This is a genomic window from Cupriavidus sp. IDO, from assembly GCF_000812465.1.
GTDB lineage: Bacteria > Pseudomonadota > Gammaproteobacteria > Burkholderiales > Burkholderiaceae > Cupriavidus.
In genome coordinates this window covers 1-57671 of the sequence record NZ_JWMA01000054.1, presented here as the reverse complement: position 1 = coordinate 57671, position 57671 = coordinate 1, and the positions used below count along the sequence as shown (strand labels likewise).

Here is a 57671-nt window from a genome sequence, read left to right as displayed (position 1 = left end):
CGAGCGGCGAAGCCACGGCGGGAGACCTTGTGGCCCGGTGCGAGGCCGCGTACCAGGCCGCGCACGGCAGGATCAATGCCCTGGTCGTCAGCGACTTCGACGCCGCTTATCTTGCCGCTGCTCGAAGCGACGACCGTCGCCGCGCCGGCCAGTCGCTGGGGCCGCTCGACGGCATTCCGTTTTCCATTAAGGAGTCGTTCGACGTTGCCGGCTGGCCCACCACCTGTGGCAATCCGGCATTGCGCCACCACCGAGCGACGCGCGACGCGGTCGTGGTGCAGCGGCTGAAGGCGGCGGGCGCCATCCTGCTCGGCAAGACCAATGTGCCACTGGGCCTGCGCGACTGGCAGAGCTACAACGCGATCTACGGCACCACGCGCAACCCGCACGATCCGGCACGCACCCCGGGCGGTTCCTCTGGCGGCAGCGCAGCGGCGGTCTGCGCCGGCATGAGCTTCTTCGATGTGGGCTCCGATATCGGCTCGTCGCTGCGCAATCCCGCGCATTTCTGCGGCGTGGTCTCCCACAAGAGCAGCCATGGCCTGGTGCCGCTGCGTGGGCATGGCACGGGGGCCGACAGCTTTCACCAGCAAGACATCAACGTGGCGGGGCCGGTGGCACGCAGCGCGCGTGATCTTGAGATGGTCCTCGACGCGATTGCCGGCCCCGACGGCGCCGAGGGCATCGCCTTTCGCCTCGACCTGCCGCCTTGCAGTCTCGGTGCACTGTCAGACTTCCGAATTGCCGTATTGCCCACGCATCCACAGGCCGAAGTCGATGCGGAAGTCAGCAATGCCATCACGCAACTGGGCCGTTGGCTCGAAGGGCGGGGCGCCCACGTCAGTTGGGACGCGCGCCCGCAGCTCGACACCGCCGCGCTGTGGCGAAGCTACGTATTGCTGCTGCGCGCGACGACCTCGGTTCATATGGACGATGCCGCGTTCGATGCCGCGCGCCGGCGATCTTCCGCCGATCCGGCAGACCTCAGCTACGCCACGCTGCAGCATGCCGGCGCCACGCTCAGCCATCGCGACTGGCTGCAGCTGCAGCACGGACGCGAGCACTTTGCGCGGGCATGGCAGCAATTCTTCGGCGATTTCGATGTGCTGTTGTGCCCGGCCGCCGCGACTACGGCGTTCCCGCTCGACGAAGCAGGCGAGCCATGGCAGCGCCACCTGATAGTCAACGGCAAGGCGCAGCGGATGACAACACAGCTCTTCTGGGCTGGCCACTCTGGCTTGTGCGGCCTGCCGTCGACAGTGGCGCCCATTGGTCCCGCCGAAAGCGGTCTGCCGGTGGGCGTGCAGATCGTGTCCCGCCGCTTCGGAGACCGGACATCCCTGCGCTTTGCCGCGCTGCTGGAAGCAGCCGGGTTTGCCTTCCGGCCGCCGCATCCGCGCGACTGACAAGCGTCACGCAATCCAAAAACAGAACATACCGAAGCCGTGAGCACCATCGCGGCCACTGCAGCACACGCCATCGCCACGGATCGACAAGGAGCAATCATGCTGAACTGGTTCAGGGAGCTGTCAGGCACGGAGCGCAAAGGATTCTACGGAGCGTTCCTGGGGCATGCCGTCGACGTATTCGACTTCATGATCTATTCATTCCTCATCTCCACGCTGCTCACGCAGTGGGGGATGAGCAAATCCATGGCCGGCGCCATCGTCACGTGGACGCTCGTGTCGTCGCTCGTTGGCGCTATCGGCGCCGGCATCCTGGCCGACCGCTACGGCCGCGTGCGCGTGCTGCGCTGGACCATCGTGGTCTTCGCGGTGTCGTGTTTCCTGTGCGGGCTGGCGTCGTCGCCGGAGCAGCTGATGGCGTTCCGGATGCTGCAAGGTCTTGGCTTTGGCGGCGAATCGTCGCTGTGCATGGTGCTGGTGACGGAGATGATCCGCAACCCGGAGCATCGCGGCAAATACTCCGGCTTCACGGCGAGCAGCTATTCGTTCGGCTGGGGCGCGGCGGCGCTGGCCTATGCCATCACGTTCCAGCTGTTCCCGGCCGAAACGGCCTGGCGCGTCTGCTTCTTCCTCGGGATCCTGCCGGCGCTGGTCGTCATCTACCTGCGCCGCAACCTGCAGGAGCCTGAAGTCTTCCTGAAAGCGCGCGCCGAGGCCGGCCGCCGTAGCGCCCTGCACGACCTGGGCCGGCTGTTCCGGCGCCCGCTGCTGGGCAAGACAGTGCTCTGCAGCCTGCTGTCCGGCGGCATGCTGGGTGCTTACTACGCGATTGCAACGTGGCTGCCGACATTCCTCAAGACCGAGCGCGGCCTGTCGGTCTTCGGCACCAGTTCGTATCTGGCAATGACGATTGCAGGCTCCCTGGTCGGCTATGTGGCTGGCGCCTACGCAACGGACCGGTGGGGACGGCGGCTGACCTACATCGCCTTCGCAGCCGGCGCATTCGTGATGGCGCTGATCTATATGGTGATTCCGGTCTCGAATACGTCGATGCTGTTCCTCGGCTTCCCGCTCGGCGTACTGATGCAGGGCGTGTTTGCAGGCATCGGCGCGACGATCTCGGAGTCTTACCCGAACGATATCCGCGCGACCGGCTATGGCGTGTCATACAACGTCGGCCGCGTGATCGGCTCTTTTTTCCCGCTGTCGGTAGGCGCGCTCAGCTCCGGCCGCACGACGCTGGCCCTGGCGATTGCCATTGTCGCTGGCGTGGGCTACGCGCTCGTGTTCATCGCGGCGCTCCTGCTGCCAGAGACGCGCGGCATGGACCTGGCCGACGCCGGTGACGAGTCCGGTCGCGACGATGTTCGAGCCACGGGATTGCAGGCCGGTACGCCGACGGTCGGCCGGGCCGCCTGACGGTACAAAAAAAGGCGGCACGCCGGAGGAAACATCCATGAGCCGGTGCCACGCCACAATGAGAAAGCGGGCTACGCACATGTGTAGCCCGTGTTGTTCTGTCTTCGGTCATTCAGCGGGTACTCGCTAGCTCGGCCGGGCGACCGCTTCGCGCAACTTCGTCGAGGACGGGTGTCGGTCCACGCCTGCTTTCCTGCGATCCACGCCACCAATCTGTCGGTTCCCGCCAGCCCGCTGTCAGGGCAGGAAACGCAGTGGTAACCTCCCAGCATCTCCGCCCCAACCCTCCGCCCGTGCAGCCTTCCGATTCTCGCATCTGGCGATCCGCCCCCGAGCAGCGCGCCTACCAGGGCGCCCGCCGGCGCGTTCGGGCGCTGCGCTTTTTCTACATGCACGCCATGGTCTACGTGGCGGTCAATGCATTGCTGATTGGCTACCACCTGCTCGGATCGCCGAATCGTCCGTGGTCCGGCGGGCCGCTCCTGGGCTGGGGCATCGGGCTGGCGTTGCACGGCATCATGACCTGGGGGCGCGTCGGTCTGCTTGGGCGGCAATGGGAGGAACGCAAGATCGCGGAGTACATGGCGCGCGAGCAGGTGCGCACGCTGTCGACCGAGAAGCAGCTTGTCGAAGCCCGCATGAAGCTGCTGCAGGCCCAGATCGAGCCGCACTTCCTGTTCAATACGCTTGCCAATGTGGTCAGCCTGATCGAGCCCGCGCCGCAGAAGGCCACGCTGATGCTGGAGCATTTTATTGCCTACCTGCGCGCCTCTCTGGCAGCGAGCCGCGCTACGCAGGGGACGGTGGCGCAGGAGGCGAAGCTGCTGCGCGACTATCTGGCATTGATCCGGATCCGCATGGGCGACCGGCTGCATTACTCGGTCGACGTCGACCCCGCGCTGGAAACGGTGCCACTGGCGCCGATGCTGCTGCAGCCGGTGGTGGAGAACGCGATCAAGCATGGCCTGGAGCCGAAAGTCGAAGGCGGGCGTTTGCTGGTCCGGCTGGAGCGGCGCGGCCCTCGCATGCTGGCAACCATTGAAGACGACGGCATGGGCTTTCGGCCGACGGCGGGCTCGGGTGTCGGGCTTTCCAACCTGCGCGAGCGGCTGGCAGTGCTGTATGACGGCGACGCCCATGTGCGGATCGAAGAGCGTTCGCCCGGCACCGCCGTGCTCATCGACATTCCGTTGCCGACGCCCACCAGAACCGGAGACGCCCCATGACACCCACTGCACTGATCGCCGACGACGAAGAGCACTTGCGCTCCCATTTGCGGGCGAAGCTGGAGCGTCTGTGGCCGGAGTTGCAGATCGTCGCCGAGGCCACCAATGGCATCGAGGCGGCCGAGGCCATTGCGCGGCTGTCGCCAGGCGTGGCTTTCCTGGATATCAAGATGCCCGGACTGTCCGGGCTGGAGGTGGCGCAAGGCGTCGAAACGGATACGCGGCTGGTATTCGTCACCGCCTATGACGAATTCGCCCTCGATGCTTTCGAACGTGCAGCGGTCGACTACCTGGTCAAGCCCGTCAGCGACGAACGGCTTGGCCGCACCATCGAACGCTTGCGCAAGGCCTTGCAGGAAGCTGCGCCGCTGCCCGAACTGGCCCAGCTGCTGAACCAGCTGACGCGTGCGCAGCCGCGCGCGGAAAACCCCGGACTGCTGCGCTGGGTGCGCGCCAGCCGCGGCAACACCACCAGCCACGTGCCGATCCAGGACGTGATGTATTTCCAGAGCGACGACAAATACGTGGTCGTGCATACCCGCGATGGAGAGCACCTGATCCGCACGCCGTTGGCGGAATTGATTGCCGGCCTCGATCCCGAGGTGTTCTGGCAGATCCATCGCTCGTCCATCGTCAATATGGAATACGTGGCGGGCACGCGCCGCGATGAATCAGGCCGGCTGTTCGTCAGGATGCGCGACAGCAATACGGAACTCCCGGTATCGCGCGCCTATATGCATCGCTTCCGGCAGATGTAATCCGGCAGCGGCACATTGCGCCGCTGCCCGGGAGCGTCACTGGCGATCCATGAATTCCCGGATCTTGCGCTCTTCCCAGTCACGACCGCGGCGCGACAGCCGCGTCCACACCAGCAAGCCATGCACGCCCAGCCCGAGGCCCCAGGCCAGCGTGGTGCTCAGCGGCCACGGCCAGCCGCTGGTGGCGTAATGCGACCACGACGGTGACGGGAAGTACATGAAGCGCAACCACAGCCAGGCATTGACCACCAGATAGACCAGCAGGTGGATATACCAGCCGCGCAGTGCGCGGACCATGCGGCGCGCGCGCCAGTAGGCCATGGCGTTCGGGTCATTGGGCGGAAATGGCTGGTTCGTCGATTCGGGGCGCATGGGATACCTCGTCATGGGAATTGTCATGCGTAAGGTAGGCCACGGCAAAGAGCCGTACCAGTCCCATGGGCCGAATCGACGGATTTCGTTCGCCGGTGCGCGGGCAGATAGCGCGAATGTCGGCGGCACAGACACCTCCGTGCCCCAGGCTAGTCGCGACCCGGTTGGCCTTTCGCCCGTCCTGCCGGGAATACCCGCATAGGAAAAGGTCCATCGTTGATCATAATCATAGTAATTATGATCATAAATTGGAAGGCGATGAGCACCAAGCCAACCCCTCAGATAGAGGGCAGCAAACGCGTGAAGCGTTCGGACCAGGTGGTCAACGATATCAAGCGCTGGATCGTGCAGACGCACCAGAGGGTCGGGGACAAGCTGCCGCAGGAAGCAGCACTGATTGAACAGATGGGCGTTGCGCGCGGGACAGTGCGCGAGGCGCTTGCCTCGCTGCAGGCACAGGGGCTGGTCAAGGTCAGCACGGGCCCGAACGGCGGTGCCACGCTGACGCAGCCGCCCTATGAGCGATGCCTGGAGGCAGTCTCCAACTTCCTGTACTTCCAGTCGGTCGACATTGTCACGCTGTACGCGCTGCGCCGCGCGGTTGAGCCGGAGCTGGCCGCCAACGCCGCCTTGCGCCTGACCGATGCCGATATTGCCGATCTCGATGCGCTGGTCGGACTGAGCCATCCCGAACATGGCGGCAGCACGGACTGGAACGAGCGGCGCGAGGCCGACCTGCTGTTTCACGACCGTCTGGCCGATGCTTGCAGCAGCCCGATGCTGGCGTTGTTCTGCCGGCTGCTCAACGACATCATCCGCCGCGTCATCGTGGTACGTAACGCGCAAGACGATTTCGACCGCTTTGATGAAGAGATCTTCCATAGCCACAGCGCACTGATCGATGCGTTCCGGGCGCGCGACCCGGAGCGTGCGCGTGCCCTGATGCAGGAGCACATGGAGCATGCGGAGTCCCTGGCCCTGGAGGCCGAATCCCGGGTGGATCGAGGGAGCTTGCTGATGAGCCCGGGCGACTGATCCTCTGACGCGCAAGCGTCCCCCTTTACCTGCACACCCGACCGCCAGCTTCGCATCCGGAATGGCGGGAGGGATTCCTGTTGCCCGAATCCTGGGAGTCTTGACGTGAAACCTGCTGAAACGCTTTGGCGCTGGAGCGCTGCCGATATTGCCGATGCCGTGCGGCGGCGCGAGATTTCCTGCCGCGAGGTCACGGCCAGCGTGCTGGCGCGCATTGAAGCCCTTAACCCACGTCTCAATGCGTTGCCGGAGGTGCTTGCAGAAGAGGCGCTGGCCAGCGCGGATGCCGCGGACCGCCAGGTCGCCGAGGGCGCAGAGCTGGGGCTGCTCCACGGCGTGCCAGTCACGATCAAGATTAATGTCGACCAGGCGGGCCATGCGACCACCAACGGCGTGATTCCGCTGAAGCACAATATCGCGCGTGAGGATGCGCCCGTCGTCGCGAACTTGCGCAGTGCCGGGGCCATCATCGTCGGGCGCAGCAATACGGCCACCTATTCATCGCGCTGGTTTACCGAAAACGGCCTGCACGGGCGCACGCTGAATCCCTGGAATCCGGATATCACCCCCGGCGGCTCCAGCGGTGGCGCCGCGTCCGCGGTCGCTTCCGGCATGGGCGCGCTGGCGCATGGCAATGACATCGGCGGCTCCATCCGCTATCCGGCCTATGCCTGCGGTGTCCCCGGCTTGCGGCCAACGACAGGGCGGGTGCCCGCGTACAACCCATCGGCCACTGTCGAGCGGAGCATCACACCCCAACTCATGTCCGTGCAGGGGCCGCTCGCTCGCAACATTGCCGACCTGTGTCTGGGCTACCACGCCATGGCGCGCCACGACGGGCGCGACCCCGCCTGGGTGCCGGTGCCGCTGGAACTGCCGCTGCCGCCGGGGCCAATCCGCGTGGCGCTGTTCAGGCGTTGTCCGGGCATTCCTGTCGACCCGGCGGTCAGCGCGGCGCTGGACAGTGCCGCGCAATGGCTGCAGCAGGCGGGCTACGCCGTCGAGGAAGCCAGCTTGCCTGACTTCATGGAAGCGGCGGCGCTCTGGCGCACGCTGACGGTCGACGACAGCCGCCGCAACATCATCGCAGGCGTGGACCAGCATGGCGACGAGGCTATGCGCCAAAGCCAGCGCAACATGCTTGACGGGATGCGGGAAACCGATCGCGATGGCTTCCTGGACGCCCTGGCGCGGCGCCAGGCGATCGCACGAAACTGGTCGCTGTTCATGCAGACGTATCCGCTGGTGCTGATGCCTGTGTCGTGGCAGCGCCCATGCCCGCAAGACGCGGATACCGGCACGCCTGAAGAGACCCGCGCCTTGCTCGATGCACAGAGTCCCTTGCTGGCAACGGCCATGCTGGGCATGCCCGGGCTGTCCGTGCCGACAGGCATGGCCGGCGGCGTGCCCGTCGGTGTGCAGCTGCTGGCGTGGCGCTTCAGGGAAGACCTGTTGCTGCGCGCCGGCCAGGCCATTGAAGACGCGGCGGGCTTTACCCCTTTCGCCGACGTGCAACCCGGCATCTAGACCCAGGAGCTTCCCATGAATGAACGCAATCCTGCTTACGCACCACGGCTTTCGCGCCGCGCCATGCTGGCCGGCGCCGCTGCCGCCCTGTGTACCGGTGGCCTGCTCTCCAGGGCCGCATGGGGGCAAACCGTATCACGCATCATCGTGCCGTTTCCGGCCGGAGGGGCGGCCGATTACATGGGCCGCTTGCTGTCCGAAAAGCTGAAGGAGACCCTGGGCCGTACCGTCATCGTCGACAATCGCCCGGGCGCCGGTACGCGCGTGGCGGCTGAAGTCCTGAGGAATGCGCCGGCCGACGGCAACACCGTGCTGCTGGCACCCGTCGATCCGATGTTCATCGGTCCGCTGATCTACAGCAATATGCGTTTCAATCCCGCCACCGACTTCACGGCGGTCACCGACGTGGCCGGCGTCCAGTTCGGACTGGCGGTCAGCGCAAGCTCGCCCATCAAGACACTGGCCGACTTTGTCAAGGCAGCCAGGGCCCAACCGGCTGAGCACTCGATTGGCATCAGCACGGTCGGCACGCTGCTGCATTTTCTCGCCGTGGAGTTCGTTAGCCAGTCCCGCACCGGCTGCACGCTGGTGCCGTATCGGGGCGGCGGGGCGATGGTGACGGAGCTGATGGGCAACCAGATCGCAGCCGGCATGGACGCCATCACGACCTTCACCGAGCTGCATCGCGGCGGCAAGCTCCGCGTGCTGGCCGTGGCAGGCGAGAAACGCGCCGATGCCTTGCCTGGTGTGCCCACCTTTGCGGAGTCTGGCTTTCCCAATCTCGTGACCTCGTCGCGCTACCTGCTCTATGTCCGCGCCAACACGCCGCCCGATATGGCAGCGCAGTGGTATCAGTCCGTGCGCAAGGCCCTCGCCATGCCGGACGTGCGCGAAAAACTGGCGCGCGCCGGCTATGACATCCTGCCCGGCGGCACCGCCGATGAGGTTGCCAGGTATGCGAACGCGCTTTCGGCACGTTGGACGCCGGTGATCAAGGCTTCGGGCTTCAAGGGGGATTGAGCGATTCCGTGCAGGCTCGAGTTGGTTGCGGATATATCGATCGTCGACATTCGACCACCTATCGTTGGATGAAGGCCTGCCGCGCGACGTGAGGGGAGGGCGGCGGGCCTGACGACGAGGGTGGAAACCCGATGCGAACAGCTATTGCCGGTCAGCCTTGCGGCTGCCTCGTCCGGCCCGCCATAGAGAGGGTCTTGCCCGAATGGGCAAGACCGGTCGTCAGGGATGACGATCCATCTGTTCGCTTTCAGGTTTCCACACCCGGTCACCGTTGTGCGATGACTTCGCCAGTGTTGCTTCTTGCTCGTGGCGATTCGATAGGACACCTTGCATTTCCGTGCGGACCGGCGAATCCTGCCTCAGCGTGAGCGCCAGGGAAATCGTGGCGTCCCTAAAGTCGAACGGTATGTACCGCTACGCCTGCGATCCGTGATCGCCGGTCTGTGGAGAGGTGGGCGCGGAGTCGGGGGACGTGCGCTCCAGTTCGCGCCATGCCAGCCACAGGCGCGTGTCGAACTCAAGCTGGTGGTAGCGCGGCTCCATATGCTCGCAGAGCCGGTAGAAGGCCTTGTCGTGGTCGCTCTCCTTGAGGTGCGAGAGTTCGTGCACGACGATCATGCGCAGGAATTCCGGCGGCGCTTCCCTGAACAGCGACGCCACGCGGATTTCCTTCTTGGCTTTGAGCTTGCCGCCCTGCACGCGCGAGATGGCGGTATTCAGGCCCAGCGCGCGCTGCGCGGAATCCAGCCGCGCATCGAAGCCGACCTTGTGCAGCGGTGGCGCGCTGCGCAGGTATTCCTGCTTGATCCCGGTGGCGTATTCGTACAGCGCGCGGTCGGTCTGCACGGTGTGGCGGCCGGGGTAGCGGCGCGCTAGGTGGTCGCCCAGGCGATCGGCGGCGATCAGCTCGCGCACCTGGTCCAGCACGCCGGGCGGATAGCCGCCCAGGAAGCGCATCGGATCCTTGCCGGCGGGGCGCCAGGTTTCAGTCACTGCAGCGGTCTGCTCAATGATGGTGGTGATGGTGATGCATCCAGCTGTTGTCGAGCGAATTGACGAACGACTCGACGGCGTCCTTGTCGCCGGTGGCGTGGCGCATCATCTCGCCGCACTTGCAGAAACCCTGGTACGGCGTGATGTGCGAGCAGGCCGACGTCTTCTGCAGGTACAGTGTGACGGGTTTCGTGCACTTCTTGCACTTGAATTTGAGGGTCAGGGCGGGTTTGCTCATGGCGTTGGCGTGAAAAGCTGCGGGAATCCGAACCCGCCATTGTACCGGCCACCGCGGGATCCGGCCGAAGCGGCCGGGCCTGCCCCGCGTGCCTGCTACACTCCCGCCATTCCCGAAAAAACACAAGCACGCACCCATGGCACAGTACGTTTTCACCATGAACCGCGTGGGCAAGATCGTTCCGCCCAAGCGTCACATTCTCAAGGACATCTCGCTGTCGTTCTTCCCCGGCGCCAAGATCGGCGTGCTGGGCCTGAATGGCTCGGGCAAGTCCACGCTGCTCAAGATCATGGCCGGCCTCGACAAGGAAATCGAGGGCGAAGCCACGCCGATGCCGAACCTGAACATCGGCTACCTGCCGCAGGAACCGCAGCTCAACCCCGAGCAGACCGTGCGCGAATCGGTGGAAGAGGCGCTTGGCGGCGTGTTCGAAGCACGCAAGAAGCTCGACGAGATCTACGCGGCCTACGCCGAGCCGGATGCCGACTTCGACGCGCTGGCCGCCGACCAGGCCAAGTACGAGGCGATCCTGGCCGCCAGCGACGGCAACAATGTCGAGCTGCAGCTGGAAATTGCCGCCGACGCGCTGCGCCTGCCGCCGTGGGACGCAACGATCGGCAACCTGTCCGGCGGTGAAAAGCGCCGCGTGGCGCTGTGCCGCCTGCTGCTGTCGCGTCCCGACATGCTGCTGCTCGACGAACCGACCAACCACCTGGACGCCGAATCGGTGGACTGGCTCGAGCAGTTCCTGACGCGCTTCCCGGGCACCGTGGTGGCCGTGACCCACGACCGCTACTTCCTCGACAACGCCGCCGAGTGGATCCTGGAACTGGACCGCGGCCAGGGCATTCCCTGGAAGGGCAACTACAGCTCGTGGCTGGACCAGAAGGAAGCGCGCCTGAAGCAGGAAGAGGCGACCGAGTCGGCCCGCCAGAAGGCGCTGCACAAGGAACTGGAGTGGGTGCGCCAGAACCCCAAGGGCCGCCAGGCCAAGTCCAAGGCGCGTCTGGCCCGCTTTGACGAGCTGAACAGCCAGGATTACCAGAAGCGCAACGAAACCCAGGAGATCTTCATCCCCGTGGGCGAGCGCCTGGGCAATGAGGTGATCGAGTTCGACGGCGTCAGCAAGGGCTACGGCGACCGCCTGCTGATCGACAACCTCAGCTTCAAGGTGCCGCCGGGCGCCATCGTCGGCATCATCGGCCCGAACGGCGCCGGCAAGTCGACCTTCTTCCGCATGCTGACCGGCAAGGAACAGCCGGACAGCGGCGAGATCAAGATCGGGCCGACCGTGAAGATGGCCTTTGTCGACCAGAGCCGTGATGCGCTGGACGGGACCAAGACCGTGTTCGAGGAAATCTCGGGCGGCTCCGACATCCTGACCGTGGGCAGGTACGAAACGCCGTCGCGCGCCTATATCGGCCGCTTCAACTTCAAGGGTGGCGACCAGCAGAAGCAGGTCGGCACGCTGTCGGGCGGTGAACGCGGCCGCCTGCACATGGCCAAGACGCTGATTGCCGGCGGCAACGTGCTGCTGCTGGACGAACCGTCGAACGACCTCGACGTGGAAACGCTGCGCGCGCTGGAAGATGCGCTGCTGGAATTCGCCGGCTGCGTGATGGTGATCTCGCACGACCGCTGGTTCCTCGACCGGATCGCCACGCACATCCTTGCCTTCGAAGGCGACTCGCACGTGGAGTTCTTCCCGGGCAACTACCAGGAATATGAAGCGGACAAGAAGAGCCGGCTGGGTGAGGAGGGTGCCAAGCCCAAGCGGATTCGCTACAAGCCGATCGCGCGCTGATCGTTGTCGATGGATAGCAAAAGCCAGGCCTTCGGGTCTGGCTTTTTTTTGCAGCGCGGCAGCGGGCCTATGCGGCCGCCCGCACCAGCCGCACCCGCGTAATCTCCGACGGCGCCCCAAACCGCTTCGGCGGCCCCCAGTACCCCGTGCCGCGGCTCACATACACCCACAGCAATTCATGCCGGTTGAGCCCCGCCGTGTACGGCTGCTGCATCGGCACAAACAGGTTCCACGGCCAGAACTGCCCGCCATGCGTGTGGCCGGAGAGCTGCAGGTCGAAGCCGGCCTCGGCCGCGGCTGCAGCCGTGCGCGGCTGGTGGGCCAGCAATACCTTAGCCGCGGCGGAGGCGGGCGCACCGGCCAGTGCCTCATGCGGATCGCTGCGATGGCTTTCATGAAAGCGCCCGCCCGAGTAGTCGGTCACACCGGCCAGCACCAGCGCATGGCCGCCGCGTTCCACCACCACGTGTTCGTTCATCAGCACGCGCACGCCCAGCCGGCGCAGTTCCGCGATCCAGGCCTCGGCGCCCGAGTAGTACTCGTGATTGCCGGTGACGAAGTAGGTGCCATGGCGCGCCCGCAGCCGGCCAAGCGGGGCCGTGTGCGCGGCCAGCTCGCGCACCGTCCCGTCGACGAGATCGCCGGTGATGGCAATGGCGTCGGCTTCGAGGCTGTTTACGCGATCGACGATGCGGTCCAGGTACGGGCGCTTGATGGTCGGGCCGACGTGGATGTCGCTGATCTGCGCGATGGTGAAGCCGTGCAGCGCGTCGGGCAGGCCGCTGACCGGCACCTCTACGTCAACCACGCGCGCCAGCCGCCGGGCGTTGATGAAGCCCGCCAGCGTGACCAGCAAGGCCAGCGCCACGACGGTCGCCGCGCTCACTGAAGCCAGCCCTGGCGGATGCCAGCCGGCGATCCAGGCCACCAGCAAGGCCACGTCGCGGAATACGGTAAAGACCAGCAGCGAGGAGAAGAAGCCCATCGCCAGCATGCCGACCCAGCTCACCCGGTCGGCCCATGGCTGGCTGAAGCGCCGCGCCAGCAGGCCGGCCGGCAACAGCAGGCAGGACAGCGCCAGCCATGCCAGCCCGAGCGCCTTGACCAGTATCGGAACGGGCAGGCCGGGCAGCAGGCGCAGCGCAATGTAGCCGTGCAGCAGCGCCGTGACAGTGCCGGCAAACAGGATAGTGGTGCGAGGGGGCATGTTGGGCGGAGTTGGGAGGGCGTTGCTGAAAAATGAGGACGAAGCCCGGGGCTTCAAGGGCTGTATGTGCCAAGCAAGGCGCACACCAGCCAGCTGCATGGCGCGCGCAATGTGTCATTGCGGCTTGAATTCGGGCGCGGCTGGCCTGATCCAGACAATATGCGCGCTGCCCGGCCGTTTCGGCTGAAAAGCGTCTGCCACGGACGCTTGGGGGCCGTGATCTGTCCTTTTTGGGATTACCTCCTGAATCTTTTCAAATCGGATTGTTTGCCCATCCGGGCTAATTTAGATTCGCACACGTAGGCGCCTGCTGTGCTGCATCATGCCCGTGCATAGCGCCGGCGCCGTGCCGATCTTCCCGCCGGAGAAAACCATCCCGTTCTGCCTTAAGCACACCAGCGCGCTGCTTGCGGCCGCCTGGCTGGCGCTGGTGCCGCTCAGTCTGGAGGCCGCCAATCCGCCCAGGCCCGTCACGCTGACCTGGCCGCGGAATTTCGATGCGGCCAGCGAGCATGTGGAGCTGTACCAGCCGGAGATCGAGAAGTGGGAAGGCACCCGCATCGCCGGCCGCGCGGCGGTGGCCGTGGGCGCGAAGGACGGTACGCCAACCTATGGCGTCGTGCATTTTTCGGCGCAGGCCGACATCGACAAGCCGTCGTCGCTGGTCCAGCTGACGCAGATCACCATCGAAAGCGTTGATGTGCCGACCAGGCCCGACGCGGCGGACCAGGTGCGCAAGGCGCTGGTCGATCGGCTGCCGGCCAAGGGCCTGACCGTGCCGCTGGATGAACTGCAGGCCAGCTACGCGGTGTCGCAGCAACTGGCCAGGGCTGCCCGGGTGACGGTAAAGAACGACGCCCCGCAGATCATTTTTGCGACCACGCCAACGTTGCTGGTGATCGTCGACGGCGAGCCCGCCTGGCGCCCGGTGCCCGGCACGGATTTCGAGCGTGCGCTGAACAGCCGCGCGCTGCTGCTGCGCGAATCCGGTGGCGAGCTTTACCTTCAGGCGGCGGGCTACTGGTACCGGTCGGAATCGGCTGGCGGCGCGTGGGAGGTCATGCCGAGCGTGCCCAAGGCGCTCCAGGAGGGGCGGCCGGCAAGGCATCCGCCTCGGCCAGGCCTGACGCCATGCTGCCGCCCGACGGAAAGCGTGCAGCCAAGGCACCCGCCATCCAGCTCGCCACCCGGCCGACGGAGCTGGTCGTGACCAGCGGCGCGCCGCAGATGACGCCGGTGAGCGGCGTCAGCCTGCTGACGGTGGCCAATGCCGACCATGCAGTGTTCGTCGACCCGGCCACCAACAGCTACTACGTGCTGGTCTCGGGCCGCTGGTTCCGCGCGCCGATGTTGCCGGGGCCGTGGCAATACGTGCCCGGCAGCGAGCTGCCGGCCGATTTCGCCAGGATCCCGCCGAACGACCCGAAGGCCAATGTGCTGGTGTCGGTGCCGGGCACGCCGCAGGCGAAGGAGGCCGAGATTGCGGCCACCATCCCGCAGACTGCTTCGGTGTCGCGCGCCAGGGCGGCCCTGACCGTGGTTTATGACGGCGCGCCGCGCTTTACGCCCATCACGGGCACTTCGCTCAGCTATGCGGCCAATACCGGCACGCCGGTGATCGAGGTCGACAGCGGTCACTACTACGCGGTGGCCAATGGCGTGTGGTTCACCGCCCCGGCCCCCACCGGCACCTGGCGCGTGGCGACTGAAGTGCCGTCGGCCATCTACACGATTCCGCCGGCATCTCCCGTCTACTACGTGACTTACGTGCGCATCTACTCGGTCACGCCCGAGACTGTGGTGGTCGGCTATACGCCCGGCTACATGGGGGTGGTGGTCAGCGCCGATGGCACGGTGGTGTATGGCACCGGCTATGTCTATCCGGCCTATGTGGGTTCGGTCTACTACGGCTACCCGGTGACCTATGGGTACGGCGCCGGCTTCGGCATCGGCCTGGCCGAAGGCTTTGCCTTCGGGTTTGCCGCCGGCGCGATCTGGGGCGCGGCTTCGCCGTACTGGGGCCCGTACTGGTGGGGCGGCCCGTACAACTGGAACTACGTCAATGTGAACCAGGCCAATTTCTACGGCCGCTGGGGCCAGGGCACGGTGACGCACGCACAGGGCTGGAATGCGTGGACAGGTACCCAGTGGCGCGGTACTGCCGCATCGGGCTTCAACCCGGCCACCGGCGCGCGCTACCAGGGCAGCCGCGGCGCGGCCTTCAACCCGTACTCCGGCAACTACGCGGCGGGCCGCCAGGGCTCGTTCGCCAATCCCTCTACTGGCCGCGAGGGCGCCGCGCGCGGCGGAGCAGTCGGCAACGCATACACCGGCAACTACGCCGCCGGCCGCCAGGCCGCCGGGTATAACGCGCAGACCGGGCGCGTCGGCGCGGCCGAAGTCGGGGTCGCCGGCAACACGCAGACCGGGCAGCACGCCGCCGGCAGCCGCGGCTTCGTGGCCAATCCGGACAAGGGCAATGCCGTGGCATGGAACAACGGCAACGTCTATGCTGGGCACGATGGGTCCGTTTACCAGCACACCGACAACGGCTGGCAGAAGCACACCCCCGGCGGCTGGGAACCCGTACAGCCCAACAACGAAGTTACCGGCCGGCTGGATCAGCAGCGCCAGGCGCGCGAAGTCGGCCAGCAACGCTTCAATGGCGCTGCGCAGCAATGGCAGGGCCGGGGCGGATCTGGCGGCGGCGGCTTCGGCGGCGGGCGTGGCGGTGGATTCCGCGGAGGCGGCTTCCATGGTGGCTTTCGCCGCTGACCGACGGCTTCTCAGCGGCCGCTGAAGACGCGCGTGCTTTTGCTCGAAAGGAGTTAACTCGCGCACAAAAAGGATTGAATTGGCGCGGCAGTGCGCGGGCCTTAACCTGCCAGAGACGGCGTGAGCGGAAGGACGCACCGCGGGCTCCTGGGAGGCGATGGCCTGAATCGCGCCAGGAAACGACTACGGATCGATGGCGGGAGGAGGTCTCCGTGAAAAGAGTGTCCAATTGGCGCGTGCTGTGCCTGCTCCCCATCCTGGCGGTGGTGGCGTGCAGCAAGGAAAAGCCGGCGGCCGTTGCCCCACCGGCCGCAGAGGTCGGCGTCATGACGGTCGCGCTGCGCGACGTCCCGGTCGTCTACGAGTTCGTTGGTCAGACACAGAGCTCGCAGCAGGTGGAAATCCGGGCGCGGGTGAATGGCTTCCTGGACAAGCGCGTCTATACCGAAGGCGCGGTGGTCAAGGCCGGCGAGACGCTCTTCCTGATGGATCGCAAGCCGTTCGAGGCAACCCTGCAGGCCGCGGAGGCCGAACTGGCGCAGCAGCAGGCGCGCCTGACCACGGCCCAGGCCGACCTCAAGCGCGTGCGCCCACTGGCCGAGCGCAATGCCCTGAGCCAGCGCGACCTGGATGATGCCACCGGCAAGGCCCAGGCCGCCGCCGCCGCCGTGGAGGGGGCACGCGCCAATGTGATCAGTGCCAGGCTCAACCTGGGCTATACGACGATCAAGTCACCGGTGGCAGGGCTGTCGAGCTTTGCCAAGCGGCAGGCGGGGTCGTACATCGACACCACCAACAGCCTGCTCACCTACGTGGCCAAGCTGGATCCCATGTGGGTCAACTTCAGCCTGTCCGAGAACGAAGTCCTGAAGCTGCGCACGGACCGCGAGTCGGGCGCCATCAGGTACCCGGCACAGGACGCATTTGATATCGTCGTCGTGCTGGCGGACGGCACCGAGTTTCCGAATCACGGGCGGATCGCCTTTGCCGACGCTTCGTTCAGCGCGGAAACCGGCACCTACCTGGTCCGCGCGGAAGTGTCCAACCCGGAAGGCACCCTGCGGCCCGGCCAGTTCGTGCGGGTCAAGGTACATGGCGCGATGCGCACGAAGGCCATTGCCGTGCCGCAAGACGCGATCGTGCAGAGCCAGCGCGGCCAGATGGTCTGGGTGGTGGGGCCAGACAACAAGGCACAGCAGCGGGTGGTGGACGTGGGAGAGTGGACCGGTACCAACTGGGTGGTGCGATCCGGGCTGAAGCCTGGTGAGCGCGTTGCCGTGAGCGGTACGCTGCGTCTGGCGCCGGGTGCGCCCGTCAAGGCAGTGGAGACCACGCCGGGCGTTGCGAACGCCGCGGCGAGCGGCGCGGCTGCACCACCGGCTGCCGCACCACCGGCTGCCGGAGCATCGGGTGCCGCAGCATCGGGTGCCGCCACCACGGCGGGAGGCAAGCCATGACGCTTGCCCATTTTTTCATTGACCGGCCCATCTTTGCGTCGGTCGTCTCCATCGTCATCACGGTGGGCGGGCTGGTGGCGCTGACCAAGCTGCCGATCGCCCAGTTTCCGGACATCACGCCGCCGTCGATCACCGTCACCACGAAGTACCCGGGCGCCAGCGCGGAAGTGGTCGCACAGAACGTGGCCGCGCCGATCGAGCAGCAGGTCAACGGCGCGGACCGGATGATGTACATGAACTCGACGAGTTCTTCGACGGGCGACCTGACGCTGACCACCTACTTTGAAATCGGCACCGATCCGGAGCTGGCGCAGGTGGACGTGCAGAACCGCGTCAACCTGGCGCTGCCCACGCTCCCGGATGCCGTGACTGCGCAGGGTGTGTCGGTGCAGAAGCGTTCGTCGGCGTTCATGATGGTGATCGCCATCTTTTCGCCGGACAACAGCTACGACCAGACCTTTGTCGGCAACTACGCCAACATCTACGTACTGGACGCGCTCAAGCGCATCCCGGGGGCCAACCAGTCTTCCATCTTCGGTAGCCCGGACTACGCCATGCGCATCTGGCTGAAGCCGGACCGCATGGCGTCGCTCGGGATCACCACGGAGGATGTGAAGACCGCTGTTGCCAACCAGAACCAGCAGTTCTCCGCCGGGCGGATCGGGCAGGCACCCACGACCGGCCCCGTACAGCTGACCTTCCCGATCGCCACCAAGGGCCGCATGACCGAGCCCGCCGAGTTCGACAACATGATCCTGCGCGCGCAGTCCGGCGAGGCAGCCCTGGTGCGGCTCAAGGATATTGGTCACGCGGAGCTGGGCTCGAAGGACTATTCGCTGCGCAGCCGGTACAAGGGCAAGACCGCCACGCTGATGGCGGTCTACCAGCAGCCGGGCGCCAATGCACTGGATGTGTCCAAGCAGGTGCGCGCCACGCTGGCAGAACTGAAAAAGACCTTCCCGCCCGGGCTGGAGTACGAAATTGCGCTGGACACCACCGAGTTCGTGCATGAATCGATCAACGAGGTGGTGCATACGCTGCGCGATGCCGTGATCCTGGTGATCCTGGTGGTGTACTTGTTCCTGCAGAGTTTTCGCGCCACGCTGGTGCCGATCCTGGCTGTGCCGGTGTCGATCATCGGGGCCTTTGTCGGCATGAGCGCGTTCGGCTTTTCGGTGAACATGCTGACCCTGTTCGGCATGGTGCTCGCGATTGGGATCGTGGTGGACGACGCCATCGTGGTGATTGAAAACGTCGAGCGCAACATGGCGGAGTTCAACCTGCCACCCAAGGAGGCCGCCAAGAAGGCGATGGACGAAGTCAGTGGACCGGTGGTGGCCATTGTGCTCGTGCTGCTCGCGGTGTTCATCCCGGTGGCCTTCCTGTCGGGCATTACCGGCCAGCTCTATAAGCAGTTTGCGATCACGATTGCGGTGTCGGTGGTGCTGTCGGGCGTGGTGGCGCTGACGCTGTCGCCGGCCATGGCGGCCATCCTGCTCAAGCCCGGCGAGCACAAGAAGAACCGCTTCTTCACCTGGTTCAACAATTCGTTCGACCGGATGATTGCCGGCTATGACAGGTCGCTGCAGATCGTCATCAAGCGCACTGTGATGTCGATTGCGATCATCGTCGCGATGGTGGCGGTCAGTGTGCTGATGTTCATGCGCATTCCGGGCTCGTTCCTGCCGGTGGAAGACCAGGGCTACCTGTTTGGTGCCGTGGTGATGCCGGATGCCGCCAGCCTCGACCGCACCGGGAACCTGTCGGCGCGCGCGGAAACATGGCTCGCCAAGCAGCCTGGCGTGGCCTCGGTGGCGACGGTGGACGGCTACAGTCTGATCGATTCCCAGAACAAGGCCAATGCGGGCACGCTGTTCATCACGCTCAAGGGCTTTCACGACCGCGGCCCGGGCGAGAGCGCCGAGGACATGATCCTCAAGGCCAAGAAGGAGTTTTCCACTTACCAGGACGGCGTGGCGATACCGATCAATCCGCCCTCGATCCCGGGCCTGGGCACCACCGGTGGCTTCGAGTTCTGGCTGCAGAGCACGGCGGACGGCACCTACCAGCAGCTCGAGGAGAAGGTGCACGAGTTCATTGCCAAGGCGCGCCAGCGGCCGGAGCTGACGGCCGTGAACTCCACCATCAATTCCCGTTCGCGCCAGTTCCTGGTGGAGGTGGACCGCGAGCGCTCCGAAACGCAGGGTGTGCCGGTGGAGCAGGTGTACTCGGCGCTGCAGACGATGTTCGGTTCGCTTTACGTTAGCCAGTTCCCGAAGAACAGCCGGCTCTTCCAGGTGATCCTGCAGGCCGAGCCGCAATTCCGCTCGCGTCCCGAGGACCTGGACAAGGTCTACGTGCGCAGCCACAAGGGCGATATGGTCCCGATCAAGGCGGTGACCACCACGAAATATATCCCTGGCGCCGACATCGTCACGCGCTTCAACAATTTCCCTGCTGCCAAGATCATGGGCGATGCCGCGCCCGGCTACAGTTCGGGGCAGGCGCTGGCAGCCATGGAGGAGATCGCGCACGAGGTGCTCGGGCCAGGCTATGCCTTCGCCTGGAGCGGGCAGGCCTATGAAGAAAAGACCGCCGGATCCACTGCGGTGTATGTCTTCGCCTTTGCCTTGCTGATGGTGTTCCTGATTCTGGCTGCGCAGTACGAGAAATGGTCCTTGCCGCTCGGCGTGCTGCTGGCAGTGCCGTTCGCATTGTTTGGCGCATTGGTGGGCATCCTGATGCGCGGCATGCTGAACGACGTCTATTTCCAGATTGGCCTGACCGTGCTGATCGCGCTGGCGGCCAAGAACGCCATCCTGATCTTCGAGTTCGCGGTGGAAATGCGGGAGAAGGAAGGGCTCAGCGCCTATGACGCGGCCATTCACGCCGCCAAGCTGCGTCTGCGGCCGATCATCATGACCTCGCTGGCGTTCATCCTTGGCTGCGTGCCGCTGGCCATCGCGAGCGGCGCCTCGGCGGCGAGCCGGCAATCGCTGGGCACGGGCGTGATCGGCGGCATGCTGGGTGCCACGGTGATTGCGCTGTTCTTTATCCCGATGTTCTTCTGGGGGCTGGAGGTCATGTCCGAGCGCAAGCCCAAAGGCGAGGCCGCGGGCGGTGCGGCGCCGACGTCCGGCGACGGCTCGCCGCCTCCCAGGCCACCGGCCGGAGAGCCACTATGAGAGCGCGTGCCTGGATGCTGGGGGCCTGCACGGCGGCGGCGCTGGGCGGCTGCGCGATCGGTCCCAACTACCAGCGGCCGGAGACGCCGGACGTTGCCCGGTACCGCATCGACACCGGTCCGCTGGCGATCGCCGCCGACAGCGACTGGTGGAACCAGTTCAACGATCCGGTGCTCAACGCCCTGGTCGATACGGCGATCGCCAACAACTATGACGTGCGCATTGCCGCCGCGCGCATCGAGGAATTCCGCGGCCAGCTGATGGTCGCGCGGGCTGGGTTCTTCCCGCAGGTAAATGTGTCGGCTTCCGCCACGCGCCAGCGCCTGGGCACTTTCAACGGCACGCCGTTCGCCGGGCTGGACAGCCCGCGCAATTCCTACCAGTTGCTGGCCAACGCGAGCTGGGAGCTTGACCTGTGGGGTCGCATCCGCCGCCAGGCCGAGGCGGCCGAGGCGAGCCTGTGGAACGCGGAATATGCACGCCGCGGCGTGGTGCTGTCGCTTGCGGCGTCGGTGGTGCAGGGCTATGCCACGCTGCGCGGGCTCGATGCGCAGCTCGACATCGCCAAGCAGACCCTGGAGTCCCGTGCCAGCGGGCTGGATATCTTCCGGCAGCGTTACGAGGGCGGCGTCATTTCGCAAATGGAACTGGCGCAGGCGGAGAACGATTTCTACGTGGCCGAGGCCAGTATCCCGCCGCTGCGAACCGCCATTGCGCAGACCGAGAACGCGCTGTCGGTGTTGCTGGGGCGCGAGCCCGGCCCGATCGAGCGTGGCAAGGCAGTCAGTGAGCTACAGGCGCCGGATTTGGGTGCCGACCTGCCGGCCGCGCTGCTGTCACGACGCCCCGATGTACTGCAGGCCGAGCAGGCGGCGGTGGCGGCCAATGCGCAGCTCGGCGCGGCAGAGGCCCTCTACCTGCCGGCGGTCAACCTGAGCGGCTTGTTCGGCGCCATCGCCAGCTCGCCGGGGGCGCTGTGGCACAGTGCCTCGCAGGTGTGGGGATTCGGCGCCGGCCTGACCCAACCCATATTCCAGGGTGGCGCCATCCGCGGCCAGGTGCACACGGCATCGGCGCAGCGTGACCAGGCCATGCTGGCCTACCAGCGCACGGTGCTGGAGGCGCTGGCCGATGTCAACAGTACGATGGCCAACGGCATCGAGACACGCGCCCGGCTGGGCAGCCTGCGCCAGCAGGAAAAGAGCCTGACGATCTATGCCGACCAGGCCTTCGCGCGCTATGAGGGCGGCTATTCGAGCTACCTGGAAGTCACCAATGCGCGCGAGAAGCTGTTCGATGCTCAACTGGCCGCAATCCAGGGACAGGTGGACGCGCTCACCAGCACGGCGGCCCTCTACAAATCGCTGGGCGGAGGCTGGCCTTCCGTGCCGCAGGCCGTACGGGATGCGGGCATGCAGGGCGACGCCAGGGTGCTGGCGCGCCAACCGCCGCCGCAGCCGCCGGCTACCGAGCCGACCACTCCGCCTGACGCACGCCCAGCGCAGTGACCAGCCCGTAGGCCGAGATCCCCAGCGCCACGCCGAGGAAATGCCCGTCCAGCCCCATGCCGGCGACGTTGGCCAGCAGCCAGCCGCCGCCGGCTGCCAGGCCGATGCGGCACAGCCCGGCGGCGATCGGCCAGCGCATCCGGCCCGCGCCCATCGAGGCGAAGTACAGCGCCATACCGAGCCCGAAGCCGCCAAACGCCGGGCCGACCCATGACAGCGCGCGGGCGGCAATCGCGGCGACTTCCGCGTCCTTCGTGAACAGGCCGGCGAACCGTTCCGGCACCAGGCCGACCGCCGCGCCTGCCGTGCCCGCAATCGCCAGCGCCAGCAGTGCGCCGACCCACGCGGTGCGGCGCGCGGTATGCCAGTCACCGGCACCCACCGCGCGCCCGACCAGTGCCGTGAGTGCCGAGCCCACGCCGAACGCGAGCGGAATCATCAGGAACTCCAGCCGCGCCGAAATGCCGTAGGCTGCCACGGCCGCCGTGCCGTGGTGGCGCAACTGGGCGGTGACGAGGATGGTGGTCAGGTTGGCCACCGACGCGAGTGCACACGCCACCAGCCCGACCGACAGGATGCGGGCGAACAGCGCCCCCGACGGCCGCACCCGCAGCACCGGCACGAAGCCAGCACCGCCGCGTGCTACCACTACGGCCATCGCGAGGGCAGCCGCCCACGACACGGCCGCCAGCGATGCGCCGATCCCGGCCAGGCCCATGCCGGCAGGTTCGGCCAGCAGCCAGGCCAGCAGCGGGAAGGCGAGCCACATCAGCGCCAGCACGCGCGCCGCCAACGCATGCCGGCCACCACCGCGCAGCACCGATGCCAGCGTGTTGGCCAGCCAGGCCGGTACGGCCCCTGCGCCGAACAGCCAGACGGCGTAGGTGGCGGCGGCTTCGGCGGCGGTGACGCCGCCAACCGCACCCAGCACACCGCGCGGGAACCCGGCCAGCGCCACGGCAAAGGCCAGCCCGGCAGTGACGGCAATGATGACGGCATGCAGGACCAGCGACGACGCCTCTTCCCGCTTGTCGGCACCCAGCGCCCGCGCGATGGCGGCCACCACGCCGCCGCCCATGGCGCCGGTCGACATCTGCTGCAGCAACAACGCGAAGGGCAGCACCACGGCCCAGCCCGCCAGCGCGGCGGTGCCCTGGCGCGCTGCCAGCCAGGTTTCGACCAATTGGGCGCCGGTCTGGAGCACGGCGATCAGACCGGTGGGCCCGGCAAGCCGGCCGATGCGGCGGACCAGTTCCATCGCGGGAATGGGGGCGGGCAGGCCTGCAGAAGACACGGCGGCGCCATTGCCGACGGCAGTCATGGTGCCGGGCTCAGACATGTTCGTCCTCCTTGCCCGCCGTCTCCGCCTCAGCCTGCCCGAAGCGCCGCTTCAGGGAGTTCCCGGCACCGGGGCCGGGCAGCACGCGCAGGTCATCCAGCGTGATCGCACTGCCATCCGCGCGGCACAGCGCCGGGTTCGCGATTTCCTCGCCGCTGCGTCGATCCTGGAGGATCGTCAGCGGACCCTTTTCATCGGTCATCCAGCGGTCCGCCCACGCCTTGAGCGCGACATAGGCCGGGAAGAAGTCGCGGCCTTTCCCGGTCAGGTGGTAGACGTGCCGGCCGCCTTGTCCGGGCGTCACGCGCTCCAGCAGGCCGTGCGCCACCAGCGTCTTCAGCCGGGCGCTGAGGATGTTCGGGGCGATGCCCAGGTGCCGTTCGAATTCGTCGAAGCGCGTGCAGCCGTAGAACGCTTCGCGCAGGACGAGGATGGCCCAGCGTTCCCCCAGAACCGCCATCGAGCGGGCGACCGGACAGGCCATGGAGGTGAAATCGGTAGGTGACATGGTCTCCGCGTCTCTTTTTCGTTTACTTGCAAATTGCAAGTTGTCTGGATAATAGCTTGCAATTTGAAAGTTTGCACGACGGAGATGAGGTTATGCCGCCGCGCCCTTGAAGACCTCGAGCTTGCCGAGTCCGTCACGGAGGAACTCGATCAGCGCACGTGTTGCCATCGACGGATGGATATTGGGCGTGGTGATGATGAACAGCCGGTTGCCTAGGCCTTCGGGTTTCCATTCCGGCAGCACGGGCACCATCCGGCCTGCCCGGACCTCGTCCCAGCCGATATACACCGGCACCAGTCCGATGCCATGGCCCTCGCGCACGGCGCGCATCAGGAACTGGAAGTGCTCGGATTGCAGCGCTGGCGTCAGTTCCACCTCCTCGCGCCGGCCCTCGCGCTGGAGCGATAGCAGGAAATGCCGCGACGTATAGGGCGGGCAGAGGAACTGGCAGCCGGCGAGGTCGGCGGGCACCAGCACCGCCGGGATACGCGCGAGATATTCGGGCGATGCGCACAATTGCCAGTCGATGGCGCAGATTTCCCGCGCCACATGGTCCAGCGGCGGCGCCGAGGTCACCTTCAGCGCGATATCGATTTCGGCGGCGATCAGGTCGGTCACGCGATTGGCAAAGAAGACCCGCAGCGTGATGCCAGGATGCTGTTTTGCAAACTGCAGCAGCAGCGGCGCGATGATGGCATCGCCCAGGCCGGTCGGCACGCTCACGCGCACGTGGCCGCGCAGGGTCTTGCCAAGGCTGTCGATTTCCGCCTGCGCCGACGTCACTTCCCGCAGGATGCGCAGCCCGTGCTGATAGAGCGCGTGGCCAGGCTGGGTCAGCTCCAGGCGACGCGTGGTCCGGCGCAGCAGCTGGGCGCCGGCCTGGTGCTCGAGCTGCCGCAGTTGGCGGCTGATCTGCGAGCGCGTCACGCCGCGCCGCCGGCCGGCTTCGGCCAGGTTGCCGGCATCGACGATGTCGACGAAAGCCTGGATCAGGTTGAGGTCCATACGGGGTTGCCTGAATCATTGTCGCGTATGACGCAACATTGTGATTCCACCCGTCGTAATTGTCGATTCACTGTGCCGCCGTTACATTGACATGTTGCCGGCCGCGCGCGGTCGGCTGCCAAGCCAATCAGAAGCACAGCCCCACAGGAGACAACGACGGATGGCCACGGATCTCTGGTTTGAACACATGCACCGCACCGGCGACGAGCAGGTGGCACGGGGGACGAAACTGGCCGGCGGCCTGCGCGCACTGGGTGTGCAGGAGGGCGACGTGGTCGCGGTGCTGCTGCGCAATGACCCGGCCTATGCCGACGTGGTGCACGCCTGCCGCACGGCCGGCTGCTACTACTGCCCGATCAACTGGCACTTCACCGCCGAGGAAGTCCGTTTCCTGCTGACCGACAGTGGCGCCAGGGCGCTGATCGTCCAGGCGGACCTGCTGCCCGCCGTGCGCGAGGCGGTGCCGGCCGGCATGACGGTGCTGTCCGTCGGCGGCAAGGCCGAGGGCGCGCTCGAATACGAAGGCTGGCTCGCGCAACAGGCGCCGTACGACGGCCCGCGCGTGGCGCCGCGCGGCCATATGGCCTATACGTCCGGAACCACCGGCCGGCCCAAGGGCGTGGTGCGCGAGCCGATCCCGCTGGACCAGCTGGAAGACCAGCTTGTGCGCATGCGCTCGGTGGTGCGGCAGACCTACGGCCTCGAGCCGGGCTGCCGCGCGCTGATGTCGGCGCCGCTGTACCACAGCGCGCCGGGGTCGTTTATCCAGAACGCGCTGCAGTTGGCCGAGCGGCTGGTGATCACGCCGCGCTTCGATGCCGAGCAGGTGCTGGCGCTGGTGGAAAAGCATCGCATCGACGTGCTCTACCTGGTGCCGATCATGTACGTGCGCCTGCTCAAGCTGTCGCCCGAGGTCCGCGCGAAGTACGACTTGTCGTCGATCCGCTTCGTCGCTTCCACCGGCTCGCCGTGCTCGCCGGAGGTCAAGCGGGCCATGCTGGAATGGCTGGGGCCGGTCATCCATGAAACCTACGCCTCGAGCGAAGCCGGCATGATCACGGTGGCCACGCCGGCCGATGCCGTGGCCCGCCCGGGCACTGCGGGAAAGCCGGTCGATGCCGCGCAGCTGCGCATCCTGGACGAAGCCGGCAAGCCGTGCGCGCCCGGTGAAGTCGGCCTGGTCTACGTGCGCCAGCCTGCCTATCCGGACTTCAGCTATCGCAACAACGATGCCGCCCGCGCCGCCATCGACCGCGACGGCCTCGTGACGCTGGGCGACATGGGTTACGTCGACAGCGACGGCTACCTGTTTATCTGCGACCGCGCCTCGGACATGGTGATCTCCGGCGGCGTGAACATCTACCCGGCAGAGATCGAGCACGAACTGGTGCGCTACCCGGGCGTTGCGGACTGCGTGGTGTTCGGCATCCCCGACGACGAATACGGCGAGCGGCTGATGGCGATGGTGCAACCGATGCCCGGCGTCACGATCCGCGAGGATGAAGTCATCGACTGGTTGCGCCAGCGCCTGTCGGGCTTCAAGGTGCCGCGCAGCATCGCGATCGAGCCCAACCTGCCGCGCGATGAAACCGGCAAGCTGGCCAAGCGCCGGCTACGCGACAAATACTGGGAAGGCCGCCAGCGGCGCGTGTGAGAGGCGCCCTGCGGCTATCCCATCCGGCACAACAAAAACAAGCGATCAGACATTGCACCAGACCAGGAGACTCTATGCAACGCAGCAAACTCGGACGGCGCACGTGGCTCGCCGCGCTGGCGGCTGGCGTGGCCTGCGCGCTCGCAAGCGGCATGCAGCCCGCGCTGGCAGCTTTTCCCGACCGGCCCATCAAGCTGGTGGTGCCATACACGCCGGGCGGCTCGACGGACCAGTTCGGCCGCGCGCTGGCCGATGGCATGTCGCGCCAGCTCGGCCAGACCGTGGTGGTGGAAAACCGCCCGGGAGCGGCCACCATGATCGGCACCAACAGCGTGGCGCGCGCGCCGGCAGACGGCTACACCATGGTGCTGGCCACCAACGGCAGCATGGTGCTCAACCCGCAGCTGTACAAGAAGATCACCTACGATCCGCCCAGGGACTTCAGGATCTTCAGCATCGGCGCAGAGGTGCCGCTGGTGGTGGTGACCAATACGCAGGTGCCCGCCAGCAATATCCGCGAGTTCGCGGCGTACGCCAAGGCCGCCGGCGGCAAGCTGAACTACGCCTCGGTGGGCCTGGGCAATGCGCTGCAGCTGGCGACCGAGATGCTCAAGAGCGAGCTCGGCATCAGCGTCACGCACGTGCCCTATAACGGCAGCGCGCCGGCGCTGTCGGCGCTGCTGGCCAATGACGTGCAGCTGATGGTTGACGTGGTCAGCACCTCGCTGCCCCATATCAAGGCCGGCAAGCTGAAGGCGCTGGCGGTCACCGGCCGCAGCCGGCTGGAAGTGCTGCCCAACGTGCCGACCGTGGCCGAGAGCGGCTACCCGAACTTCCAGGCCGCCACCTGGTTTGGCCTGGCGGTGCCGGCCCAGACCCCGCCGGACGCGGTCGCCAGGCTGCAGGCAGCAGCAGACCATGTGCTGAAGGACCCGAAGTTCCGCGCCACCTTCAGCGGGCTCGGGCTGGTGGTGCAGCAGCCACGCACGCAGGCCGAGATCGATCGCTATGTCGCGGCGGACCGCGAGACCTGGGGCAAGGTGATCCGGGCCAACAACATTACGCTGGACTGAGTGCACCCCAAGCCGGGGTAGTGGTACGCCCGGCGGCACGCCACAATGACCGCGCGCGATAGCGCCGGTAACCGCGCAACGGGCCGGCGCTGGAGTGATGGGCGTATAGTTCGGTGTCATGCCGGCCAGGCAGTTCAGCACGCCACGCCGGATGCCTCCGTAACGCCCCCCGCCTTGCCATGACCGATCGAGACCCCACCGATCCCACCGATCCCACCGATCCCACCGATCCCACCGATCCCACCGATCCCGTTCATCGCGCTTCACGTCCTGTATCGGGGCCGGGCAGCGGCTCGGACGACAGCACTGGCGAGGCTCCCGCAGGCGGCTCGCCCCGTACCCCGCGCGACGCTTCCCCTTCCAGCTCCGGCACTGATCCCCAGTCCGATCCGCGCCTGCTGCGCAAACTAGGCCGCCACGCGCGCCTGGCCGCCTGGCGCAAGTCGCGGCAGGTGGGGCGCATTTCCCGCACCACGCTGCGCTATGCCGTCTTTATGTGCGGGGCCGGTTGCGTGGCCTTGTTCTCGCTCGTCTTCGCCTGGATCGCCGAACTGGCGCTGCGCTGGAACCACCACCTGACCCAGGCCACGCCATGGCTGGCTTTCGTGATGCTGCCGTTCGGGCTGGCCGCGCTGCGCTGGCTGACGCTGCGGCTGGCGCCGCAGGCGCGCGGCAGCGGCATTCCGCAGGTGATCGCGGCGGTGACGCTGCCGCCGTCTGGCACGGCGCAGACGGTGCTGGTGTCGTTCAGGCAATCGATGTGGAAGGTCCTGCTGACCGCCGGCGCACTGCTGGCAGGTGCATCGGTCGGTCGTGAAGGTCCGTCGGTGCAGGTGGGCGCCGCGGCCATGCTGGCCTGGGGGCGCTGGTGCCACGAGAAGCTGCAGTTCCGCATCGGCTTCCATCCCAACGCGCTGATCGCCGCCGGTGCCGCGGGCGGGCTGGCGGCCGCCTTCAACACGCCGTTGGCCGGCGTGGTCTTTGCCATCGAGGAACTGGGGCGCGGCACCGCCGTGCGCTGGGACCGGCTGGTGCTGTCCGGCGTGCTGACAGCCGGCTTCCTCTCGCTGGCGGTGCTCGGCAACAACCCGTATTTCTCGGTCAAGGTGCCGATGCTGGTGCTCCATGACGCATGGGGGCCGGTGCTACTGTGCGCGGTGCTCAACGGCGTGCTCGGCGGCCTGTTTGCCAAGGCGCTGATCGGTGGCGTGCCGGGGCTGCTGCCGGCGCGCTGGCGCGTCTGGGCAGGCGAGCACCCGGTGTGGGTGGCGTTCTGCTGCGGGCTGGTGGTGGCGATCATCGGCTGGGCAACGGGCGGTGCGACCTTCGGCACCGGCTACGAGCAGGCCAACGGCCTGATCAACGGCGAATCCCACACCACCTTGTGGTTCGGCATGGCCAAGCTGGTGGCGACGGTGGTGTCGTACTTCGCCGGCATTCCGGGCGGTATTTTCACGCCGTCGCTGGCCATCGGTGCAGGCATTGGCGAGAACGTCGCGCATGTCATCACGGGTATGGCCGAGCCGCGCGTGCTGGCGCTGGTGTCGATGGCGGCTTTCCTGGCGGCGGCCACGCAGGCGCCCATCACGGCCAGCGTGATCGTGATGGAGATGACGCGCTCGCAGGACCTGACCGTGTTCCTCCTGGCCGCCTCGCTGCTGGCGTCGTTCATCTCGCGCCAGTTCTCGCCGCACCCCTTTTACCACCATGTCGGCCACGCTTTCCGGCGCGAGGCGCTGACGCTGGCACGCAAGCCGGCGTCGAGCTGAAACACATGTTTTATGCCCGCGCTGTCCCATGGCGCAGCAGGTCGCTTTCCCCTAAGATTGCGGCGCGGCGCCTTCGGGCCGCGTGTGTACCGGCGACACACCGAGTTCGCTGGCCTGCAGCATGCAGTCTTCCGGGGAGCGCAAATGGCTTCACAACGACCGGCCAACAAGGCCAGGCCGCCGAGCAAGGACAGTACTTACCTCCGCGATGTCGGGGCCGATACCGTGTGGCATACCCGCGGCCTGCAGGCACATTCCCGCCTGCGTTCGCCGCTGCCGCCCGCGCTGCGCACGCCGCGCCGCCAGCTTCCGCCCAGCAAAGTGCCGCGCATGCTGGCCTGGGCGTTGATGCTGGTCATGCTGGCGGTGTTTGCCAACGCGCTGCTGCACATGATGCCGCGCTGACGGATGTGAGGCCGGCGGGGCGCCAGGTGGCGGTCGGAGTGATGTGCCGCGCACCACAAGCAACGCCCCGGAACGATTGGCGCGGGGCAGGCTCCAACCCGGAGCCTTTTTCAGGAGTCTGGATTTGAAATTCCCCGTTGCCGGGCTGGCTGTCGCCGGCCTGATGCTGGCGGCTACCGGCGCCCACGCGGCGCCGGCTGCTTCGGCCGCCAAAGCCCCGCCTGCCGAAAAGGCCCCTGCCACCAACCCCGCTTCCAGCGCGCTGAGTCCAATGCTGCATGTGCTGGAAATCGGCAACCCGCTGCCGGCGCTTCCGGATTGTGCCGACAAGCGCACGCCAGACGGCCGCGATGTCACGGCATTCTGCGTCGAGCTCCGGGGCGACGGCCTGATGCGACAGGTCGGCGTGCCGCGCGACAAGCGGCCGGCCTTCATGGACGGCCCGCACGCAGTGGCCTTCGTCGACGGCAATGCGCTGGTCGGCCTGATCGTGCCGACCGCGGGCGCGAATTCGCAGCAAGCGGCGCTCGACAGCCTGAACGCTATTTACGGCAAGCCGTTCCGACAGGAACAGGCCGATATGCGCGACAAGGCCGGTAATTCGGTCAAGACGGTGCATGCCGGCTGGATGAAGAAGCCGCTGACGGTGGAGCTTTACGCGATCCCGGAAGAGCCTTCCACCGGCACCATCGAGCTCCTGCTGCCGCAGGCGCGTGTGCTGATGGCCAACAAGGATGCCGAGGTCGACAAGCAGCTCAATCCCGCATCCGCTTCGGCGCCCGCGGCGAAGGCCGTCAAACCGGCTCCCAAGCCGTCCAAGCCCGGGAGCTGGTAAGGCAATGCAGGCGGCTGGGCACGCCCCGGACGCCTGCCGGATCAGAGTCCTTCCATCACCTTGTCCAGCCCGCGCACCACGCCGCGCACGGTGTGGACCTTGCGGATGGCCAGCAGCGCGCCTGACACATAAGGCTTGGAGCCGTCGCCGGCTTCATGCCTGAGGTGCAGGCGCTGGCCGTCGGCCCCAAAAATCACTTCCACCCCAAGCTGGTACCCCGGCAGCCGCACCGCATGCACCTGCGTGCCTGACATGGTGGCGCCGCGGGTTTCCTTCGGCCCGTTGACCTGGTCGACCGGCACCGCCTGCGCGGCCGCCTTGATCTCTCCGAGCCGGTAAGCCAGCTCCCGCACCGTGCCCGACGGCACGTCGATCTTGCCTGCCTTGGCGTAGTCGATGATTTCCCAGTGATCGAGATGGCGCGCGGCCATCTCGGCGAACTTCTGCAGCAGCACGACGGTGATCGCGAAGTTGCCGCATGCCAGCACGCCGCGCTCGGCCTTGAGGGCGGCCGCGTCGATCTCGGCGTAGTCCTCGTCGGTCAGGCCAGAGGTGCCTACCACCACGTGCGCGCCATGGGCGAGCGCCTGCAGGATGTTGTGCTTGGCGATGGCGGGCCTGGTGTATTCGACATAGACGTCATACGGCGTATTGCCCAGGTCCTCGATGCTGGCCGCCGCCACGCCCGGTGTATCGGCATGGCCGGTCAGTTGCGCCAGCGGCTGGCCCGCGGCGCCGCGCGAGAGGCCGGCCACCAGCGTCATGTCGGCCGCGTGCGCCACGCCGCGCGCCAGTTCGCCGCCGGCCCAGCCGGTCACGCCGCCGACGGCGACTCGAATCGGATTGCTCATGCTTTGCTTCTCCCGAGTTTGCTTTGGTGCGGTCTGAGAATACCGCGCAGTGAATTACCCCGCAGCGCGCCGGCGGTCGATCTTGCGCGCCAGCACGATGGAGGTGGTGGTGTGGTTCACGCCGTCGAGCATGCCGATTTCGTCCAGCAGCTTGTCGAGGCGGTCATGCGTGTCGCAGCGGATCGCCACCAGGTAGTCGACCGGGCCGCTGACGGAATTGACCTCCTCGATCTCGGGCAGCCGCTGCAGCGCGCGCAGGATGGCGGGCGCCGCCTTGGGCTGCACGGACAGGCCGCAGTAGGCCAGGATCGCGTTGTCCTCCATTTCGCGCCCCAGGCGCACGCCGTAGCCGGCGATCACTCCGGCGCGCTCCAGCCTGGCGATGCGCGCGACCACCGTGGTGCGCGCAATGCCGAGGTGGCGCGCCAGGTTGGCCGCACTTTCGCGCGCGTTGGCCTGCAGCAGGGAAAGCAGGTGGCGGTCGGTGGTGTCGAGTTCCGGCATTTCGTCGAAAGTAGTTGTCGTTTCGTTCGATTATGGCGGGTTTTCGTCAATCTTGTAGCTTCATCTGGTTCGCTCTCGTACCCATACTCGATTTACGGGACACAGTGAATCCACAGAGAGACCGCAGAGAAGCGAGAAGACATCATGCAACCATCCAACCTGGGCCGGTCGGCCCCGCGCGACCTGGCCAAGGCCCGGCGGCCGCTGCAAGTGGCGGTGCTGGGCGCGGGCAAGATCGGCCGCACCATTGCCACCATGCTTCATGACAGCGGCGACTACCGGGTCAGCCTGGTCGATCATGATGCCCGCCGCCTTGATGGCCTGCCGCGCGCCATCGCGGCGCGCGCCGGCGACCCGACCGAGCCGGGCACCTGCGCGGCGCTGCTGGCGGGCTGCGACGCCGTGCTCAATGCGCTGCCGTTCCATGCTGCCGTCAGCGTGGCCACGGTGGCGGCGCGACTGGGCGTGCACTACTTCGACCTGACGGAAGACGTGGCGGCTACCCAGGCTATCCGGCAGCTGGCGCAGAACGCGCGTTCGGTGCTGATGCCGCAGTGCGGGCTGGCGCCCGGCTTTATCGGCGTGGTCGGGCATGACCTGGCGCAGCGGTTCCTGCACAACGGCGGCGAGCTGCTCGACCTGCAGATGCGGGTAGGCGCGCTGCCGCGCTACCCCAGCAATGCGCTCAAGTACAACCTGACCTGGAGCACCGAGGGCCTGATCAACGAATACTGCAATCCGTGCGAGGCCATTGTCGACGGCCGGCGCGTGGAGCTGGCCGCGCTGGAAGGGCTGGAAAGCTTCGCGCTGGACGGCGTCGAATACGAGGCCTTTAATACATCAGGCGGACTCGGCACGCTGCCCGAAACGCTGGCCGGCCGCGCCCGTCATGTCGACTACAAGTCCATCCGCTATCCCGGCCACTGCGCGCTGATGAAGCTCCTGCTCAACGATCTGCGGCTGCGCGAACGGCGCAGCTGGCTACGCGAAATCCTCGACCGCGCGATCCCGGTCACGGATCAGGATGTGGTGATCGTGTTCGCCACCGCCACTGGCTATCCGACCGGCGGCGAGCGGGGTCGGGGGCCGCTGACGCAGGCTTCGTTCTCGGCGCGCATCGGCGGCGTGAATACGCCGGCCGGCCATGTCAATGCCATCCAGCTCACCACCGCCGCGGGCATCTGCACCGCGCTGGACCTGGTGGCAACGGGCGGGCTGCCGCAGGCTGGCTTCGTGCGGCAGGAAGCGATGCCGCTGGCGATCTTTCTCGCCAACCGCTTTGGGCGTCATTACACGCAGCATCCGCTGCAGGAGACCACCGTATGAGAGCGCAGGAAATCGCAGCCTGCTGGCAGGCGATGGGATTGCCCCGGCCGTGGCAGGAAGGCACGCCCGCGGGCACGGTGACGGTGCGATCGCCGGTGGATGGCGAATCGTTCGGCCATGTGCCGGCCTGCACGCCGGCGCAGGCCGATGCGCGCATCGCGCGGGCGCACGAGGCGCAGAGCACGTGGGCGCTGATGCCGGCGCCGGCGCGCGGCGAGATCGTGCGGCGCTATGGCGAGGTGCTGCGCGAACACAAGCAGTCGCTGGGGCGGCTGGTGTCGCTGGAGTCGGGCAAGATCCTGCAGGAAGGGCTGGGCGAGGTGCAGGAGATGATCGACATCTGCGACTTCGCGGTCGGGCTTTCGCGCCAGTTGTACGGGCTGACGATTGCATCGGAACGCCCGCAGCACGCCATGCGCGAGAGCTGGCATCCGTTCGGCCTGTGCGGGGTGATCTCGGCGTTCAACTTCCCGGTGGCGGTGTGGGCGTGGAACGCGGCGCTGGCGCTAGTGTGTGGCAACGGCGTGGTGTGGAAGCCGTCGGAAAAGGTCACGCTGTGCGCGCTGGCGGCGCACGCGTTGCTGGAGCGCGTGCTGGCCGCGGCGGCGCCGCAGCATGTGGGGATTTCGACGGTATTGCCCGGCGGACGGATGCTCGGCAACCACCTGGTCTCGCACCAGGCGGTGCGGCTGATCAGCGCGACCGGTTCGACGCGGATGGGGCGCGAAGTCGGTATCGCCTGCGCGGGCCAGTTCAAGCGCAGCATCCTGGAGCTCGGGGGCAACAATGCGGCCATCGTGGCGCCGTCCGCCGACATCGAGCTGGCCGTGCGCGCTATCACCTTCGCCGCGGCGGGCACTGCCGGCCAGCGCTGTACCACGCTGCGCCGCTGCTTCGTGCATGCCGACCTGATGGATACCATGGCCAACCGCCTGATCACGGTGTTCGACCGCCTGCCGGTCGGCGATCCGCTGGAAGATGGCACGCTGATCGGGCCGCTGATCGATGCGGCGGCCGGCGACAGCATGGCCAACGCGCTTGCCAGCTGCCGCGCGCAGGGCAATATCGTGACCGGCGGCGAGCGCCTGCTGACCGATCGCTTCCCGCACGCCTGCTACGTGCGTCCGGCGCTGGTGATGACCGACGATCAGCACGACACCATGCTGACCGAGACCTTCGCGCCGATCCTCTACCTGATGCCCTACACCTCGCTCGACGAGGCGATCGCCCTCAATAACGCAGCCGCGCACGGGCTATCGTCGTGCATCTTCACGGAATCGCTGCGCGAGGCCGAGTGTTTCATGTCGGCGGCGGGCAGCGATTGCGGCATCGCCAATGTCAACATCGGCACCAGCGGCGCGGAGATCGGCGGGGCATTTGGTGGGGAAAAGGCGACCGGCGGCGGCCGTGAATCGGGCTCGGATGCGTGGAAGGGCTACATGCGCCGCGCCACCAACACCATCAACTACGGCGATACCTTGCCGTTGGCGCAGGGGATACGGTTCGAGATCTGAGGCGCATTTACGTTCACAAACTCGTTGCGAATCGTAACAAGGGTTACAGCGCCTTGACGCTGTATTACCAATCCGGCCCGTATAACGTTCTCAGGGGCAGGCACATGCCCGATAGCGACCCCCAAGGACGATACGATGAGAACAATGTTGATTGGAATGGCTGCCGCTGCGGCGGCGGCTACGATGCTGGGAGGCTGCGCGGTTTATCCGGTAGGACCGGCGGTCGCGGTAGAGCCCGCGCCCGTATATGTCGGCCCGCCCGCGGTGGTGGTCTCGCCGCGGCCGTATTACTACGGCTATGGTGGTGGCTACTACGGCAGGGGCTACCGGCGCTGGTAAGCCCTTCTTCAGGCAAGGCGTGGCAGTGTAGTCAGCTGCCGCGCGCCGTTTCGTCGTCCTTGCCGTTCAGGCCGCCCCAGCTCGGCGCGAGCGTCTGCCCGATTTCCGGCAGGTCGACCAGGTCCAGCACGCGGCCGACGGTATGGTCGACCAGTTCGGCAATGCTCTGCGGCTTTTGGTAGAAGCCCGGCACGGGCGGGAACACGATCCCGCCCATTTCCGTTACCGCCGTCATATTGCGCAGATGCGCGAGGTTCAGCGGCGTTTCCCGCACCATCAGCACCAGCTTGCGGCGCTCCTTGAGCGTGACATCGGCTGCGCGCGTGATCAGGTTGTCGGAGAGTCCGTGGGCGATGGCGGCCAGTGTGCGCATGGAGCACGGTGCCACCACCATCGCATGCGCGCGAAACGAACCGCTGGCGATAGTCGCGCCGATATCGCGTACGTTGTGCACGACGTCGGCCAGCGCCTCGACTTCGGCGCGGGCGATGTCCAGCTCGTGCTGGAGGTTCATCACGCCGGCAGGGGAAATCAGCAGGTGGGTTTCCACCGGCTTCACCTCGCGCAGCACCTGTAGCAGGCGCACGCCGTAGATGGCGCCGGTGGCGCCCGTGATGGCGACGATCAGCCGTTGCGGCGGGGTGCCATCTGTCACGGGCATGGCAGGCCTCAGGCCTTCAGCAGGGTTTGCAGTTCGCCGTTCTGGTACATCTCCATCATGATGTCCGAGCCGCCGATGAACTCGCCGTTCACGTAGAGCTGCGGGATGGTCGGCCAGTTTGCGTATGCCTTGATGCCCTGGCGGATCCCTTCGTCTTCCAGCACGTTCACGGTGGTCGGCGCGTCCACGCCGCAGGCCTTCAGGATCTGGATGGCACGGCCGGAGAAGCCGCACATCGGGAACTGCGCGGTGCCCTTCATGAACAGGACCACCGGGTTGCCCTTGACGATCTGGTCGATCTTTTGCTGCACGTCACTCATGATTTCAGTTTCGGTTGGGCGTGGCCGGAAGGGATCTGGCCGATCCTGGCGCCGCCGGGGTGTTTCAAAGGTTGCACGGCACGCCGCGCAACGGTGATCGCTAACGGCAAATTCTACCGGATTCGGTGCCGGGCTTCAGTGGGCCGGGTCAGGCACTGGCCGGAAGTCGCCCGCCGCTGCAGCGTTCGTGGCCGGCCAGGTCGCGCGCGGTGAAGATATCGGTGAAGCCGGCACCGGCAAGCAGCGCCCGGGTGGCTTCGGCCTGGTCGAAGCCGTGTTCCATCAGCAGCCAGCCGTCTGGCAGCAGGCGCCCGATGGCGCCCCTCACGATCGCAGCCAGGTCGGACAGGCCGTCCTTGTGATCGGTCAGCGCATCGATCGGCTCGAAACGCAGGTCGCCCTCGACCAGGTGCGGATCGCCCTCGGCGATGTAGGGCGGATTGCTGACGATCAGGTGGAAGCGCAGGCCAACAGGCAATGCTGCGTACCAGTCTGACACCAGGAAATGGATGCGGTCGGCGCCCAGCGCGCTGGCATTGTCCTGCGCCACCATCAGCGCCCCCGGGGAAATGTCGGTGGCCCAGACCTCAGCATCGGTGCGTTCGCGCGCGATTGTGACTGCCAGGATGCCGGAACCCGTGCCCAGATCCAGCACACGCGGATGCGCCACATTTGCCAGCCGCGCCAGCGAGGACTCGACCGCGATTTCAGTGTCGGGCCGGGGAATCAGCACATCGGGCGAGACCCGGAACTTGCGCCCGAAGAACTCGCGCTCGCCGATCAGGTAGGCCATTGGCTCCCCCGCAAGACGGCGTGCCAGCAGCGTGGCGAATGCATCGCGTTGCGCCAGGCTCAGCGCTTCGTCGTCGCGGGTGATCAGTTGCGTGCGGTTCAGGCCGGTGACATGCGTCAGCAGCATGCGTGCCTCAAGCGGTGGCAGTCCGGCAATGGCGGCCAGCGTCTGGGCTTCGCGCAGGGTGGGAGTGGCTGGCAGTGCGCCGGCCGTGGCTGAGGACATCGTAGGGAGAAACTGGGTGGCGTGCCGGCAATAAAAAAAACCCCGCCGGGCGTTGGCCTGGCAGGGCTTTCGGCGGGTGTTTCAGCTAAACGCCAGTTTACCGCCGATCGGGGCGGCCGGCGCAATGCCCCCGCCCGGATGATTACTTATTGACGGCGTCCTTGGCCTTGTCGGCGCCGGCATTCACCGCATCCTTGGCGGCTTGCTTGGCACCTTCCATGGCATTGCCGGCGTCTTGCTTGGCCTTGTCTGCGGCAGCCGAAACGTCGGCGGCAGCACCGCTTGCAGCTGCCTTGGCAGCATCGGCCGCATTGCCGGCGGCTGCGGCAGCATCGCTGGCGGCAGCCTTGGCGGACTCGGCGGCGCTTTGCATGGCTTTATCGGCGCTGGAGGCGGCCGGGGCCTCTTCCTTCTTGCTGCAAGCGGCCATAGCCGCGGTGATCATCAACAGCGCGAGCAGTTTTTTCATGATTTCGTCCTTGTGTCCGTTCTTCAGGAGAGACATACGCCGGCATTATTTACCGGTCGAAAACGATTATAGACAGCAGTCTTACCACTGCCAGTGCTGTTTCAAGCATTTACAAGAGATACAAAGACTTGGGCGATATTGGCAACCATTCGTGCAAGACAGCGGCTTATTACCTGAAGGTGACGCATCAGGCGTCTTCGCCGAGTGCCGCGAGCTGGTCTGCCTGGTGCTCGGCAGCCAGCGCGGACACGAGTTCATCCAGATCGCCATCCATGATCATGTCGATCTTGTAGAGCGTCAGGTTGATGCGGTGGTCAGTCACGCGTCCTTGCGGGAAGTTGTACGTGCGGATGCGGTCGCTGCGGTCGCCCGAGCCGATCAGGTTGCGGCGGGTGCTGGCCTCCCTGGCCTGCGCCGCGCGCGTCTGCATGTCCTTGATGCGGGCGGCCAGCACTTTCATCGCCTTGTCCTTGTTGCGATGCTGGCTGCGATCGTCCTGGCATTCGACCACGATGCCGGTCGGCAGGTGGGTCAGGCGCACGGCCGAGTCGGTCTTGTTGACGTGCTGGCCGCCGGCGCCGGACGCGCGGAAGGTGTCGATGCGCAGGTCGGCCGGGTTGATCTCGACCTCGCCGACTTCATCGGCCTCGGGCATCACGGCCACGGTGCAGGCCGAGGTGTGGATGCGGCCCTGCGCTTCCGTTGCCGGCACGCGCTGCACGCGATGGCCGCCGGACTCGAACTTCAGTTTCGAAAACGCGGCATCGCCGGCGATCCGCACGATCACTTCCTTGTAGCCGCCCAGGTCTGACTCGGACTCGCTCATGATCTCGACCTGCCAGCGCTTGCGTTCGGCGTAGCGCGTGTACATGCGCAGCAGGTCGGCGGCGAACAGCGCGCTTTCCTCGCCGCCGGTCCCGGCGCGGATTTCCAGCAGCAGGTTGCGGTCGTCGTTGGGATCCTTGGGCAGCAGCAGCGTCTGCAGGCTGCCCTCGAGCGATTCGAGCCGCCCGCGCGCGCTGGCGATCTCGTCCGCGGCGAAATCTTTCATCTCCGGATCGTCCAGCAAGGCCTGCGCGGTAGCGAGGTCGTCCTGCGCCTGGCGGAACTGGCCGTATTGCTCGGCTAGCGGCGACAGCTCGGCATGCTCGCGCGAGAGCTTGCGGTACTGGTCGATGTTCGCGGTCGCGTCTTCGCGCGCGAGCAGGGCGTTGACTTCGTCGAGTCGCTCGGCCAGTTGGTCGAGCTTGGCAAGCATGCTGGCTTTCATGGGGGTTCGGTTCGGATGGCGTTGAGCCGGGCGCCGCTGTCAGGGCAGGGCTGCGGGTAGCCGGCGCCAGGCGCGCGGCATCGGGGAGAGCGCGGCTAGCGCTCGGAGTGGCTGCTGTGGCGGAACAGGCCGGGCACCAGGCGCAGCAGCGCCTCGCGGTCTTCGCCCTGGGTGTGGTTCAGCGCGTGGGTCGGGCCGTGCAGGAACTTGCGGGTCAGCGCGCCGGAGAGGGCTTCGAGCACGGCCTCGGGATCGTCGCCGCGCGCGAGCATGCGGCGGGCGCGTTCGAGTTCGGCCTGGCGCATGGCCTCGCCGTTGGACTGCAGCTCGCGGATGACGGGCACCACGCTGCGGGTCTCGAGCCAGTGCATGAAATTCTGCACGCGGCTTTCGATGATGGCTTCGGCCTGTGCGACGGCGGCCTGGCGCAGGGCGTTGCCCTCGCGCACGACGGCGCCGAGGTCATCGACGGTATAGAGGAACACGTCGTCCAGGCGGGCGACTTCAGGTTCCACGTCGCGCGGCACGGCGAGGTCGACCATCATGATCGGGCGGTGCTTGCGGCGCTTGACCGCGCGCTCGACGGCGCCCAGTCCGATGATCGGCAGCGAGCTGGCGGTGCACGACACCACGATGTCGAACTCGTGCAGGCGCTCGCCGAGATCCGACAGGCGGATCGCCTGCGTGGTCAGCCCCTGGCCGGCAAGCTGCTCGGCCAGCTTCTCGCCGCGCTCGACGGTGCGGTTGGCAACGACGATCTGGCGCGGCATCTGCGCCGCGAAGTGCGTGGCGCACAGTTCGATCATCTCGCCGGCGCCGATGAACAGCACGCGCTGGGTGGAAACGCTTTCGAAAATGCGCTGCGCCAGCCGCACCGCGGCAGCGGCCATCGAAACCGAATGCGCACCGATCTCGGTCTGGCCGCGGACTTCCTTGGCCACCGCGAAGGTGCGCTGGAACAACTGGTTCAGGTACGTGCCAAGCGACCCGGCTTCGCCGGCGGTACGCACTGCGTCCTTGAGCTGGCCGAGGATCTGCGTCTCGCCCAGCACCATCGAGTCCAGCCCGCTCGCCACGCGGAAGGCATGGCGCACCGCTTCGGACTGCGGCAGGGCGTAGAGGTGCGGCGCCAGTTCCCCGGCCGGCACGTTGTGGTGCTGCGACAGCCACCGCAAGGTGTGCTCGAAACCCTCGGCGCCGGGCGTGAGCACATCGGTCGCGCAATAGATCTCGGTGCGGTTGCAGGTGGAGAGGATGGCGGCCTCGGTGCCGTTGCGGCCGGCGAGGTGGGTGCGCAGGGCGCCCAGTGCGGGTTTGATCTGCTCAAGCGGAAACGCCACCCTCTCGCGCAGCGAGACAGGTGCCGTCGTGTGGTTGATGCCGATCGCGAGCAGTTGCATTTGTGGGGGACAGGTACCAGCCCGGAACGTAGCCGGGCCGATTCGCATTATACCGCCGGGATCGCATTTTGCTGGAAGCCGTGGCGGGCGCCCGCTTCTGCAGTATCGTTACGCCGCAGCCATTCCTGGCTGTGCCTTGGACAACACAGGAGGAGGGCATGCTGGGCACGTTGATCGTGGGATTGCTGGTCGGGCTGGCGGCGCGCCAGCTGCATCCCGCCGGCCGGGTCGTGACCCTGCCGGCCGCGCTGGTGCTTGGGGTGGCGGGCGCCCTGGCCGGTTTCTACGGCGGCCGCGCGCTGCATCTTTTCATCGACGGCCAGATGAGTGGATGGGTGGCGGCGATTGTCGGGTCTGCAGTGCTGGTCGGGCTCTGGGGCGCTGTGCGCGGGCGCCGCCGGTAATTTCAGACCTGACGAACCGGTCGGAAATCTGAACGCTATTTGATGCGGATCAGGCGCGTGCTGCCAGGAACCGCCGGAGGATGCCGCTCGAGTAGTGGCTCGCCACGTCTTTCAGGAATGCCGGGAAATCCACATGTGCCGTGTCGTCGGCACGGTCCGAGACGGTCCGCATGACGGCATAGGGCACGCCGAATTCGTGGCAGACCTGCGCCACTGCGGCACCTTCCATCTCGACGGCCAGCAGGCCCGGCAGGCGCTCACGGAGTTCGGCCACCGCATCCGGGGAGCCGATAAACTGGTCGCCGCTGGCGATCATGCCCCGGTGCAGCGACGGCGAGGCCACGCCGAACCGTTCCAGCACCGGGCGCGGCACTTCCGTCGGCAGGTCCAGCCGCAGGAAGCCGGCAGCGGCGGTTTCCAGTTCGCGGGTCAGGGCCGGATCGGCGGGAAACTCGGCGCGCTCCAGCAACGGGACTTCATGCCGGCCAAAGAAGGGACGGGCATCCAGGTCGTGCTGGATAGTGCGGTCGGCGATGACGACGTCGCCGACGTGGGTGTCCGGGCCGATGCCTCCGGCCAGGCCGGTGAAGACAATCTCCTTTACCCCGAATTCCCGGATCAGCGTAACGGTCGTGGCCGATGCCGCCACCTTGCCCATGCGCGCCAGCACCAGCACGCAGGGCTGGCCGTGCAACTGGCCGACGTGGTACTCGCGCATGCCGATGGTCTGCACGGTGGCGCGGCTGTCGCGGTGGTGCATGGCGGCCACCAGGCCGTCGACTTCATCGTGGATGGCGGCAAGGATTCCGAGAGTCATGAGGGGGTGTTGGCGGAGCGAAAAGCCACAGCATACCGGCAGGCGCCGGGCGGGCATAGCCGGCCCGTCTCCCCCGTCAGCATAGATGCGGCATTGGTACCGCTTTGCTAAAGTCGCATGTCATATCGATCACGCGAGGACGAGCATGCCAATGACTCCGACAGCGGCTACCGGCGAACGGCGCGCCATCCGGCAGGCGCTGGCCGACTGGCGCGAGCAGGGGCGGCTGCGCGCGGAAGGCGTGGCCCAGCCCTGGGCCCGCGCTGAGCCAGGCGTGGCCGACTGGCACCGCTGGCTCGACCACGCCCTGCTGGCGCTTGGCACGGTACTGCTCTGCGCCGGCATGATCGTCTTCTTTGCCTTCAACTGGCAGGACCTCCACAAGTTCTCGAAATTCGCCGTGCTGGCCGGTGCGGTCAGCCTGCTGGCCGTATTCGCGTGGTTCCGCCCGTCTGGCGACATGGCCGGCCGCGCCGCGCTCGGCGGCGCGCAGGTGCTGGCCGGCGTGCTGCTCGCGGTGATCGGGCAGACCTACCAGACCGGCGCCGATGCCTGGCAGCTGTTCGCGCTGTGGACGCTGCTGGCGGTCCCCTGGGCGCTGGCGGCGCGCGCCGCGCCGCACTGGTGGCTGGTCATCGTGACCGGCAACGTGGCGCTGCTGCGCTATTTCAGCGTACGGCTCGGCGTGGGCGGGATGTTCGAACTGCTGTTCGATGCCCGCTACGCGCGTACCACCACCTTGCTGCTGCTGGGCGCCGTGCTGCTGCAGCTGGCGCTCTGGAACGTGCTGTGCGCGCGTGCGCCGGCGCTGGGATTCCGCGGCCAGACCGGCGCGCGCATCCTGGCCACGCTGGTGTGTATTCACGCCGGCTGGGTCGGCATGGCGAGCCTGTTTGCCAGCCGCTTCGACCTCGCCGCCTTCGCGCTCGCCGCGCTGGCGCTGGCCGCGCTCGGCTGGTGGTTCCGCCAGCGCGCCTTTGACATCGTGGTGCTGAGCCTGGCCAGCCTGACCGGCATCGTGCTGGCGATTGCCGCCGTCGGCAAGGTGCTGTTCGAGGGCAAGTCAGACTTCGGCGCCTTCCTGCTGTTGGGACTGCTGACCATCGGCCTGGCCGCGGCGGCGGCCGCGTGGCTGATGCGGGCGTGGCGGTTGCAAGCCCTGGAGCAATCATGACCAATACCTCGCAGGCCGAACACGCGTTGTGGCAGGAGCTGGCTGCACACGGCGACGTGCAGGGCGAGCTGCCCGCCAGGGTTCGCACGCCGTGGGCCATACGGTTCCTGATGGGCGCCGCCGGCTGGCTCGGCGCACTGTTCTTCCAGTTGTTCCTGGTCGGCACGGTCTTCGTCGCAGCGCGTGAAAACGGCGTGGCGATGGCGCTGACCGGCATCGCGATGATCGCGCTGGCTGCCGTGCTGTACCGGCGCAGCGGCGGCATCGCCATCGGGCAGTTCGCACTGGCGGTCAGCCTGAGCGGGCAGGGGATGGTGATTTTCGGCGTGGCAGAAGCCCTGGGCGTCGCGCGCATGGCCGATTCGGCTGCCTTCTGGAGCGGCGTGGCGCTACTGGAGGCCATCCTGTACTGGCTGGTGCCCAACCGGCTGCACCGGTTGCTGGCGGCGCTGGGTGTGTGGATCGGCCTTGGGCTCGCGCTGAACCTGGCGATGGCTGGCACCCAGCGCCATGGGTGGCTGCTCCTACCCTGGTCGCTCGGCTGGCTGGTGCCGGCCGCGTGTGGGCTGGCGGCGTGGTTCGTGATCGTTGAGGAACGCATCTGCACTGCAGGCCGGCACGCACTGCTGGAGCCCGCCGCCGATGCCACGCTGCTGTTCGCACTGGGCGGCGCCTTGCTGGTGACCGGGGCCGGCCATCCGTTGTCCGTCCTCGAAAGCATCAACGCCGCACGGTACGCGAGCTCGCACTGGATTGCCGGCGGCCTGACCTGCGTCGTGCTTGCCGCATTCGCGCTGGCCGAGTGTCGCCGGCTTGCGCTTGACCCGGTCACCCGTGGCGCAGTGTTGCTCGGCACCGTCGCATTCGGCGCGCTGATGGCCGCCGCACCAGCCGTCGGCGCCGGCGCCCTGGCAATCGGCCTCGCACTGCGCCGCGCCTCGATGCCGTGGCTGGGCCTCGGCGTGGCCGCCATTGCCATCGGCTTTGTCTGGTACTACAGCTCGCTGCACTGGACCTTGCTGGCCAAGTCCGCGACGCTCGCCGCCGCCGGGCTGCTGTTGCTGGCGTGCCGTCAGTGGCTGCCGCGCGCTGGCCGCGAAAAGGAGTTCGCATGAAACGCTGGATACTCGTGGCCTGGGCGCTGACGCTGGCTCTTGCCGCCGCCGGCATCGCCGGCAAGGAACGGCTGCTGGCGCGCGGCGATACGGTCTACCTCAAGCTGGCACCGGTCGATCCACGCTCGCTGATGCAGGGCGACTACATGGCGCTGAACTTCGCCATCGGCGCGCAGATCCGCAGTGCGCAGGAGCACCAGCCGGACCACGCCAGACGCGAGGGTGTCGCCGTGATCCGGCGTGACGCGCGTGGCGAAGCGAGCTTTATCCGCCTGCACGGAAATGAGCCGTTGGCCGAGGGTGAATACCTGCTGCGCTTCCAGAACGTGCCGGCGCGCTGGGGCGGCGTGCAGGTACAGGTTTCGACGGACGCCTATTTCTTCCAGGAAGGGCAGGGGGAGCGCTTTGCGCAGGCGCAATATGGAGAGTTTCGCGTGGATGAAAGCGGGCAGGCGTTGCTGGTGGGGCTGAGGGGGAGGGGGCTGGAGGGGCTGTAAGACCCACTCCCGGAAAGCAAAAAACCCGCATCGCTGCGGGTTTTCTTTGCGCTCCGTCCAGGCTCAGACGTTGAACCGTCAGATGTACCGTATATCCGCACCGATACTTGGCTCGTAACGTCGGCCCGTTGGTGCATACCCGGTTTTATACCCGGTTTCTTGAAAGTGACTTATGGGTGGCTAGTATTCTTGGTGTCGACTGCGAGGTGCTAGTAGGCAACGCCGAAGTAACTTCGGCCACTACTTGACGCCGTTTGCGTCACTCGTCCGTTCCTGTGTGACTTTTCAGACGAAGAAGCCCTCAAATCTTGTAGGGAAATCGCCATTGCATCTTGCAACGGCATCGAGGCACCTTTACATTGAACGGGAGCGCGGCGTTTCTGTGCTCGAAGTTGACGAACGAAGTGCTAGTTCGTATGATGCTGCGGTTTCGCTGGAATTTTTCCGCAAAAAACTATACCAATAGACGCATGTCACAGTGAGGGATTGTATGAACATGATCGATGTACGGCCGATGCCCTAACCACCGTTCAACCAGCGCAGTTCTCACTGTGCGCAACAAGAAAAGCCCGCGATTCGCGGGCTTTTTGCTTTCCGATCCTACCTGGCAATGAGCTTTTCGAAGTGGGGGTCGGCTTCGAGCGACTTCAAGTCTGGATCTGCCTTGGCCTGTCGCGCAAACTTCCTATTCATGGAGATCGCGGTCTCCAAACTCTTCAGCGCAGCTGCATAGTGTTCTTCCCTCGCATCACCTGAAGAGCGCTCGCCAACCAGGCAGTGGTAGCACGCCATGTTGTAATGGGCGGAATAGTCGGCATCATTGGCCCTAACCGCCTTCTGCACAGCTTCCAGCGCACGTTCTGGATCAGCCAATCTTTTGTAGACCATGGCCAAGTGACCATAGGCCTTGGAGATCACTTTCTGGTCCATGTCGTCTTCACGTTCCATCTCCGTGACCTTTAGCAAGTATTTCTTGCTCTCTTGGAGATAGAACTTATGGTTGGCATCGAACTGAGTCCGCTCAACCGGTCCTAACTTTTCAGGACTCATGACTTCCTTGTAAACCTCAGCAATTTCTCGCAGCACAATCCCATGTGCGACGTTGACTTCGGCATTGTTGTCGCGGGCATACCTAGTCTTGACAAAATTGTGTAGTGCCTGGACTGTTTCTTGGGCTTCTCGTTTTGCCTCATCGGCTTCCCGCTTCGCCTCCTCTGCCTGCTGCACCGCGTTTTGCGCTTTCTCCAGTGTCTCCTGTGCCTTGGCGCGCGCAGCAAAAAAGGATTCGATGCCTTTGAAGCCGAAAAATGCCAGCAGAGCTCCGAGCGCTGCTAGTAAGGAGAACTGTCGGTCATAGCTCTCCTTCATCATGTCGACGCGCTCTTTGGTTACATCGATAGCCATCTTAGCGACGTCTGTGACTTTGACCTCTGAAGACGAGTTGGCTGATTGCGCGCTGGGCACCGCCGGACTAGTTGTTTGCGACGTTCCCGCGTTCAGTTGACGTGGCATTACTTGTGCCGCGGATGCAGGTGCGCCAGCGGGCATGGATGGCACCGCTTGGGCCGCAGCCTGGCTAATAGTCACCTTGTCCTCAGCTCTCCGTGCGCCCAAGGGCCACAGATTAGCGACGGCAATGAAGCAGATGCTGCCGACAATTGTATACAGCGGGAGCCAGTGGGAGAAGAAGCGCACCCAGAATGTGTCGCCGTTTGATGTCCTTGGCCATGCCGGCCCACGCATTGCTGCAGTGGCCGAACTCGGGCTGTCTGCTGCGGCGCTCTTGCTCTCATGTCCCGCCTTTTCGAGCGTATCGGTCTTATTCTGAATGCTCATGCTGAGTTGCTATGTATGTCGATGCCTGCCAGCACCACCCTGGTGAATTGTTACCCCTGTCCAAAACCCGTCAGCTGGTACAAGGGGAAGTTGTGAAGCGGAAGCATTCTCGCACGATTATGTCTTGCTTTAACGCGACAAGATCAGGGTGGGTATATAGCGCTTTGATTTTATTGATATTTTTCGTGGCCTTCGACAACGCGCGTGGGTCCGGAAGCCCCCGTCTTACGGAGGGTTTCCAGTCGCTCAGTGGATCGGAACACTCTCAGTTCTTCTAGGAGAGCACATGCGACATATAGGTGTGATGTTGATGGTAGGCTTGCCGATTGCAAGTCAAGCTGCCAGTGCCCGTGGCCGGCAGCCATGCTCGGGCAGTAAGGGGGGAGTCTCGCATTGCAGCGGCAGCAAGCTGGTCTGCAAGGACGGGACGATCAGTAAGTCGACCAGAACGTGCTCATCCTGACGCGTCGCCGCGAATGATCCACAATCGTCCACTGATGGCGGGTAAGGCTGCCGGGCCGTTGCTTGTGTATTTGGACAGTAGCGACTTCTCTGTCCTATCAGATTCTAGGCAGCGAACTGACAAGCATGACGAAATTGAGCGGCGCCTATTCGAGTGGCAATCGACTGGCGAAATCCAGCTCAGATTCAGCTTCGCGCACGTCATTGAGGCGGCCCCCGTCGAATCTTCTGATTTGGAAGCAGCAAAAAATCGCCTACTTCATATTCAACAGCTGTGCGGTAGCGCCTCGTTTGCAGATCCAGCCTCTGTGTTCGAATCGGAGATTCGAGGGGCTGGTTTGTCAGCGGATCGGTGGGGTTGCCAATCGATCTACAGGGACGACGGATATTGGATGCCGCCTTTGGACGGCCTAGAGATTGGAATACCATCCCTTTTGAGCAGCGTCCAGGATGAACTGAGCAGCAAGCCGCTCAATCGCGCGGAGCGCCGGATGGCGAAGAAAGCATTATTTGATGGCAAAGGGCGGCTGCGCAATGCCTCGCGGAAACCGTTGAGTGGCATCAGTGACCCAAATCTTCGCCGCGAACTAGATCAGTTTCCTCTAACGCCCGAGGGGCTTGACCAAGTTGGCCGCTTCGTGTGTGGGCTGGGCTCTAAAGAGCAAGCGCTCCAGGCAATCGCCAATTCAATGATTGACTTAGGCTGCTTTGCTGACTGGTATGCGAGAAAGTGGGACCAAGCGTCCCCGCTGTCGCAGTCTTTACGGCAGTCTGGCGAGGCTTTGCGCGCGGCACTGCACCATTCGAGTAGTGCTGTACGAAAGGCTTGCGAAACTCTGCAGAGCGTTGGTGAATCCCAAAAGGCAAAGAGCGCCATTAAGGAGGCATTAAACAGTGTGCTAGAGAATCTACCAAAGGCCCTGATGTGCGATCTGGCAGAATCCTTTGGCATCCGGCTTGGTGAGTCAGCGCAGTGTTCATGGGAGCGGACCCCGAGCCTGGCTACGGTGGCTAGAATTGTGTGCCACGTAGGCAGGTTATCTGCCCTCATGGCCAATGGGGGGCGAAAGCCCAGAGCAAGCGATCTGGGTGACACACTTCATGCCATCTACCTGCCTCACGTGGACATCTTCCGGGCGGACGGATTTATGGCCAACGCGATCTCAGATGCAAGGCTTCCGTGGAACACCACGGTCGTTAGCAAGCTCATCGACTTGCCGGCCGCCATCGAGAGACGATTGGAAGCAAAAATGTGAGAGTAATTGATCGCGCGAACGACCGGCCCCAATTGGTCGAGCGACACATAGATCGCAGTGGCTACGCATTCTCAGAATACAGCATATAGGACGAACGGAAATGTCGGAATCAAGCCAATCCAGAGCTCCTTCTTGGCTTCAACGTATTCTCTACGGCTTGGCGAATCTGGGTCTTTTCGCCGCCGGCGCTGTAAATCTCGCTGTTGGAAGCCTTTCTGCTGCTCGCAGTGACGTTGCTGCTGCGGCGACGTCCCTTACGGCAGGACTTGTCTTAGTTCTTGCAGCAACCATTGACCGGTTTGAGTCGCTCAAAGGCTTCGGTATCGAAGCCAAAACTCGCAAACTAGATCAAAAAATCGAGCAAGCTGATGAGGCGCTCCGTAAGCTACGGCAACTTGCAGAAATCACCGGCGAGACGCTTGTCGATCTTCATAGCAAGATGGGAAGGTGGGATTCTGCACCGAGACCTAGGGAGAGCTACGAGCTAGCTCAGCGGATTCGCTCGACCATGCAAGCGATGGGTTCTGAGGCCGCAACGATTTCGAAAGCTCTTAGGCCGTGGGCAAAGACACATTGCCATGACCTAGTGCGTACATTTACCGACCCCATGCACAGCTTCACGTCGGAGAGAATTCGCGCGCTGGATCAGCTGAGAAGTGCACTTCCAAAGCCACTCAGCCCGAATGACCCTGAGTTTATGAGGCTTACCGCAGAGATAAATCTGGGGCACGCCTATCTGGAACGTCTCGAGAAAGTACATCAGTTTGAACTGGATGACTATCCTGCGCGGTTCCTGGCCCTTTTGGACGACGTTCCATATCGAACTTCCGAGGAGCTTGCACCGATCCGGAGTAAGGCATCGGCCTTTGCTGATGATATGACGGAGCTGAGGCACTCGATGAGCTTGCCTAACGCCGAAAAATGGATTCGAGAGCTTGATCTATGGAGGGCAGGCGGTCACTAGGCCCTGCCAATCGACTTTATGTGAGCTCTCATTGAGCCATGTAGGGCTAATCGTAGAAGTCTCGCGCAATGTCGCCGCAATAGTAGTCGCGGTAGAAGCGCCATGCGCCGACGGCGCAGCCAATGAGTGCAAGGATGGGCCAGGCGGCGTAGGCGATCGGTAGGGCTGGCTGGCACGGCACCGCGGTAGCAAGGCTACGCACCGCCATGCATGGGATCGTGTTGACCCCATAGGCGACGACTAAGGCCAGAAAGGCGTACATCCACCATTGGAAGGCTTCCCGAATAAATCGGGTTTGAAGTTGATTCATCGTTGGACGACGCCGACGTCTTGGCATGTTTCGCGGTGAGAACGGGGGCTCACGCTACTCTGCCCCAAATTAATCCGCTTCCTCTTCCCCTCGATTGAGGGGTGTTGCGATCCTGCAAGTGGGTAAGGGCCTCGTGTGAGGCGATCTTCTACCGTGCCACGAGACCTTTAGAATTCGTCCGCAACAAAACCAGCCCGCGGAGGATAGGCGCAATGCAGGAGGTATCGTGCCTGGTGACTCGCAGTGTTGGTGCTTTAGTCCCCAACCATTTGAGTCAGGGAAAGTTGAAGGGAAGCCCTCTGCTGTTTGCAACTTCGAGAATCTGGACTGCCGCAGCTGATTCTTTGGGTCATAATGCCTCGGTCTTGTGAGCCCATTCTGTCGTGCTCGAGCTTGTGCCTGCAGGTAGAGCAGCATGGCGAGGTCATCCAGAACGAGCAACTGCGCGCCCGGATCCGGACTAAGCGAGCCAGCCAACTCCGCAGATGCTGGAAGCCTTTGATGCGTGGCGAGAGCCGAACCCAAGCCTTACCGAAGCGTGCTGACTGAAAACACAAATAAGTGCCCGCCGTTCGACGGACATCGGACAATGACACCCGGGAGCCCCATGAACACTGCAGCAGAGAAGATCAACAAGCTCAATGCCTTCACGGAATGGGCCGGCAAACACATCAAGGGTGATGAAAAGGGGGAGGCACAGATCTTTCTGGACCGCCTTTTCCAAGCCTTCGGTTGGTCGGGCCTAAAGGAGGCTGGCGCCCAATGCGAGGAGCGTGTCAAGAACACCAGTGGTGGCACGTCCTTCGCGGATTTGGTGTGGAAGCCCGTTGTCGTAATCGAGATGAAGAAGCGGGGCGCAGACCTCAGCAAACACTACAGCCAAGCGTTCACCTACTGGACTCGACTCGTACCTAATCGGCCGCGCTATGCGGTACTGTGCAACTTTGACGAGTTCTGGGTCTATGACTTTGAGACTCAGCTCGACACCCCGGTCGATACGATCAAGCTCAGCGAGCTGTCGGCCAAGTACGGCCCGCTGAACTTCATGTTCCCGGGGGATGTGGCGCCGGTGTTCGGCAATCACCAGGAAAGCGTGACTCGCCAGGCCGCAGACAAGCTGGCCGTGTGCTTCAACTCAATGACCAAGCGCGGCATCGAGCAACCTCTCGCGCAGCGCTTTACACTGCAGATGCTCATGGCCCTCTTCTCTGAGGACATCGGCCTGATGGACAAGTATCTTGTTACCAAGGTCCTTGACGACTGCAAGAGCCCTCAGGACACACACGACTTGCTCGGTGGTCTATTTGAGGCCATGAACGCAAAAGGGGGCGTAAAAGGAGGCCGCTTCAAGGGAGTGCCCTACTTCAACGGTGGGCTGTTCGCCGAACCGGCGCGCGTGGAGTTACAGGCGGATGAGCTGACACTGGTGAAGGAGGCCGCACAGTTCGACTGGTCCAAGGTCCGGCCAGAGATATTCGGGACCATCTTCGAGCACTCGCTCGGAAAGGCGCAGCGACATGCCGAGGGCGCGCATTTCACCAGTGCCGTGGACATCATGAAGGTGGTGGGGCCGACGATCGTCGCACCATGGACTGCGCAAATCGAATCGGCGTCTACCCTAAGCCGACTCAAGGAATTGCTGGCCCGCATCGAGAACTTCACTGTCTTGGACCCGGCCTGCGGCAGTGGCAATTTCCTCTACATCGCCTACCGGGAGTTGAAGCGGCTGGAGGCGCGCATCTACGAGCGTATGGCTGCCGAGTATAAGAGCGTGGACCCTAGACAGAGACCGTTTGGCTTTGTCTCCACGCGCAACTTCTTTGGCATGGACATCAATCCCTTCGCCATCGACATCGCGAAGGTCACCATGATGCTTGCGCACAAGCTATCAATTGACGAGCTGCACATCAGTGAAGCCGCTCTGCCGCTCGACAATCTCGATGCCAACTTCCGAACCGGCGACGCTCTCATCAATAGCGACGGCTCGCGTGCCCCGTGGTTCAAGACGGATGTCATCGTGGGCAATCCCCCCTTTCTTGGCGCAAAGCTCCTGAAGCCCAACTACGGAGCTGGCTACGTCAAGGCAGTTCGTCGGGCTTACCCTGAAGTGCCGGGCATGGCCGACTTCTGCGTCTATTGGCTCCGGCGCGCTCACGACGAGCTTAAGCCGTGCACGGTAGCCGATCCCGTGGCAGGCCGCGCGGGTCTTGTTGGTACACAGAATGTGCGCAATAACGCGTCGCGCTTGGGAGGCCTCGACCACATCGCCGCGTCCGGCACGATCATTGATGCAGTAGACAATCAGCCGTGGTCTGGTGAAGCCAATGTCCATGTATCTATCGCTAATTGGGTGAAGACTCAGGACAAGAAGCTTCTTCCGAACGCGCGACGCCTCTGGTTCAAGGCCAAACCATCAAAGACGGGCGCAAAGCGTTCTTGGAGGACCGGAAACGCGTCTAAGCAATATGAGCTTGACATGCGGGAGGTCCCGCACATCAACTCCGCCCTATCAGACAAAGTAGATGTCTCGAAGGCGCGGGTCCTCTCGGTTAATGAGACAGTCGTTGTGTGCCAGGGCATCACGCCTGGTCATGCCGGCTTCGTGCTGTCTCCAACCGAGCGTGCAGCGATGGTCACGGCAAATGCGCGTAACCAGGAGGTCATCCATCCATACATGATCGGCGACGACATTCTCGGCCCTGGTAAAGCTTCCAGATGGCTCATCGACTTCGGAGCGAAGTCCATCCTGGAGGCACAAGCCTATATGCTTCCCTTCGAACGACTGAGGACCGAAGTCCTGCCGGACATCCAGGAAGCAGCAGAGGAAGGGGACTCTGAAAGGTCGTCGTCGCTGACAGCGTGGTGGCAGCATTGGCGACCGCGCAAAGAACTCCTTGCGACTATCGCTACGCTGCCGCGTTACCTTGCATGCTCGCGCGTGACCAAACGGCCGTTGCTGGCCTTCGTGAGTTCGCACGTCCGCCCCGGTGACGCTCTTCAAGCCTTCGCCTTGTCTGACGACTACAGCTTTGGAATTCTCCAGTCGAACGCTCACTATCAGTGGTTTCATTCCAAGTGTTCGAACATGAAGTCGGACCCGAGGTACACCTCGGAGTCCGTGTTCCACACCTTTCCTTGGCCGCAGGCGCCTAGCGAGGCGCAGGTGGAAGCTGTTGCTGCGGCGGGACGAGAGCTGCGGCGCGTTCGGGAGGAAGCGGCTAAGCAGCATGGGACAGGTCTTCGAGTCTTATATCGGACCCTTGACCTTCCGGGGAAGAACCCACTAAAGGACGCACACGACGCCCTTGATGCGGCAGCACTAAAGGCTTATGGATTTTCTGCCAAGAAGGACCTGCTGCAGCAAGTGCTCGACTTAAACGCGGAAGTTGCGAGCATGATCAGTGCTGGCAACGCCGTCACCGGTCCTGGAGTGCCCCTCACTTTCAAGAATGCAGCGGGGCTGATTACTACCGATTGTTTCGGAGCCTTAGGGGACCCAGTCAGGCGGGAGGCACGGGGAGGCGTCACGAGGGCGCGATAGAGTGGGTGCGCGAGTCCCCCAGTGCGTAAGCGAAAAACGCGCCCCTCACGCCGATGATCGCAAAGACGGCGGCGATCTCGGGCTCGGCTTGGGAGGGGCGCGCGAGGTCATATGGGATGCCATGGCACATGGCTGTCGATCTGGGATTTCATCTCCATCCTGATCTGCACGGGTTTTTGACTGACCCAGAGTAGGTCAGAAGCGCTTGACGCGCTGGGATAGCGCGTGGTCTAATGCAAACGCATTGTGAATTGGGTCGACGCCCATGCCAACCTGCCTCCCCGGGCAAGGTGGATCGCGAAAGCGGATGTGGCTCCTGTAGGAGCAACCAAGCGGGTAACGCGTCGACCCTCCTTGAATGGAGGGTTTTGTGTTTTCTGGTTCAGAGATTCCCCGCGATGTCATCCAGGCTTACCTGGAGACCCACTACCACGTGCATGGCAGCACGCCCACCACTTTGAAGGTGGGCGAGGCCAACCCTGTGCTAGCTGCGCTGCACGAGACGGCCAGCGTTGCCTGCAGCGCCTTTGTCACGGCATGGAATCCCTTCAGCGAGCAGCAGGAGCCGGCTCGCAATCTCGAACGGCAGCAGGCTTTGGCGCAGACCCTTCAGCAACGCGGCCTGCGCTTCATTGACGGCATTGGCCAGCATCCCGCCAACGGATGGCCGGGAGAGGAGAGCTTCCTCGTGCTTGGCCTCGCCTTGGACGACGCCAAGGCACTGGGTACGCAACTCGGCCAGAACGCCATCGTCTGGTCCGGCGCGGATGCCGGGCCGCAACTTATTCTCTTGCGATAGTTACAGAGAAACTCAGATTGAGAAACGGCTGGTCCGCCGCCCGCAATTGGGAAAGGACCGGGGGGATTTGTTCCAGCTTGCCGCTCCCGACAATTTGTCAAACGCGGCTAAACAGGAGATCGAGATGACTGCCATCCCTGCTCGCCTCGCGGCCATCCGACCGGGCTCGCCCGCTTCATACCTGCCCGTGGCCGAGTGCGTTGCCAGAGGGGACGCCCGTCCGGCGTTCCCGAGGTCCATTCCCGCGCTGTGGGCGCCTGTCCGCTGAAGGCGGCGTGCAAAAGGAGCGGACTATGTCTCATACCAGCATCGCCGTGGATGACGACGCTCTGCGCAGGCACAGCTTCGATCTGGTGCATTTTCCAATGTACCTGGCGCAGCGTGTGCCGCCGCGTGTGCGTGTCGAGATTATCGGAGACCACGAACATGCCGACCTGATGGGGCTCTACACCAATGCGCGCCAGGAGCGGAGCCGGAAGTACGCGAAGCTGATCGCCGACGAGCGCGGATGCGTGACGAAGAGCGATGCGTTCTTTCATGCTGTCCACGCGGAATTTTCGGCCGGCGCAGGAGATCTGACCTACCTCGGCTTCTCGCGCGCGGGGCCGCCTGTCTATGCTCCGCTGTTCGCGCTGGCGATTCTCTACCGGAAGTACGGCCGCGGGCTGTACCGAGCCGGCCAGATCCTTCCCACACCATGGCCCGAGCTGACCTCCGGCTATACGTTTTCCATTCGATGACAAACGGGCTGTGCCCTTCCACTTCCGACGGCAAGCGGGGCGCGGCACAGGAGAGATTCATGACGATTCGCAACGGACTATTCTCCTCGGAATCGGTATCAGCTGGCCATCCGGACAAGTTGGCCGACCGCATATCCGATCGCATCCTCGACGCCTTCCTGGCGCGCGATCCCCATGCACGCGTCGCTTGCGAGACGCTGCTCGCAGACCAGTGCGTGGTCGTCGCCGGCGAATTCAAGACCCGGTGCCGCGATGACTTCGAGGCGGTGCGCGAGTCTGCCGACGGGCTGGTGCGCGCGGTACTGCGAGAGACAGGCTATCGCGATGCTGAAACTGGCATCGACCCGCAGCGCTGCGAAGTCCAAATCCGCTTCAATGGCCAGTCGCATGACATCAACCAGGGAGTCGATCGTGCCGACGGCATCTTGGGCGCGGGGGACCAAGGGCTGATGTTCGGCTATGCCACCGATGAGACTCCGGAGCTGATGCCGGCACCGATCGTGTACGCGCATCGGCTGGTGCGGCGGCAAGCCGAGCTGCGGCAGCAGGGCACCTTGCCTTGGCTTCAGCCGGATGCGAAGTCGCAGGTGAGCTTCCGCTACGTCGACGGCCGACCAACGCAGATCGAGGCGGTGGTGCTGTCGACACAGCATGACGCGGGTATCGAGCTGGAAGCGCTGCGCGCCGCCGTGCTGGAGCACGTGATCGAGCCGGTGATTCCGGCGCACTTGCGCGCCAAGGCACTGCGCTGCTTGATCAACCCCACTGGGCGCTTCGTCACGGGCGGCCCGAAGGGCGATGCCGGGCTGACCGGTCGCAAGATCATCGTCGACACCTATGGTGGCGCGGCGCCCCACGGCGGCGGTGCTTTCTCCGGCAAAGACCCCTCCAAGGTGGATCGCTCGGCGGCCTATATGGCACGCTACCTGGCCAGGCAGGTCGTGGCGCGCGGCTGGGCGCGGCGTGCCCTGGTGCAGCTCGCCTATGCGATCGGCGAGGCGGAGCCGGTCAGCTTCCTGGTAGAAACGTATGGGACCGAAGGCGACGCGCGACGTGATATCGCTGCCGAGCTCGTACACGAATTTGACCTGCGGCCCCAGGGCATCATTGAAACTCTGGACTTGCTACGCCCGATCTACTATCCGACCGCGGCCTACGGCCATTTCGGTCGCGAGGATGTCAGCCTGCCTTGGGAACAGTGAGGGCGCGCGATAGGGCCGCAAGGCCTGCGGGCGCTAGCCTGCGCCATGCGTGTGAGAGATAGGGCGGCAATCGCCGGCGAGGCGGATGTTTCCCGGAAGAACAGTCGAGGAGGATACCGAATGAGCCATGATGGATTTCTGGGGTTGGCGCAGCAGCACCCCGCCCATGCCAAGCTGGGTGGCCTGGTGGGCTTGCTGGTGGGCGATGCGCTTGGCGTACCGTATGAATTTCACTTGCCGCAGCGGCTACCGGCTCGCGATCAGATCGAGATGCAGCCGCCAGCCGGATTCCCGCGCGCTCACACCGGCGTGCCAGTGGGGACCTGGTCCGACGACGGAGCGCAGGCCTTGTGCCTGCTGGCCAGCCTGGTCCAACAAGGCAAGTTCTCGCTGGTCGATTTCGCTGACCGGCTGCTGCGCTGGCTGGACCGCGGCTATTTAGCCGTCGATAGCAAAGTCTTTGATGTTGGCATCCAGACGGCAGACGCGTTGGACAATCTGCGGGACGGCGTGTCGCCGCGCGAGTCGGGCGGGGCTAAGGTCATGGACAACGGCAACGGCAGCCTGATGCGCTGCCTGCCCTTGGCCATCCTGCATGCGGGGACCGACTCGGCACTCGTGCGCGAGGCGCACCTGCAATCGCTGCCCACGCATGCCCATCCTCGCTCGCGGGTCGCGTGTGCATTCTATTGTCTAGTCGCCATAGGCTATCTGCACGGGCTGGCAGACCCGTGGGCATCGGCAGACGGTCGTCTGGAAGCCGTCTACAAGACATGGCCTGATGCGCGGGAGGGCAGCGAATGTCTACGCGAGCTGGATGTCCTGCGAGGCTTCCCGAAGCATGACGCGCCGCGAGGCACGGGCTACGTGCTCGACACGATCTGGTCGGCGCGGCGGGCGCTCGAAGAGTCGACGTTCGAGGACGTCGTCAGGACGGCCGTCCTGTTCGGAAATGACACCGACACGACCGCCTGCGTCGCCGGCGGGCTGGCGGGAATCCGCTTCGGGCCGGGCGGTATTCCCGCGCGATGGCTTAAGCAGCTGCGTGGCTATGACATTGCTGCGCCGTTGATTTCTGCGTTGCTTACAAAGTGTCTAGAAAAAGGCATCCATGGCACCTGACGGAATAGCTACCGGTCTGGCATTCCGTTCGACCATCTCCGCAAGCCGATCCGTCGAGTTGATTCTCGCTGACGAAGAGGCGCTTGGGGGAAATGTGTACAGCAAGCTGACAAATGTCGAGCTTCTTCAAGACACTTGTCGGTGCCAGAGCCCCAGACACCGGTAGAGGCAAGGCAGTCGAGATCTCCCCCGACCACTTTTGCTCAGCTTGCATTAGCAGCTGCACGCCAGCCAGTATGGGGTCGGCGGTCGAGAGCAGGTGCCACCGGGGATCAAGCGCATCAGGACGGTAACAGATGGCAACCAAGTGATGAGTAAGCGAAGAACGCGCCCTTCACGAGCGACATTATTAACCCGCGACGGGGTAATCACCGCTTGGCGAGCCTCCCTTCACGTACTCGCTGAACGCCGTCGCGGCGGACCGCGTGAGCGAAAGGGTAGCGCCTGGTTAACGCTCGACGGCGAGTTGACCGAGCCGGTGGCCGGCGTCTCGGTCTTTTCGATTCACGTATTTCCAGTCGCCGAACCCCAAGTAGGACAAGCAGAGATCCCTTCGGTCGGAAGCTTCATTCGCGTGAAGCCCGTTATGGACGGGGTTGTGGAACTGTCGGAGAGAGAGTTCGACTTTGTGGTGACGCTGATTGCTGCAGGACGGCTCGCATCCTGCTCGGTCGCGTTTCAGCCACCGCACTATGGGCGCGCCCTCATAGGGAGAGTCAGTTTCAGCAGCGACCCGCCGGCACCGGAGGAGGAAGCGTGACACGGTCCAGTTGGGACGTGGTCGAATGAGCCTGCTCCGGCCGCAGGCGCCAAGTGCCACGCCGCGCGTTTCATTGATCCGGCGAGCGGCTCATCGCTGCGCTGAATGCGTTGTTCGATGCCTGGCTGATCGCGTTCGACGCCTGTCCGCCCGTTTCCGGCCGTACCACTGGCGCGCTTTGTAGCCGAGGAGCTTGCTGTCGAAGCAAGACTGGCTTGCTTATCCCCGCTTGGTACTGCCCTTACTTCGATATCCGGTCATCTACCAAGGGTGGGGGCGTGCCTGGATCGCCGTGGAGGACCGACTACAGTCCAGCCTTCTGAAGTAGTTCGCTAGTCGAGATACCAAGCTTCTTTGCGATTCTCAGCAGGTTCAGTACGGTGATGCGTATTCCGGTGATTGTGACCGGTCATTCCGGCATCGTGACCACGGATTCCGTTTTATCGTGACCGCTGTGTCCCTGCGGTTTCCGGTTGATTGTG

General features: G+C 65.0%; 48 protein-coding genes, 1 pseudogene and 1 riboswitch (1 of these 50 running past the window's edge). Of the genes and pseudogenes, 31 read left to right on the top strand and 18 right to left on the bottom strand.

The window, feature by feature from the left end; translation table 11 throughout:
- From RM96_RS17295 to RM96_RS17280, 4 genes are all read left to right on the top strand, one after another.
- Positions 1-1406 carry the 3' portion of an amidase gene (locus RM96_RS17295; protein WP_039012310.1) on the top strand. It extends 85 nt beyond the left edge of the window, so 1406 of the gene's 1491 nt are visible here — the last part of the coding sequence; the start codon falls outside the window, past its left edge; its stop codon occupies positions 1404-1406.
- A 99-nt stretch (positions 1407-1505) separates the two neighbouring features.
- On the top strand, positions 1506-2825 hold the full coding sequence (locus RM96_RS17290; protein WP_039012308.1) for an MFS transporter: 1320 nt from the start codon (positions 1506-1508) through the stop codon (positions 2823-2825).
- 314 nt (positions 2826-3139) lie between these two features.
- Positions 3140-4051, top strand: coding sequence for a sensor histidine kinase (locus RM96_RS17285; protein ID WP_274520193.1), 912 nt, complete (start codon positions 3140-3142; stop codon positions 4049-4051).
- The gene (locus tag RM96_RS17280) at positions 4048-4809 is read left to right on the top strand and encodes a LytR/AlgR family response regulator transcription factor (RefSeq protein ID WP_039012307.1); all 762 of its coding nucleotides are present in this window, start codon (positions 4048-4050) and stop codon (positions 4807-4809) included. The genes RM96_RS17285 and RM96_RS17280 overlap by 4 nt, the downstream gene beginning before the upstream one ends.
- Positions 4810-4845: 36 nt before the next feature.
- Here the strand turns inward: RM96_RS17280 and RM96_RS17275 are convergent, their stop codons facing one another.
- Entirely contained in the window at positions 4846-5181 is a 336-nt protein-coding gene (locus tag RM96_RS17275) for a 2TM domain-containing protein (protein WP_039012306.1), read from the bottom strand.
- 258 nt (positions 5182-5439) lie between these two features.
- On the opposite strand from RM96_RS17275, the gene RM96_RS17270 reads away from it, so the two are divergent.
- The 3 genes from RM96_RS17270 to RM96_RS17260 all read left to right on the top strand — a co-directional run bounded on the left by RM96_RS17270 (position 5440) and on the right by RM96_RS17260 (position 8763).
- Positions 5440-6216, top strand: a complete 777-nt coding sequence (locus RM96_RS17270; RefSeq protein ID WP_039012331.1) for a FadR/GntR family transcriptional regulator — start codon at positions 5440-5442, stop codon at positions 6214-6216.
- Between the two features lie 105 nt (positions 6217-6321).
- Positions 6322-7743: an amidase family protein gene (locus tag RM96_RS17265; protein ID WP_039012305.1), complete on the top strand. Its 1422-nt coding sequence runs from the start codon at positions 6322-6324 to the stop codon at positions 7741-7743.
- A 15-nt stretch (positions 7744-7758) separates the two neighbouring features.
- Positions 7759-8763, top strand: coding sequence for a Bug family tripartite tricarboxylate transporter substrate binding protein (locus RM96_RS17260; protein ID WP_039012304.1), 1005 nt, complete (start codon positions 7759-7761; stop codon positions 8761-8763).
- Between the two features lie 414 nt (positions 8764-9177).
- Here the strand turns inward: RM96_RS17260 and RM96_RS17255 are convergent, their stop codons facing one another.
- The gene (locus tag RM96_RS17255; protein WP_052279560.1) at positions 9178-9720 is read right to left on the bottom strand and encodes a M48 family metallopeptidase; all 543 of its coding nucleotides are present in this window, start codon (positions 9718-9720) and stop codon (positions 9178-9180) included.
- A 49-nt stretch (positions 9721-9769) separates the two neighbouring features.
- On the bottom strand, positions 9770-9994 hold the full coding sequence (locus tag RM96_RS17250; protein WP_010812270.1) for a hypothetical protein: 225 nt from the start codon (positions 9992-9994) through the stop codon (positions 9770-9772).
- A gap of 136 nt (positions 9995-10130) precedes the next feature.
- Here RM96_RS17250 and ettA point away from each other — a divergent pair, with 136 nt between their 5' ends.
- The gene (gene ettA, locus RM96_RS17245; RefSeq protein ID WP_039012302.1) at positions 10131-11798 is read left to right on the top strand and encodes an energy-dependent translational throttle protein EttA; all 1668 of its coding nucleotides are present in this window, start codon (positions 10131-10133) and stop codon (positions 11796-11798) included.
- A 67-nt stretch (positions 11799-11865) separates the two neighbouring features.
- On the opposite strand, the gene RM96_RS17240 is transcribed toward ettA, so the two are convergent.
- On the bottom strand, positions 11866-13005 hold the full coding sequence (locus tag RM96_RS17240) for a metallophosphoesterase (protein WP_039012301.1): 1140 nt from the start codon (positions 13003-13005) through the stop codon (positions 11866-11868).
- 373 nt (positions 13006-13378) lie between these two features.
- Between RM96_RS17240 and RM96_RS17235 the strand changes: the two are divergent.
- The 4 genes and pseudogenes from RM96_RS17235 to RM96_RS17220 all read left to right on the top strand — a co-directional run bounded on the left by RM96_RS17235 (position 13379) and on the right by RM96_RS17220 (position 21930).
- Positions 13379-15780 (top strand): annotated as a pseudogene (locus RM96_RS17235) (carbohydrate-binding family V/XII).
- Positions 15781-15992: 212 nt separating this feature from the next.
- Positions 15993-17237: an efflux RND transporter periplasmic adaptor subunit gene (locus RM96_RS17230; RefSeq protein ID WP_039012300.1), complete on the top strand. Its 1245-nt coding sequence runs from the start codon at positions 15993-15995 to the stop codon at positions 17235-17237.
- A complete protein-coding gene (locus RM96_RS17225) occupies positions 17234-20422 on the top strand; it encodes an efflux RND transporter permease subunit (RefSeq protein WP_039012298.1) in 3189 nt (1062 codons plus the stop codon). Before RM96_RS17230 ends, RM96_RS17225 begins: the two co-directional genes overlap by 4 nt.
- Positions 20419-21930 carry an efflux transporter outer membrane subunit gene (locus RM96_RS17220; RefSeq protein WP_238587307.1) on the top strand — a complete coding sequence of 504 codons (1512 nt, stop codon included), beginning with the start codon at positions 20419-20421 and terminating at the stop codon, positions 21928-21930. Before RM96_RS17225 ends, RM96_RS17220 begins: the two co-directional genes overlap by 4 nt.
- Here RM96_RS17220 and RM96_RS17215 read toward each other — a convergent pair.
- The 3 genes from RM96_RS17215 to RM96_RS17205 form a co-directional block, all read right to left on the bottom strand.
- Complete coding sequence (locus RM96_RS17215; protein ID WP_238587306.1) at positions 21887-23269, bottom strand: MATE family efflux transporter; 1383 nt, start codon at positions 23267-23269, stop codon at positions 21887-21889. The two genes, RM96_RS17220 and RM96_RS17215, sit on opposite strands and share 44 nt — an antisense overlap.
- The gene (locus tag RM96_RS17210) at positions 23262-23777 is read right to left on the bottom strand and encodes a winged helix-turn-helix transcriptional regulator (protein WP_039012296.1); all 516 of its coding nucleotides are present in this window, start codon (positions 23775-23777) and stop codon (positions 23262-23264) included. The genes RM96_RS17215 and RM96_RS17210 overlap by 8 nt, the downstream gene beginning before the upstream one ends.
- A 90-nt stretch (positions 23778-23867) precedes the next feature.
- Positions 23868-24782 carry a LysR family transcriptional regulator gene (locus tag RM96_RS17205; RefSeq protein ID WP_039012294.1) on the bottom strand — a complete coding sequence of 305 codons (915 nt, stop codon included), beginning with the start codon at positions 24780-24782 and terminating at the stop codon, positions 23868-23870.
- Positions 24783-24942: 160 nt separating this feature from the next.
- On the opposite strand from RM96_RS17205, the gene RM96_RS17200 reads away from it, so the two are divergent.
- From RM96_RS17200 to RM96_RS17180, 5 genes are all read left to right on the top strand, one after another.
- A complete protein-coding gene (locus RM96_RS17200) occupies positions 24943-26436 on the top strand; it encodes an acyl-CoA synthetase (RefSeq protein WP_039012293.1) in 1494 nt (497 codons plus the stop codon).
- A 74-nt stretch (positions 26437-26510) separates the two neighbouring features.
- Entirely contained in the window at positions 26511-27509 is a 999-nt protein-coding gene (locus tag RM96_RS17195; protein ID WP_039012291.1) for a Bug family tripartite tricarboxylate transporter substrate binding protein, read from the top strand.
- 179 nt (positions 27510-27688) lie between these two features.
- Entirely contained in the window at positions 27689-29278 is a 1590-nt protein-coding gene (locus RM96_RS17190) for a chloride channel protein (RefSeq protein WP_039012290.1), read from the top strand.
- 144 nt (positions 29279-29422) lie between these two features.
- The gene (locus tag RM96_RS17185) at positions 29423-29683 is read left to right on the top strand and encodes a hypothetical protein (RefSeq protein ID WP_052279557.1); all 261 of its coding nucleotides are present in this window, start codon (positions 29423-29425) and stop codon (positions 29681-29683) included.
- Between the two features lie 124 nt (positions 29684-29807).
- Positions 29808-30518 carry a hypothetical protein gene (locus RM96_RS17180; RefSeq protein WP_039012289.1) on the top strand — a complete coding sequence of 237 codons (711 nt, stop codon included), beginning with the start codon at positions 29808-29810 and terminating at the stop codon, positions 30516-30518.
- A 41-nt stretch (positions 30519-30559) separates the two neighbouring features.
- On the opposite strand, the gene dapB is transcribed toward RM96_RS17180, so the two are convergent.
- Positions 30560-31369 carry a 4-hydroxy-tetrahydrodipicolinate reductase gene (gene dapB, locus RM96_RS17175; protein ID WP_039012288.1) on the bottom strand — a complete coding sequence of 270 codons (810 nt, stop codon included), beginning with the start codon at positions 31367-31369 and terminating at the stop codon, positions 30560-30562.
- Between the two features lie 54 nt (positions 31370-31423).
- Positions 31424-31873 carry an Lrp/AsnC family transcriptional regulator gene (locus RM96_RS17170; protein ID WP_039012287.1) on the bottom strand — a complete coding sequence of 150 codons (450 nt, stop codon included), beginning with the start codon at positions 31871-31873 and terminating at the stop codon, positions 31424-31426.
- Positions 31874-32017: 144 nt separating this feature from the next.
- Here RM96_RS17170 and RM96_RS17165 point away from each other — a divergent pair, with 144 nt between their 5' ends.
- From RM96_RS17165 to RM96_RS17155, 3 genes are all read left to right on the top strand, one after another.
- Positions 32018-33199, top strand: a complete 1182-nt coding sequence (locus RM96_RS17165; protein ID WP_039012286.1) for a saccharopine dehydrogenase C-terminal domain-containing protein — start codon at positions 32018-32020, stop codon at positions 33197-33199.
- Positions 33196-34713, top strand: a complete 1518-nt coding sequence (gene amaB, locus RM96_RS17160) for an L-piperidine-6-carboxylate dehydrogenase (protein WP_039012284.1) — start codon at positions 33196-33198, stop codon at positions 34711-34713. Before RM96_RS17165 ends, amaB begins: the two co-directional genes overlap by 4 nt.
- A gap of 135 nt (positions 34714-34848) precedes the next feature.
- The gene (locus RM96_RS17155; protein WP_238587305.1) at positions 34849-35052 is read left to right on the top strand and encodes a hypothetical protein; all 204 of its coding nucleotides are present in this window, start codon (positions 34849-34851) and stop codon (positions 35050-35052) included.
- Between the two features lie 31 nt (positions 35053-35083).
- Here RM96_RS17155 and RM96_RS17150 read toward each other — a convergent pair whose 3' ends face one another.
- From RM96_RS17150 to hemA, 6 genes are all read right to left on the bottom strand, one after another.
- Positions 35084-35713: a UbiX family flavin prenyltransferase gene (locus tag RM96_RS17150; protein WP_039012283.1), complete on the bottom strand. Its 630-nt coding sequence runs from the start codon at positions 35711-35713 to the stop codon at positions 35084-35086.
- An 8-nt stretch (positions 35714-35721) separates the two neighbouring features.
- Positions 35722-36033, bottom strand: coding sequence for a Grx4 family monothiol glutaredoxin (gene grxD / locus RM96_RS17145; RefSeq protein ID WP_039012282.1), 312 nt, complete (start codon positions 36031-36033; stop codon positions 35722-35724).
- A gap of 148 nt (positions 36034-36181) precedes the next feature.
- Complete coding sequence (gene prmC / locus RM96_RS17140; protein WP_039012281.1) at positions 36182-37051, bottom strand: peptide chain release factor N(5)-glutamine methyltransferase; 870 nt, start codon at positions 37049-37051, stop codon at positions 36182-36184.
- A gap of 142 nt (positions 37052-37193) precedes the next feature.
- Entirely contained in the window at positions 37194-37520 is a 327-nt protein-coding gene (locus RM96_RS17135; protein WP_039012324.1) for a hypothetical protein, read from the bottom strand.
- Between the two features lie 187 nt (positions 37521-37707).
- Positions 37708-38790 carry a peptide chain release factor 1 gene (gene prfA / locus RM96_RS17130; protein ID WP_039012280.1) on the bottom strand — a complete coding sequence of 361 codons (1083 nt, stop codon included), beginning with the start codon at positions 38788-38790 and terminating at the stop codon, positions 37708-37710.
- Positions 38791-38885: 95 nt separating this feature from the next.
- A complete protein-coding gene (hemA, locus tag RM96_RS17125; RefSeq protein ID WP_039012278.1) occupies positions 38886-40190 on the bottom strand; it encodes a glutamyl-tRNA reductase in 1305 nt (434 codons plus the stop codon).
- A 158-nt stretch (positions 40191-40348) separates the two neighbouring features.
- On the opposite strand from hemA, the gene RM96_RS17120 reads away from it, so the two are divergent.
- Positions 40349-40594, top strand: coding sequence for a GlsB/YeaQ/YmgE family stress response membrane protein (locus RM96_RS17120; RefSeq protein WP_039012277.1), 246 nt, complete (start codon positions 40349-40351; stop codon positions 40592-40594).
- A 49-nt stretch (positions 40595-40643) separates the two neighbouring features.
- Here the strand turns inward: RM96_RS17120 and RM96_RS17115 are convergent, their stop codons facing one another.
- Positions 40644-41411, bottom strand: a complete 768-nt coding sequence (locus RM96_RS17115; protein ID WP_039012276.1) for a 5'-methylthioadenosine/adenosylhomocysteine nucleosidase — start codon at positions 41409-41411, stop codon at positions 40644-40646.
- A 145-nt stretch (positions 41412-41556) separates the two neighbouring features.
- Between RM96_RS17115 and RM96_RS17110 the strand changes: the two genes are divergently transcribed.
- The 3 genes from RM96_RS17110 to RM96_RS17100 are packed head-to-tail and all read left to right on the top strand — an operon-like array spanning position 41557 to position 44197.
- Complete coding sequence (locus RM96_RS17110; protein WP_039012274.1) at positions 41557-42585, top strand: DUF2157 domain-containing protein; 1029 nt, start codon at positions 41557-41559, stop codon at positions 42583-42585.
- Positions 42582-43700 (top strand): DUF4401 domain-containing protein, encoded by a 1119-nt coding sequence (locus tag RM96_RS17105; protein ID WP_039012272.1) that lies wholly within the window; start codon positions 42582-42584, stop codon positions 43698-43700. The genes RM96_RS17110 and RM96_RS17105 overlap by 4 nt, the downstream gene beginning before the upstream one ends.
- The gene (locus tag RM96_RS17100) at positions 43697-44197 is read left to right on the top strand and encodes a GDYXXLXY domain-containing protein (RefSeq protein ID WP_039012271.1); all 501 of its coding nucleotides are present in this window, start codon (positions 43697-43699) and stop codon (positions 44195-44197) included. Before RM96_RS17105 ends, RM96_RS17100 begins: the two co-directional genes overlap by 4 nt.
- Positions 44198-44797: 600 nt before the next feature.
- Here the strand turns inward: RM96_RS17100 and RM96_RS17095 are convergent.
- Positions 44798-46033: a tetratricopeptide repeat protein gene (locus RM96_RS17095; RefSeq protein ID WP_152624136.1), complete on the bottom strand. Its 1236-nt coding sequence runs from the start codon at positions 46031-46033 to the stop codon at positions 44798-44800.
- 476 nt (positions 46034-46509) lie between these two features.
- Between RM96_RS17095 and RM96_RS17090 the strand changes: the two genes are divergently transcribed.
- A complete protein-coding gene (locus tag RM96_RS17090; protein ID WP_039012269.1) occupies positions 46510-47751 on the top strand; it encodes a hypothetical protein in 1242 nt (413 codons plus the stop codon).
- A 100-nt stretch (positions 47752-47851) separates the two neighbouring features.
- On the top strand, positions 47852-48715 hold the full coding sequence (locus RM96_RS38650) for a hypothetical protein (RefSeq protein WP_063925993.1): 864 nt from the start codon (positions 47852-47854) through the stop codon (positions 48713-48715).
- A gap of 46 nt (positions 48716-48761) precedes the next feature.
- Here RM96_RS38650 and RM96_RS17080 read toward each other — a convergent pair whose 3' ends face one another.
- A complete protein-coding gene (locus RM96_RS17080) occupies positions 48762-49025 on the bottom strand; it encodes a hypothetical protein (protein WP_152624135.1) in 264 nt (87 codons plus the stop codon).
- Positions 49026-49632: 607 nt separating this feature from the next.
- Between RM96_RS17080 and RM96_RS17075 the strand changes: the two genes are divergently transcribed.
- The 5 genes from RM96_RS17075 to RM96_RS17055 all read left to right on the top strand — a co-directional run bounded on the left by RM96_RS17075 (position 49633) and on the right by RM96_RS17055 (position 56429).
- Positions 49633-52566 (top strand): class I SAM-dependent DNA methyltransferase, encoded by a 2934-nt coding sequence (locus RM96_RS17075; protein ID WP_052279559.1) that lies wholly within the window; start codon positions 49633-49635, stop codon positions 52564-52566.
- Positions 52567-52802: 236 nt separating this feature from the next.
- Positions 52803-52908, top strand: a riboswitch (SAM-I-IV-variant riboswitch).
- Positions 52909-52936: 28 nt separating this feature from the next.
- Positions 52937-53365, top strand: a complete 429-nt coding sequence (locus RM96_RS17070; protein WP_039012320.1) for a DUF3293 domain-containing protein — start codon at positions 52937-52939, stop codon at positions 53363-53365.
- A 293-nt stretch (positions 53366-53658) separates the two neighbouring features.
- Positions 53659-54105 carry a hypothetical protein gene (locus tag RM96_RS17065; RefSeq protein ID WP_039012267.1) on the top strand — a complete coding sequence of 149 codons (447 nt, stop codon included), beginning with the start codon at positions 53659-53661 and terminating at the stop codon, positions 54103-54105.
- A 59-nt stretch (positions 54106-54164) separates the two neighbouring features.
- Positions 54165-55307, top strand: a complete 1143-nt coding sequence (gene metK / locus RM96_RS17060) for a methionine adenosyltransferase (protein WP_039012266.1) — start codon at positions 54165-54167, stop codon at positions 55305-55307.
- Positions 55308-55427: 120 nt separating this feature from the next.
- The gene (locus RM96_RS17055) at positions 55428-56429 is read left to right on the top strand and encodes an ADP-ribosylglycohydrolase family protein (RefSeq protein WP_052279555.1); all 1002 of its coding nucleotides are present in this window, start codon (positions 55428-55430) and stop codon (positions 56427-56429) included.
- Positions 56430-57671: the final 1242 nt, after the last annotated feature.

Bases quoted from the DNA above. Each gene is read 5' to 3' on its own strand.
- RM96_RS17200 (WP_039012293.1), top strand. From the start codon at position 24,943: ATGGCCACGGATCTCTGGTTTGAACACATGCACCGCACCGGCGACGAG.
- RM96_RS17100 (WP_039012271.1), top strand. From the start codon at position 43,697: ATGAAACGCTGGATACTCGTGGCCTGGGCGCTGACGCTGGCTCTTGCC.
- RM96_RS17225 (WP_039012298.1), top strand. From the start codon at position 17,234: ATGACGCTTGCCCATTTTTTCATTGACCGGCCCATCTTTGCGTCGGTC.
- RM96_RS17250 (WP_010812270.1), bottom strand. From the start codon at position 9,994: ATGAGCAAACCCGCCCTGACCCTCAAATTCAAGTGCAAGAAGTGCACG.
- RM96_RS17220 (WP_238587307.1), top strand. From the start codon at position 20,419: ATGAGAGCGCGTGCCTGGATGCTGGGGGCCTGCACGGCGGCGGCGCTG.
- RM96_RS17110 (WP_039012274.1), top strand. From the start codon at position 41,557: ATGCCAATGACTCCGACAGCGGCTACCGGCGAACGGCGCGCCATCCGG.
- RM96_RS17055 (WP_052279555.1), top strand. From the start codon at position 55,428: ATGAGCCATGATGGATTTCTGGGGTTGGCGCAGCAGCACCCCGCCCAT.
- RM96_RS17280 (WP_039012307.1), top strand. From the start codon at position 4,048: ATGACACCCACTGCACTGATCGCCGACGACGAAGAGCACTTGCGCTCC.
- RM96_RS17195 (WP_039012291.1), top strand. From the start codon at position 26,511: ATGCAACGCAGCAAACTCGGACGGCGCACGTGGCTCGCCGCGCTGGCG.
- hemA (WP_039012278.1), bottom strand. From the start codon at position 40,190: ATGCAACTGCTCGCGATCGGCATCAACCACACGACGGCACCTGTCTCG.
- RM96_RS17155 (WP_238587305.1), top strand. From the start codon at position 34,849: ATGAGAACAATGTTGATTGGAATGGCTGCCGCTGCGGCGGCGGCTACG.
- RM96_RS17165 (WP_039012286.1), top strand. From the start codon at position 32,018: ATGCAACCATCCAACCTGGGCCGGTCGGCCCCGCGCGACCTGGCCAAG.
- RM96_RS17240 (WP_039012301.1), bottom strand. From the start codon at position 13,005: ATGCCCCCTCGCACCACTATCCTGTTTGCCGGCACTGTCACGGCGCTG.
- RM96_RS17095 (WP_152624136.1), bottom strand. From the start codon at position 46,033: ATGAGCATTCAGAATAAGACCGATACGCTCGAAAAGGCGGGACATGAG.
- RM96_RS17135 (WP_039012324.1), bottom strand. From the start codon at position 37,520: ATGAAAAAACTGCTCGCGCTGTTGATGATCACCGCGGCTATGGCCGCT.
- RM96_RS17270 (WP_039012331.1), top strand. From the start codon at position 5,440: ATGAGCACCAAGCCAACCCCTCAGATAGAGGGCAGCAAACGCGTGAAG.
- RM96_RS17065 (WP_039012267.1), top strand. From the start codon at position 53,659: ATGTCTCATACCAGCATCGCCGTGGATGACGACGCTCTGCGCAGGCAC.
- RM96_RS17205 (WP_039012294.1), bottom strand. From the start codon at position 24,782: ATGGACCTCAACCTGATCCAGGCTTTCGTCGACATCGTCGATGCCGGC.
- RM96_RS17170 (WP_039012287.1), bottom strand. From the start codon at position 31,873: ATGCCGGAACTCGACACCACCGACCGCCACCTGCTTTCCCTGCTGCAG.
- RM96_RS17075 (WP_052279559.1), top strand. From the start codon at position 49,633: ATGAACACTGCAGCAGAGAAGATCAACAAGCTCAATGCCTTCACGGAA.
- RM96_RS17260 (WP_039012304.1), top strand. From the start codon at position 7,759: ATGAATGAACGCAATCCTGCTTACGCACCACGGCTTTCGCGCCGCGCC.
- RM96_RS17120 (WP_039012277.1), top strand. From the start codon at position 40,349: ATGCTGGGCACGTTGATCGTGGGATTGCTGGTCGGGCTGGCGGCGCGC.
- RM96_RS17215 (WP_238587306.1), bottom strand. From the start codon at position 23,269: ATGTCTGAGCCCGGCACCATGACTGCCGTCGGCAATGGCGCCGCCGTG.
- RM96_RS17290 (WP_039012308.1), top strand. From the start codon at position 1,506: ATGCTGAACTGGTTCAGGGAGCTGTCAGGCACGGAGCGCAAAGGATTC.
- RM96_RS38650 (WP_063925993.1), top strand. From the start codon at position 47,852: ATGTCGGAATCAAGCCAATCCAGAGCTCCTTCTTGGCTTCAACGTATT.
- RM96_RS17210 (WP_039012296.1), bottom strand. From the start codon at position 23,777: ATGTCACCTACCGATTTCACCTCCATGGCCTGTCCGGTCGCCCGCTCG.
- RM96_RS17150 (WP_039012283.1), bottom strand. From the start codon at position 35,713: ATGCCCGTGACAGATGGCACCCCGCCGCAACGGCTGATCGTCGCCATC.
- prmC (WP_039012281.1), bottom strand. From the start codon at position 37,051: ATGTCCTCAGCCACGGCCGGCGCACTGCCAGCCACTCCCACCCTGCGC.
- RM96_RS17080 (WP_152624135.1), bottom strand. From the start codon at position 49,025: ATGAATCAACTTCAAACCCGATTTATTCGGGAAGCCTTCCAATGGTGG.
- RM96_RS17275 (WP_039012306.1), bottom strand. From the start codon at position 5,181: ATGCGCCCCGAATCGACGAACCAGCCATTTCCGCCCAATGACCCGAAC.
- RM96_RS17185 (WP_052279557.1), top strand. From the start codon at position 29,423: ATGGCTTCACAACGACCGGCCAACAAGGCCAGGCCGCCGAGCAAGGAC.
- RM96_RS17115 (WP_039012276.1), bottom strand. From the start codon at position 41,411: ATGACTCTCGGAATCCTTGCCGCCATCCACGATGAAGTCGACGGCCTG.
- amaB (WP_039012284.1), top strand. From the start codon at position 33,196: ATGAGAGCGCAGGAAATCGCAGCCTGCTGGCAGGCGATGGGATTGCCC.
- prfA (WP_039012280.1), bottom strand. From the start codon at position 38,790: ATGAAAGCCAGCATGCTTGCCAAGCTCGACCAACTGGCCGAGCGACTC.
- RM96_RS17105 (WP_039012272.1), top strand. From the start codon at position 42,582: ATGACCAATACCTCGCAGGCCGAACACGCGTTGTGGCAGGAGCTGGCT.
- RM96_RS17190 (WP_039012290.1), top strand. From the start codon at position 27,689: ATGACCGATCGAGACCCCACCGATCCCACCGATCCCACCGATCCCACC.
- metK (WP_039012266.1), top strand. From the start codon at position 54,165: ATGACGATTCGCAACGGACTATTCTCCTCGGAATCGGTATCAGCTGGC.
- RM96_RS17255 (WP_052279560.1), bottom strand. From the start codon at position 9,720: ATGCGCTTCCTGGGCGGCTATCCGCCCGGCGTGCTGGACCAGGTGCGC.
- RM96_RS17090 (WP_039012269.1), top strand. From the start codon at position 46,510: ATGATCCACAATCGTCCACTGATGGCGGGTAAGGCTGCCGGGCCGTTG.
- ettA (WP_039012302.1), top strand. From the start codon at position 10,131: ATGGCACAGTACGTTTTCACCATGAACCGCGTGGGCAAGATCGTTCCG.
- dapB (WP_039012288.1), bottom strand. From the start codon at position 31,369: ATGAGCAATCCGATTCGAGTCGCCGTCGGCGGCGTGACCGGCTGGGCC.
- grxD (WP_039012282.1), bottom strand. From the start codon at position 36,033: ATGAGTGACGTGCAGCAAAAGATCGACCAGATCGTCAAGGGCAACCCG.